Source organism: Chromobacterium haemolyticum, assembly GCF_002081825.1.
Taxonomy (GTDB): domain Bacteria; phylum Pseudomonadota; class Gammaproteobacteria; order Burkholderiales; family Chromobacteriaceae; genus Chromobacterium; species Chromobacterium fluminis.
This window is the reverse complement of the sequence record NZ_MUKU01000003.1, coordinates 57,672-115,342: the sequence shown is the minus strand read 5'-3', so window position 1 is coordinate 115,342 and position 57,671 is coordinate 57,672. Positions and strand designations below refer to the sequence as shown.

Annotated in this window: 46 protein-coding genes (2 of these 46 cut by a window edge); 21 read left to right on the top strand and 25 right to left on the bottom strand. The window is 62.6% G+C overall.

What is annotated here, in order from left to right:
- The 3 genes from B0T39_RS02820 to B0T39_RS02810 all read right to left on the bottom strand — a co-directional run.
- On the bottom strand, nt 1-1,134 hold the 5' portion of the coding sequence (locus B0T39_RS02820; protein ID WP_081544709.1) for a DNA translocase FtsK. 1,164 nt of this gene lie to the left of the window's left edge; only the first 1,134 of its 2,298 coding nucleotides appear in the window; its start codon is at nt 1,132-1,134; its stop codon lies beyond the left edge, outside the window.
- 169 nt (nt 1,135-1,303) lie between these two features.
- Nucleotides 1,304-2,401 (bottom strand): anhydro-N-acetylmuramic acid kinase, encoded by a 1,098-nt coding sequence (locus B0T39_RS02815; protein WP_081544708.1) that lies wholly within the window; start codon nt 2,399-2,401, stop codon nt 1,304-1,306.
- The gene (locus B0T39_RS02810; protein ID WP_081544707.1) at nt 2,401-3,735 is read right to left on the bottom strand and encodes a M23 family metallopeptidase; all 1,335 of its coding nucleotides are present in this window, start codon (nt 3,733-3,735) and stop codon (nt 2,401-2,403) included. Before B0T39_RS02810 ends, B0T39_RS02815 begins: the two co-directional genes overlap by 1 nt.
- Before the next feature lie 240 nt (nt 3,736-3,975).
- Between B0T39_RS02810 and B0T39_RS02805 the strand changes: the two genes are divergently transcribed.
- From B0T39_RS02805 to B0T39_RS02760, 10 genes are all read left to right on the top strand, one after another.
- Entirely contained in the window at nt 3,976-4,983 is a 1,008-nt protein-coding gene (locus tag B0T39_RS02805; RefSeq protein WP_081544706.1) for a hypothetical protein, read from the top strand.
- Nucleotides 4,984-4,989: 6 nt separating this feature from the next.
- On the top strand, nt 4,990-6,705 hold the full coding sequence (gene recJ / locus B0T39_RS02800) for a single-stranded-DNA-specific exonuclease RecJ (protein ID WP_081544705.1): 1,716 nt from the start codon (nt 4,990-4,992) through the stop codon (nt 6,703-6,705).
- Nucleotides 6,698-6,994: a hypothetical protein gene (locus tag B0T39_RS02795; RefSeq protein ID WP_081544704.1), complete on the top strand. Its 297-nt coding sequence runs from the start codon at nt 6,698-6,700 to the stop codon at nt 6,992-6,994. Before recJ ends, B0T39_RS02795 begins: the two co-directional genes overlap by 8 nt.
- On the top strand, nt 6,991-8,472 hold the full coding sequence (gene rmuC / locus B0T39_RS02790) for a DNA recombination protein RmuC (protein ID WP_081544703.1): 1,482 nt from the start codon (nt 6,991-6,993) through the stop codon (nt 8,470-8,472). Before B0T39_RS02795 ends, rmuC begins: the two co-directional genes overlap by 4 nt.
- A 134-nt stretch (nt 8,473-8,606) precedes the next feature.
- On the top strand, nt 8,607-11,321 hold the full coding sequence (gyrA, locus tag B0T39_RS02785; protein WP_081544702.1) for a DNA gyrase subunit A: 2,715 nt from the start codon (nt 8,607-8,609) through the stop codon (nt 11,319-11,321).
- On the top strand, nt 11,318-11,785 hold the full coding sequence (locus B0T39_RS02780) for a PaaI family thioesterase (RefSeq protein WP_081544701.1): 468 nt from the start codon (nt 11,318-11,320) through the stop codon (nt 11,783-11,785). The genes gyrA and B0T39_RS02780 overlap by 4 nt, the downstream gene beginning before the upstream one ends.
- Nucleotides 11,782-12,222 (top strand): PaaI family thioesterase, encoded by a 441-nt coding sequence (locus tag B0T39_RS02775; RefSeq protein ID WP_081544700.1) that lies wholly within the window; start codon nt 11,782-11,784, stop codon nt 12,220-12,222. The genes B0T39_RS02780 and B0T39_RS02775 overlap by 4 nt, the downstream gene beginning before the upstream one ends.
- A 104-nt stretch (nt 12,223-12,326) precedes the next feature.
- A complete protein-coding gene (gene serC, locus B0T39_RS02770) occupies nt 12,327-13,415 on the top strand; it encodes a 3-phosphoserine/phosphohydroxythreonine transaminase (RefSeq protein ID WP_081544816.1) in 1,089 nt (362 codons plus the stop codon).
- 124 nt (nt 13,416-13,539) lie between these two features.
- Nucleotides 13,540-14,196, top strand: a complete 657-nt coding sequence (locus B0T39_RS02765; protein WP_081544699.1) for an ankyrin repeat domain-containing protein — start codon at nt 13,540-13,542, stop codon at nt 14,194-14,196.
- Between the two features lie 84 nt (nt 14,197-14,280).
- On the top strand, nt 14,281-14,625 hold the full coding sequence (locus B0T39_RS02760) for an MliC family protein (RefSeq protein WP_081544698.1): 345 nt from the start codon (nt 14,281-14,283) through the stop codon (nt 14,623-14,625).
- Here B0T39_RS02760 and B0T39_RS02755 read toward each other — a convergent pair.
- The 8 genes from B0T39_RS02755 to B0T39_RS02720 form a co-directional block, all read right to left on the bottom strand.
- Nucleotides 14,622-16,223 carry an EAL domain-containing protein gene (locus tag B0T39_RS02755; RefSeq protein ID WP_081544697.1) on the bottom strand — a complete coding sequence of 534 codons (1,602 nt, stop codon included), beginning with the start codon at nt 16,221-16,223 and terminating at the stop codon, nt 14,622-14,624. The two genes, B0T39_RS02760 and B0T39_RS02755, sit on opposite strands and share 4 nt — an antisense overlap.
- Nucleotides 16,224-16,256: 33 nt before the next feature.
- Entirely contained in the window at nt 16,257-16,781 is a 525-nt protein-coding gene (locus B0T39_RS02750; RefSeq protein WP_081544696.1) for a DUF2165 family protein, read from the bottom strand.
- A gap of 121 nt (nt 16,782-16,902) precedes the next feature.
- Entirely contained in the window at nt 16,903-19,659 is a 2,757-nt protein-coding gene (mgtA, locus tag B0T39_RS02745) for a magnesium-translocating P-type ATPase (RefSeq protein ID WP_081544695.1), read from the bottom strand.
- Nucleotides 19,660-19,916: 257 nt separating this feature from the next.
- Nucleotides 19,917-20,276 carry a hypothetical protein gene (locus B0T39_RS02740; RefSeq protein WP_081544694.1) on the bottom strand — a complete coding sequence of 120 codons (360 nt, stop codon included), beginning with the start codon at nt 20,274-20,276 and terminating at the stop codon, nt 19,917-19,919.
- A 256-nt stretch (nt 20,277-20,532) separates the two neighbouring features.
- Complete coding sequence (locus B0T39_RS02735; protein ID WP_081544693.1) at nt 20,533-20,898, bottom strand: hypothetical protein; 366 nt, start codon at nt 20,896-20,898, stop codon at nt 20,533-20,535.
- Between the two features lie 293 nt (nt 20,899-21,191).
- Nucleotides 21,192-21,563 (bottom strand): hypothetical protein, encoded by a 372-nt coding sequence (locus tag B0T39_RS02730; protein ID WP_048414716.1) that lies wholly within the window; start codon nt 21,561-21,563, stop codon nt 21,192-21,194.
- Nucleotides 21,564-22,094: 531 nt separating this feature from the next.
- Nucleotides 22,095-22,769, bottom strand: coding sequence for a glutathione S-transferase family protein (locus B0T39_RS02725; protein WP_081544692.1), 675 nt, complete (start codon nt 22,767-22,769; stop codon nt 22,095-22,097).
- Between the two features lie 264 nt (nt 22,770-23,033).
- Nucleotides 23,034-23,507 (bottom strand): Lrp/AsnC family transcriptional regulator, encoded by a 474-nt coding sequence (locus B0T39_RS02720; protein ID WP_176219467.1) that lies wholly within the window; start codon nt 23,505-23,507, stop codon nt 23,034-23,036.
- 139 nt (nt 23,508-23,646) lie between these two features.
- Between B0T39_RS02720 and B0T39_RS02715 the strand changes: the two genes are divergently transcribed.
- On the top strand, nt 23,647-24,687 hold the full coding sequence (locus tag B0T39_RS02715; RefSeq protein WP_081544690.1) for a histone deacetylase family protein: 1,041 nt from the start codon (nt 23,647-23,649) through the stop codon (nt 24,685-24,687).
- 131 nt (nt 24,688-24,818) lie between these two features.
- On the top strand, nt 24,819-25,013 hold the full coding sequence (locus B0T39_RS02710; RefSeq protein ID WP_081544689.1) for a hypothetical protein: 195 nt from the start codon (nt 24,819-24,821) through the stop codon (nt 25,011-25,013).
- A gap of 215 nt (nt 25,014-25,228) precedes the next feature.
- On the opposite strand, the gene B0T39_RS02705 is transcribed toward B0T39_RS02710, so the two are convergent.
- Nucleotides 25,229-26,338, bottom strand: coding sequence for an acyl-CoA dehydrogenase family protein (locus B0T39_RS02705; protein ID WP_141111058.1), 1,110 nt, complete (start codon nt 26,336-26,338; stop codon nt 25,229-25,231).
- 349 nt (nt 26,339-26,687) lie between these two features.
- On the opposite strand from B0T39_RS02705, the gene B0T39_RS02700 reads away from it, so the two are divergent.
- From B0T39_RS02700 to sbcC, 3 genes are all read left to right on the top strand, one after another.
- Nucleotides 26,688-26,999, top strand: coding sequence for a hypothetical protein (locus tag B0T39_RS02700; RefSeq protein WP_081544687.1), 312 nt, complete (start codon nt 26,688-26,690; stop codon nt 26,997-26,999).
- A 96-nt stretch (nt 27,000-27,095) separates the two neighbouring features.
- On the top strand, nt 27,096-28,316 hold the full coding sequence (gene sbcD / locus B0T39_RS02695) for an exonuclease subunit SbcD (RefSeq protein WP_081544686.1): 1,221 nt from the start codon (nt 27,096-27,098) through the stop codon (nt 28,314-28,316).
- Nucleotides 28,313-31,738, top strand: a complete 3,426-nt coding sequence (gene sbcC / locus B0T39_RS02690) for an exonuclease subunit SbcC (protein ID WP_081544685.1) — start codon at nt 28,313-28,315, stop codon at nt 31,736-31,738. The genes sbcD and sbcC overlap by 4 nt, the downstream gene beginning before the upstream one ends.
- A gap of 301 nt (nt 31,739-32,039) precedes the next feature.
- Here the strand turns inward: sbcC and B0T39_RS02685 are convergent, their stop codons facing one another.
- Complete coding sequence (locus B0T39_RS02685) at nt 32,040-32,519, bottom strand: GNAT family N-acetyltransferase (protein ID WP_081544684.1); 480 nt, start codon at nt 32,517-32,519, stop codon at nt 32,040-32,042.
- An 83-nt stretch (nt 32,520-32,602) separates the two neighbouring features.
- Here B0T39_RS02685 and B0T39_RS02680 point away from each other — a divergent pair, with 83 nt between their 5' ends.
- Both B0T39_RS02680 and B0T39_RS02675 read left to right on the top strand, forming a co-directional pair.
- Nucleotides 32,603-33,541 carry a LysR family transcriptional regulator gene (locus B0T39_RS02680; RefSeq protein ID WP_254894475.1) on the top strand — a complete coding sequence of 313 codons (939 nt, stop codon included), beginning with the start codon at nt 32,603-32,605 and terminating at the stop codon, nt 33,539-33,541.
- Nucleotides 33,542-33,711: 170 nt separating this feature from the next.
- Nucleotides 33,712-34,377, top strand: a complete 666-nt coding sequence (locus B0T39_RS02675) for an O-methyltransferase (protein WP_081544682.1) — start codon at nt 33,712-33,714, stop codon at nt 34,375-34,377.
- A 36-nt stretch (nt 34,378-34,413) separates the two neighbouring features.
- Here the strand turns inward: B0T39_RS02675 and B0T39_RS02670 are convergent, their stop codons facing one another.
- Nucleotides 34,414-35,967, bottom strand: coding sequence for an MFS transporter (locus tag B0T39_RS02670; protein WP_081544815.1), 1,554 nt, complete (start codon nt 35,965-35,967; stop codon nt 34,414-34,416).
- A gap of 158 nt (nt 35,968-36,125) precedes the next feature.
- On the opposite strand from B0T39_RS02670, the gene B0T39_RS02665 reads away from it, so the two are divergent.
- Entirely contained in the window at nt 36,126-37,031 is a 906-nt protein-coding gene (locus tag B0T39_RS02665; RefSeq protein WP_081544681.1) for a LysR family transcriptional regulator, read from the top strand.
- 7 nt (nt 37,032-37,038) lie between these two features.
- Here B0T39_RS02665 and B0T39_RS02660 read toward each other — a convergent pair whose 3' ends face one another.
- The 9 genes from B0T39_RS02660 to B0T39_RS02630 all read right to left on the bottom strand — a co-directional run bounded on the left by B0T39_RS02660 (nt 37,039) and on the right by B0T39_RS02630 (nt 48,946).
- Nucleotides 37,039-38,058, bottom strand: a complete 1,020-nt coding sequence (locus tag B0T39_RS02660; protein WP_081544680.1) for a transporter — start codon at nt 38,056-38,058, stop codon at nt 37,039-37,041.
- Nucleotides 38,059-38,254: 196 nt separating this feature from the next.
- Nucleotides 38,255-39,190 carry a DUF6708 domain-containing protein gene (locus B0T39_RS02655; RefSeq protein WP_081544679.1) on the bottom strand — a complete coding sequence of 312 codons (936 nt, stop codon included), beginning with the start codon at nt 39,188-39,190 and terminating at the stop codon, nt 38,255-38,257.
- Between the two features lie 17 nt (nt 39,191-39,207).
- Complete coding sequence (locus tag B0T39_RS02650) at nt 39,208-40,110, bottom strand: DUF6708 domain-containing protein (RefSeq protein ID WP_081544678.1); 903 nt, start codon at nt 40,108-40,110, stop codon at nt 39,208-39,210.
- Between the two features lie 18 nt (nt 40,111-40,128).
- Complete coding sequence (locus B0T39_RS24780) at nt 40,129-41,031, bottom strand: DUF6708 domain-containing protein (protein WP_141111057.1); 903 nt, start codon at nt 41,029-41,031, stop codon at nt 40,129-40,131.
- Nucleotides 41,032-41,049: 18 nt separating this feature from the next.
- Nucleotides 41,050-41,796 (bottom strand): DUF6708 domain-containing protein, encoded by a 747-nt coding sequence (locus tag B0T39_RS24775; RefSeq protein WP_141111056.1) that lies wholly within the window; start codon nt 41,794-41,796, stop codon nt 41,050-41,052.
- A 188-nt stretch (nt 41,797-41,984) separates the two neighbouring features.
- The gene (locus B0T39_RS24770; protein WP_141111055.1) at nt 41,985-42,884 is read right to left on the bottom strand and encodes a DUF6708 domain-containing protein; all 900 of its coding nucleotides are present in this window, start codon (nt 42,882-42,884) and stop codon (nt 41,985-41,987) included.
- 2 nt (nt 42,885-42,886) lie between these two features.
- Nucleotides 42,887-45,394 carry a T6SS effector BTH_I2691 family protein gene (locus B0T39_RS02640; protein ID WP_081544676.1) on the bottom strand — a complete coding sequence of 836 codons (2,508 nt, stop codon included), beginning with the start codon at nt 45,392-45,394 and terminating at the stop codon, nt 42,887-42,889.
- Between the two features lie 28 nt (nt 45,395-45,422).
- Complete coding sequence (locus B0T39_RS02635; protein WP_141111054.1) at nt 45,423-46,322, bottom strand: hypothetical protein; 900 nt, start codon at nt 46,320-46,322, stop codon at nt 45,423-45,425.
- Between the two features lie 14 nt (nt 46,323-46,336).
- Nucleotides 46,337-48,946 carry a type VI secretion system Vgr family protein gene (locus tag B0T39_RS02630; protein ID WP_081544674.1) on the bottom strand — a complete coding sequence of 870 codons (2,610 nt, stop codon included), beginning with the start codon at nt 48,944-48,946 and terminating at the stop codon, nt 46,337-46,339.
- Nucleotides 48,947-49,314: 368 nt separating this feature from the next.
- On the opposite strand from B0T39_RS02630, the gene yedE reads away from it, so the two are divergent.
- From yedE to B0T39_RS02615, 3 genes are all read left to right on the top strand, one after another.
- Nucleotides 49,315-50,526: a selenium metabolism membrane protein YedE/FdhT gene (gene yedE / locus B0T39_RS02625; protein WP_081544673.1), complete on the top strand. Its 1,212-nt coding sequence runs from the start codon at nt 49,315-49,317 to the stop codon at nt 50,524-50,526.
- Nucleotides 50,523-50,762: a sulfurtransferase-like selenium metabolism protein YedF gene (gene yedF / locus B0T39_RS02620; protein ID WP_019100738.1), complete on the top strand. Its 240-nt coding sequence runs from the start codon at nt 50,523-50,525 to the stop codon at nt 50,760-50,762. The genes yedE and yedF overlap by 4 nt, the downstream gene beginning before the upstream one ends.
- 138 nt (nt 50,763-50,900) lie before the next feature.
- A complete protein-coding gene (locus B0T39_RS02615) occupies nt 50,901-52,436 on the top strand; it encodes a DUF3472 domain-containing protein (RefSeq protein ID WP_081544672.1) in 1,536 nt (511 codons plus the stop codon).
- 103 nt (nt 52,437-52,539) lie between these two features.
- Here B0T39_RS02615 and pbpC read toward each other — a convergent pair whose 3' ends face one another.
- On the bottom strand, nt 52,540-54,726 hold the full coding sequence (gene pbpC, locus B0T39_RS02610) for a penicillin-binding protein 1C (protein WP_081544671.1): 2,187 nt from the start codon (nt 54,724-54,726) through the stop codon (nt 52,540-52,542).
- Nucleotides 54,716-57,671, bottom strand: the 3' portion of a protein-coding gene (locus B0T39_RS02605; protein WP_254894474.1) for an alpha-2-macroglobulin family protein. The gene runs 2,723 nt beyond the window's last position; the window shows 2,956 of its 5,679 coding nt (coding positions 2,724-5,679); the start codon falls outside the window, past its right edge — the gene reads right to left on this strand; its stop codon occupies nt 54,716-54,718. The genes pbpC and B0T39_RS02605 overlap by 11 nt, the downstream gene beginning before the upstream one ends.

Genomic DNA, 57,671 nt, shown 5'->3' with positions numbered 1-57,671 from the left:
TTTGGGGTTGGGGAGCTCCAGGCCCATATAGGTTTTGCCGGGAATGGTTTCCACCACCCGGATGGAAACCAGGGACAGCGCGCGCGCCAGATCTTTCATCAGGTTGACGACCTGGGCGCCCTTGACGCCCACCGCGGGCTCCACCTCGTATCGGGTGATCACCGGGCCCGGGTAGGCCGCGACCACTTTGACGTCGACGCCGAAATCGGCCAGCTTGCGCTCAATCAGCCGCGAAGTGTACTCCACGGTGTCCTGCGATACCGGTTCTTGCTGCTCCTTGGGCGCTTCCAGCAGCGTCAGGCCGGGCAGCGCGCCGTCCTTGGGATCGGCGAACAAGGATTGCTGTACCGGCTTCTGGGCCTTGGTGGACAGCGGCACGTCCAGCACCGGCGGCTCGATGCGCAGAGGGATTTTCTCTTCGTTTTTCTTTTTCTCGGTGGTGATCTTGGCTTCCCGCTTTTGCGCGATCTCCTTGCCAATTTCGCGATCTTTGCGCGCCTGCCAGCTGTGCCACAGTTTCAAGGCGCCGTCTTCCAGCGCGCCGCCCAGCCGCTCCATGATGTCGAGCCAAGACAGGCCGGTGAATAGGGAGAAGCCGATGGCGGCGAGCACGCTGAGAAAGAGATAGGCGCCGGACAGGCCCAGGCCGTGGGCGATGCCTAGGCCGATGAAATGCCCCAGCATGCCGCCGGCGGACAGCGGCAGGTTCAGCGCTTTTTCGGCCAGGATGATGGCTTCAATGCTGGCGCTGGAAAACAGCAGTAGCAGAAAGCCGCCGATGGCGGCGACGGTGATGGGGTTGAGCTTGAAGCCCAGCGTTTCCATGCGCTGATAGCCCCAGGCGATGGCTACCAGGCAGAACACCACCAGCCACCAGGCCGACAAGCCGAACACGTAGAGCAGCATATCGGACAGCCAGGCGCCGAAAGCGCCGCCGTAGTTGCGCACGGTGGGATCCGAGGAGCTGTGGGACCAGGAGGGGTCTAGCGGGGAGTAGCTGGCCAGCACCAGCACCAGGTAGACGGCCAGCACAGCCATCAGCAACCACCACGCCTCGCGCAGCAGCGAGGCCAACTGCGGCGGCAACGGCGTCTGGCTGTTTTTGACTACGGCTTTGCGCTTGAAAAGTCGCATTTTTCTCTTGTTCGGCTATGACTGTCGCTGATTATAGCCTGACACGCCCGGTTTAAGCGTGTCGGAATGTATTCAGCTTTGCTGACAAGACTTGATGGCGTTCCCTTTAGAGACTCTGTTCAAAGTCCATCGTGTTTGCACACAAGACTTTGAACAGGCTTTGAGACGCTTACTTGGGATAGAGCGCGCCGAGCACGCGTCCGCCGGCGGCGCCGGTCACTTCCGGCAGGTTGCCGGCCAGGCGGCGCAGGAAGCGCCAGCCCAGCCAGGCGAAGGCGGCGGCCTCGACTTGGTGTTCGGGCAGGCCCAGCGCGGCGGTGCCGGCGATGCTTTGTTCAGGCAGCAAGGCGGCCAGTCGGCGCATCAGCGCGCCGTTGCGCGCGCCGCCGCCGCAAACGAAGACAGTCTGGTTCGTCGGGCAATGCAGGGTGACGGCCTGGGCGATGCCGCGCGCGCTCAGCTCCAGCAGCGTGGCTTGCACGTCGACGGCGGGCACATGGCGGCCCAGCAGTTTTTGTTCAAGCCAAGGCAGGTCGAACAGATCGCGACCAGTGCTCTTGGGCGGGGGCTGGCGGAAGAAGGGTTCGTCCAGCAGCGCCTGCAGCAGCGAGGACTCCACCGCGCCTTGCTCCGCCCATTGACCGTCGGCGTCGTAAGGCTGGCCCTGATGGCGCAGGCACCAGGCGTCCATCAGCATATTGCCGGGGCCGCAGTCGAAGCCGATCACCGCTTGGTTAGGGTGGAGGCGGGTCAGGTTGCTGATGCCGCCGATGTTCAGGATCACCCGGTTTTGCTCCGGCGCGCCAAACACCGCCTGATGGAAGGCCGGCACCAGAGGCGCGCCCTGACCGCCGGCGGCCAGGTCGCGGCTGCGGAAATCGGCGATCACGTCGATGTGGGTCAGCTCGGCAAGGCGGGCCATATTGCCTATTTGCCAGGTGTAGCCGGCGTCCGGCGCGTGGCGTATGGTTTGGCCGTGGCTGGCGACGGCGGCGATGTCCGCCGGTTTCAGCTCCTCAGCGGCCAGCAGGCCGTTGACAGCTTGGGCGTAGAGCTCGGCCAATTCATTGGCCAGCCGCGCCGCGCGATCCAGCTCATTGTCGCCGATCGCCTGCAGCGCCAGCGCCTGTTCGCGCAGTCGCGGCGGGTAGGCGACGAAGTAGTCGGCTTCGACGCGGAGCGCGCCTTGTTCATCGAAGCGCACCAGCACGGCATCGACGCCGTCCAGGCTGGTGCCGGACATCAGTCCGATCAAGCGTTGATTCATCAGTCTAGCAATGCGATGTTGGTGGGCAGCTCGCGCAGCAGTTTCAGGTGCGCGGTCAGCGGCTGGTTGCCGGATTTGAATTCGGCCAGCTGAGTGGCGCTCAAGCCCGGTGTCGGCAAGGCGTTGGTGGCCGGGTCCACCGCCTGGCCGTTGATCCGCACTTCAAAGTGCAGATGCGGGCCGGTGGAGCGGCCGGTGCTGCCGACATAGCCTATCACCTCGCCTGCCTTGACGCTCTTGCCGGAGCGGGCGCCTGGGGCGAAGCGGCTCATGTGCGCGTACAAGGTGGTCATTTTCTGATTGTGGCGGATTTCCACCATATTGCCATAGCCGTTTTGGCGCTCCACCTTGACCATGGTGCCGTCGGCGGGGGCAATGATGGGGGTGCCGGTGGCGGCGGCGTAGTCCACGCCGGAATGCAGGCGCAAGGAGCGCAGTATCGGGTGCTTGCGGAAGCCGAAGCCGGAGCTGATGCGGGCGTTGGCTACCGGCTGGTGGCTGAAACCCTGTTTGATCGGCTTGCCCTGCGCGTCGTAATAGGCGCCGGATTCGCTGTCGTGGGCAAAGTAGAAGGCTTGGTGCAGCTTGCCGGAGCGCAGGATTTCCACCGCCAGCAGGTTGCCGGCGGCGATGGGCGCGCCGTTGTAAAGCAGGGTTTCGTACACCAGATTGATGCGGTCGCCCTTGCCCAGGGAGTTGATGTTGAACTGATCGGCGAAGATTTCCGTCAGCTGGGCGCGGATGTCGCGCGGCACCTGGGCCTTGGCCAGCGCGGCGCCGACCGAGCGGGTGATCAGCAGTGAGCGCACCGTCTGCACCGCCTCGGTGGCGATAGGGTCGGCGCTGGCCTGCCATTCGCCTTTGACCTTTTCTATGGCCACCAGCACCTGTTCGCCGTTCTCGTCGTCATTGAGGAAGCGCAGGCCGAAGAGTTCGCCCAGATCATTGGTTTGCACCGACAGCGTGGCGCCGGTCTTCAGCTTGAGCAGGTCCTTGGACAAGGGGCTGGAGTGCAGGAAGCGGTTGGCTTCGCTGTCGCGGATGCCCAGCCGGTTCAACACGCGGGCAATGGTGTCGCCGCGCTGGATCGCCTCGTCGCGCCAGTAACGGGTGGCGCTCTCGTTGAAGGAAAAAGCCGGCAGGGTCAGTTGCTCGGTCACTTCTTTTTGCAAAACTTCCGGCTTGGTGGGCTGGGCGCCGTTCTGAGCCACGGCGAAGGCGGTGGCCATGCCGAACAAGGGCAGGGAGGCGGCCGCGCCGATCAAGCTCAGATGATGGTTCATCAGCTTGTGGAAGCATTTTTGCGGGATATGTAGCAGTTTGCGATAATCCATCGTTCACTATAAAAGGCTGGCCATGAGCCAACCTTATGTAAATTCCGTATTTGCCAATCACAGGCCTTGCGGCCGCGTCTCAACATTTGGGGAGCTTGCGCGGCATAAGTTCCTGTGCAAACTGTAAATTATAGCCGCGATTCCGGATGCTATCCGCCTGATTTCACCCGGCGCCCATGCCAGGGCGTTTTCGCAAGGCTTTGATATTACTTCGATCTCGTCATCCATGTGTAGCGATAAATGAAATTGACATTGTTGTTGCCCGGTCTGCTTTGGCTGGACGGCCACGACGGCGCCGATGTGTGCAAGGGCCTGGAACTCCCCGCCCTGCAGCGCTTGTTGGGTCAGGGCGAGCGCGCCGCCGGACCTGCCGCGCTGAGCGAACTCTTGGCCGCGCCGTGGCGCGGTTCAGCGGCCGGCCTGGCGAGGCTGCGGGCGCGCCAGGCCGGCTTGCCGGCGGAGCAGGGGGATTGGCTGCTGGCCGATCCGGTGCATGTGCGGGTGGACCGCGACCGCGCCTTGCTGGCTGATATCGGCGTGATGAGCTTGAGCCAGGCCGAGGCAGAGACCTTGGCCGATGCGGCGAACCGCCATTTCGCCGACGACGGCTGGCGTATTCACCCGCTGGAGCCGGGGCGCTGGCTGTTGCAACTGGACGCGCCGGCGGCGGCCAGCTTCAGCCCGCTGCCGGACGTGGTGGGCGAGGACATCAACGCGCATTTGCCGCAGGGCGAGCGCGGCCTGGACTGGAGCCGGCTGCTGAATGAATTGCAGATGCTGCTGTACGCCCATCCGCTGAACGATGAGCGCGAGGCGCGCGGCGAACTCGGCGTCAACAGCTTATGGCTGTGGGGCGGGGGCGTAGAGCCGGGCTGGCGCGAGCCGGCGGAACAGGTGTTCGCCGACGAGGATTGGCTGGGCTGGATCGCGGCCGAGGCCGGCGCGCCGTGTCTGCCGGCGCCTTACGACTTCGCCGGCTTCGTCGATCAGGCCGGCGGCCGCGACAGTCTGCTGGCGCTGGACGCCTTGCAGGCGGCGGCGCAGTACCGCGACGCCTGGGGCTGGCGCGAAGCGCTGCAGCGCCTGGAGCGCGATTGGTTCGCTCCCTTGCTGCAGGCGCTGCGCCAGGGCCGGATCGACAGCCTGGTCTTGCGCGCGCACGGCCCCAGCGGACTGGAGCTGAAAGTGCGTCGCAACGACCTGTGGAAATTCTGGAAGCGGCCGCTGCCGTTGTCCGCCTTGTATTGAGAAAACATGTCCCAAATCGTTTCCCGAAGCATTCCCGTCGACACTCACGAACAATTGCTGCGCCAGGGCTTGAGCCCGTTGATGGCGAGGCTGTACGCCGCGCGCGGCATTTGCGACTGCGCCGAGCTGGATTACGGCCTCAAGGCCTTGCTGCCTTATCAAAACCTGAAAAACATCCAGCCGATGGCGGAGCGCCTGGCCGACGCCATCGCCGGCCGTCAACGCCTGTTGGTGGTGGCGGATTACGACGCCGATGGCGCCACCGCCTGCGCGGTGGCGGTCAAGGGCTTGTCCATGCTGGGCGCGCGCGTGGATTTCATCGTGCCCAACCGCTTTGAGTACGGTTACGGCCTGACCCCGGAGATCGTTGAGCTGGCCGCGCGTCAAAACCCGGACATCATCGTCACCGTGGACAACGGCATCGCCAGCGTGGACGGCGTGCTCGCCGCCAAGGCGCGCGGCATCGAAGTGCTGGTCACCGATCACCACTTGCCCGGCGATGTGCTGCCTGAGGCCTTGATCGTCAACCCCAATCAGCCCGGCTGCGAATTTCCGTCCAAGAACCTGGCCGGCGTAGGGGTGATGTTCTACGTGTTGCTGGCGCTGCGCGCCGAAATGCGCCGGCGCGGGGTGTTTGACGAGCGTAGTCAGCCCAATCTGGGAGAACTGCTGGATTATGTGGCGCTGGGCACGGTGGCCGACGTGGTGCGGCTGGACCGGAACAATCGCACCCTGGTGGAAAACGGCCTCAAACGCATGCGCGCCGGCCGCATGGCGCCGGGCATCGCCGCCTTGTTCCGCGTCGCCGGTCGCGCCCATTACAAGGCCAACACTTTTGATCTGGGCTTCACGCTGGGCCCGCGTCTGAACGCCGCCGGCCGGCTGGACGATATGAGCCTGGGCATCGCCTGCCTGCTGTCCGGCAACGAGGAGCAGGCGCAGCGGCTGGCGCAGCAGCTGGATCAGCTCAACCGCGAGCGGCGCAGCATAGAACACGGCATGCAGGACGAGGCGCTGGCGGCGCTGTCCGGCATCGACGCCGACAACCGTTATACGCTAAGCCTGTTCCGCGACGACTGGCATCAGGGCGTGGTCGGCATCGTCGCTTCCCGGCTCAAGGAGCGCTTCCACCGGCCGGCCATCGTGTTCGCGCCCGGCGACAACGGAGAGATTAAGGGTTCCGGTCGCTCGATTCCCGGCTTCCATCTGCGCGACGCGCTGGACCTGGTGTTCAAGCGCCATCCCGGCCTGATTCTCAAGTTCGGCGGCCATGCGATGGCGGCCGGCCTAAGCCTGCAACAGACTCGCTTCGACGAATTTCAGCGCGCCTTCGAGGCAGTGGCGCGCGAGTTGTTGGAGGAGCGCCATCTGACCCGCACCATAGAAACCGACGGCAGCCTGGCGCCGCGCGAATTGAACCTGGCCTTCGCCGAGCAATTGGCGGCCGAGGTGTGGGGCCAGGGCTTCCCGGTGCCGTATTTTCACGACCGTTTCGCGGTGATGAGCCAGCGCGTAGTCGGCGACAAGCACCTGAAGCTGCGGCTGGCGCGCGACGGCGAGGAGTTCGACGCCATGCTGTTCAATCAGGTGGAGTGGCTGCCGGACAATGTCGATGCGGTGTACCAGCTGATCGCCAACGAGTGGCAGGGCCGCAAGGAGTTGCAAGTGTATTTGCAGCACTGGGCGGAGGCGGACCTGGAGCGGAAGGGATTGGGTGTTTAACGATCTTGCGCTCTGGGAGTTGGCGTGGCTGCTGGCCTGGCTCGCTTGGCCGCTGGTGTTGGCCATCCTGCTCTTGCTGATGGCCTGGGGAGTGTTGAGCAGGGGGCGGTTCGGCGCGGCGCTCAAATGGGGTAGCGGCGTTCTTGCCGTGGTTTTCAGCGTTTGCGTGTGGCTCGCCCCGGCCGAAGCCGTCTGGCGTGAGCCTTTGCAGCTATTCGGTGTGTTTCTCGCGCTGGCCTTGTTGTTCTGGAGCGCCGCTTTAATTCATTTATGGAGAGCCCGGCAATGAGCATGCCGTTGGTAGCGATATTGGCTGCGCTGGTCGCGGGTTTGGGAGGCTGGGCCGCAGCCAGGATCATGGGCGCGCGCCGGCGCGAGTTGGAGTTACAGGATTGGATGCAACGCCTAGCCACGCAGACAGCGCAGCTGGAAAGCGCCAAGGAGTTGTTGCAGGAGGCGCGGCATAAGGAAGCCAAGCTGGCGGAGGCTCAGCAGCAGGCCGCCGCCTATTGGTCGGCGATGCAGGAGCATGTCAAGCAACTGGAAGATATGCGTCAGCAGCGCGGCAGACAGGCGGAACGCTTGGAGCAACTGAACACGGAGTTGACCCGGCTCACTGCGCGCGAGCAGGAACTGATGACGCTGCTGGAGCAGGAGCGCGGCCAGAACGCCGAGAAGCTGGCCTTGCTGACCGAAGCGCGCGAAAGCATGGCTGGACAGTTCAAGGCCTTGGCCGGGGACATCCTGGAAGAGAAGGCTAAGCGCTTCACCGAGCAAAATCAGCAGAACCTCGGTCACCTGCTCGGGCCCTTGCAGCAGCGGTTGCAGGATTTCGGCAAGCTGGTGCAGGACAGTTATGAAAAAGACAGCCAGGGGCGCTTGTCGCTGGAGGCGGAGCTCAAGCGCTTGCAAGAGCTCAACAGCCGGCTGGGCGACGACGCCATCGCGCTGACCAAGGCCTTGACCGGCGCCAGCAGCAAGGCGCAGGGCTCTTGGGGGGAGATGGTGCTGGAGCGAGTGCTGGAAACCTCTGGCCTGCAGAAGGATCGCGAGTACCGGGTGCAAGTGTCCGACGTGGTGGCCGGCGAGGACGGCAACCGTCGCTACCAGCCGGACGTGGTGATAGACCTGCCGGAAGGCAAGCAACTGGTGGTGGATTCCAAGGTGTCGCTGAACGCCTATGTGCGCTACACCGCCGCCGAGGACGAGGCGGAACGGGCGACGGAAATGAAGGCCCATGTCGCGGCCATCCGCAATCACATCCGCACGCTGTCGGAAAAGCGCTACCAGGACCTGTACCGGCTGAACACCCTGGACTTCGTGTTCATGTTCATTCCGGTGGAGCCGGCCTACCTGCTGGCGGTGCAGCAGGACATGAGCTTGTTCAACGAGGCTTTCGAACGCCGCATCATGATCGTCGGCCCCAGCACCCTGCTGGCGACCTTGCGCACCGTGGCCAGCATCTGGCGCTATGAATACCAGAACCAAAACGCGCAGGAGATCGCCCGCCAGGGCGGGGCAATGTACGACAAATTCGTCGGCTTCGCCGCCAATTTGGAAAAATTGGGCAAGCAGTTGGACGTGGCTCGCGACAGCTTTGGCGATGCGATGAAGCAGTTGTCCGGCGGCCGCGGAAATCTGGTGGCCAGCGCCGAGCGCTTGCGCAAGCTGGGGGTGCGCAATAACAAGCAATTACAGCAGCATCTTAAACTGGGCGCGATGGAAGACGAGGGCGCGGAAGAGCCTGAAGAGCCCGGCCCGGACTGACGGAAGTCGGTTGAAGATGACCGTTTCGTGATAGAATACGAGCTGTCATTACCTATGCTGGCCGCCCTGCGGCGGGCGCGTGAATGCACCCGCAATCGCAGGGCGGCCTGTTCATCCTTACGAATCAAGAAACTATGACCGATAACCTGTTCGCCAAGGAAACCATCCCCATCAGCCTCGAAGAGGAGATGCGCCGTTCCTATCTGGATTACGCGATGAGCGTGATCGTGGGTCGCGCCTTGCCTGATGTGCGAGATGGTCTGAAGCCGGTGCACCGTCGGGTGCTGTACGCCATGCACGAGCTGTCCAACGACTGGAACCGCGCGTACAAAAAATCGGCGCGTATCGTTGGCGACGTGATCGGTAAATACCACCCGCACGGCGATAGCGCGGTATACGACACCATCGTGCGCCTGGCGCAGGACTTTTCGCTGCGCTACCCCTTGGTGGATGGTCAGGGCAACTTCGGTTCGGTGGACGGCGACAACGCCGCCGCAATGCGTTACACCGAGATTCGCATGGCGCGCATCGCCCATGAGCTTCTGGCCGACATCGAGAAGGAAACCGTGGACTTCGGTCCCAACTACGACGGCTCCGAACACGAGCCGCTAATCCTTCCGGCCAAAATCCCCAATCTGCTGATCAACGGCTCCTCCGGCATTGCCGTGGGCATGGCCACCAATATTCCGCCGCACAACCTCAACGAGGTGGTGGATGCCTGCCTGGCCTTGCTGGCCAACAGCGAACTGACCATTGACGAGCTGATCGACATCATTCCGGCGCCGGACTTCCCCACGGCCGGCATTATCTACGGCACCGCCGGCGTCAAGGAAGGCTACCGCACCGGCCGCGGTCGCGTGATCATGCGCGCGCGCGTCCATTTCGAAGACATCGGCAAGGGCGACCGCCAGGCCATCATCGTCGACGAGATTCCGTATCAGGTGAACAAGGCGCGCCTGCTGGAGCGCATCGGCGAGCTGGTGCGCGACAAGCAGATCGAAGGCATTTCCGACTTGCGCGATGAATCCGACAAGTCCGGCATGCGCGTGGTGATCGAGCTTAAGCGCGGCGAAATGCCGGAAGTGGTGCTCAACCACCTGTACAAGCTGACCCAGCTGCAGGACAGCTTCGGCATCAATATGGTGGCGCTGGTGGACGGCCAGCCGCGCTTGCTGAACCTGAAGCAGATCCTGGTGGAGTTCCTGCGTCACCGCCGCGAAGTGGTGACCCGCCGGACCATCTTCGAACTGCGCAAGGCGCGCGAACGCGGCCACATCCTGGAAGGCCTGGCCGTCGCGCTGTCCAACGTCGATGAAATCATCGCGTTGATCAAGGCGTCGGAAACCCCGCCGCAAGCCAAGGTCGCGCTGATGGGCCGCGAATGGCGCTCCCCGCTGGTGGAGGAAATGCTGTCCCGCGTCGATCAGGACAAGGCGCGTCCGGACGGACTGGCGGAAGAGTTCGGCCTCAAGGCCAGCGGCTACCGTTTGTCCGACGCCCAGGCCCAGGCGATTCTGGAAATGCGCTTGCAGCGCCTGACCGGCCTGGAGCAGGACAAGATCGTCGCCGAATACCGCGACATCATGGCGGTGATTCTGGACTTGCTGGACATCCTGGCCAAGCCGGAACGCATCAACCAGATCATCGGCGAGGAGCTTGCTGCCATCCGCGCCCAGTTCGGCGACGCGCGCCGCTCCGAGATTGAGCCTTTCGGCGGCGACATCAACATCGAGGATCTGATCACCCCGCAGGACATGGTGGTGACCATCTCCCACACCGGCTACATCAAGGCGCAGCCCATCGACGACTACAGCGCCCAGCGCCGCGGCGGTCGAGGCAAGCAGGCGGCGGCCACCAAGGACAACGATTTCATCGACACGCTGTTCGTGGCGAATACCCACGACTTCGTGCTGTGCTTCTCCAGCCGCGGCCGCTGCTACTGGCGCAAGGTCTATGACCTGCCGCAGGGCGGCCGCCAAAGCCGCGGCAAGCCCATGGTCAACGTGCTGCCGCTGGAAGAGGGCGAGAAGATCAATGCGCTGTTGCCGGTCAAGGAGTTCCGCGACGACCAGTACGTGTTCATGGCCACCGCCGACGGCACCGTGAAGAAGACGCCGTTGCGCGCCTTCTCCAAGCCGCGCGCGGCGGGCATCATCGCCATCAATCTGGACGAGGGCAACTACCTGGTAGGCGTGGCGCTGACCTGCGGCAAGAGCGTGGCGGGCCAGGGCGACGAGGATGACGATGTCATTGTCGAAGAGGACATCGTAGTAGGCGAAGGCGAACTGATCGAGGACGGCCTGCCGGTTGAGGGCGATCAGGTGATGCTGTTCTCCGATGCCGGCAAGTCGGTGCGCTTCAGCGAAAGCCAGGTGCGGCCGATGGGGCGCACTTCCAGAGGCGTGCGCGGCATGAAGCTGGGCGAAGGCCAGAAGCTGATTTCCCTGCTGGTGACCAATTCCGAAGACCAAATGGTGCTGACCGCCAGCAACGGCGGTTACGGCAAGCGCACCCGCACCGGCGATTTCCGCCTGACCAGCCGCGGCACCCAGGGCGTGATCGCCATGGACCTGACCGACAAGACCGGCTTCAAGCTGGTGGCCGCCAGCCTGGTGGAGGAAACCGACGACGTGATGCTGATCACCACCGGCGGCGTGCTGATCCGCACCAAGGTGGCGGAAGTGCGCGAAACCGGCCGTTCCGCTCAGGGCGTGCGCCTGATCAATCTGGACGAAGGCGAGCAGCTGATCGGCCTGGAGAAAGTGGCCGAGGGCGATAGCGACGACGAGACGGACGCGCTGGAAGGCGAAGACGGCGTCGAGGCTGCGGACGAGGGCGGCGAGGCATGATTCCGACGCCGGCCAATCCCGAAGTGCTGGAGGCGATGAGCCAGCTTTTCGTCTCCTTTCCGCACTGTCGCACCCTGGGTTTCCAATACATCGGCACCGAGGGGCGCAAGCCCACCTTGAAGGTGGACTGGCGTGAGGACCTGGTCGGCAACCCGGCCACCGGCACTTTGCACGGCGGGGTGATCACCTCGCTGGTGGATACCTGCAGCGCGGTGGCGGTGATGGCGCATCTGCCTGAGCTGGAAACCATCGCCACGCTGGATCTGCGCATCGACTACCTAAAGGCGGCCACGCCGGGAAAGCCTATCTTCTGCCGGGCGGAATGCTACCGCCTGGCCAGCCAGATCGCCTTTACCCGCGCCGTGTGTTATCACGAATCGCCCAGCGATCCGATCGCCCACGGCGTGGCCACCTTCATGCGGGAATCCAGCCGCACGCCGATGCTGCCGGAGGCCGCCGCATGAGCCGCTTCATGGAACGTTTCAACGCCTTGCGGGATCAAAAGGCCTATGCGCTCATCGTGGACGAGCTGCCCTATATCAAGTTGATGGGGGTGGAGTTGGGCGAGGACGACGCCGGCGAGTTGCTGTTCCAGTTGCCGTTCGCCGAGCGCAACGTCGGCAATACGGCCCTGCCGGCGCTGCACGGCGGACTGATCGGCGGTTTTCTGGAGAGCGCGGCGATGCTGCATCTGATGTGGATCCGCGAATCGCAGGAAACGCCGAAGATCGTCGACTTTTCGCTGGACTATCTGCGCCCGGGCCGGCCGCAAACCCTGTACGCCAAGTGCGAGATCACCAAGCAGGGCAAGCGGGTGGCCAATGTGTTGATCGAAGCCTGGCAAGAAGACCGGCGAAAACCGGTTGCCGTGGCGAGAGCCCACTTCCTGCTCAGTCAGTAAACTATAACAAAGGCCCGGCGCTTAGCGATCGGGCCTTCGCATACCAAGGCCCGGAGTTCGCCGGTGCGGGCGCCAAGGGCCGTCAACGCAAATAGAGGATGAACATGGCCAAAGTGTACAACTTCTCCGCCGGCCCCGCCGTGCTGCCTCATCAGGTGCTGGCCGAAGCGCAAAGCGAAATGCTGGATTGGCACGGCTCCGGCATGTGCGTGATGGAAATGAGCCATCGCGGCAAGGAGTTCATGGAAATCATCCATGACGCCGAGCACGACCTGCGCGAGTTGATGGGCATTCCCGCCAACTACAAAGTGCTGTTCCTGCAGGGCGGCGCTTCGCTGCAGTTCGCCCAGGTGCCGCTTAACCTGCTGGGCGAGCGCGACAGCGTGGACATCGTCAATACCGGCCACTGGTCCAAGCTGGCGATTAAAGAGGCGCGTCGCTACGCCAAGGTGAATGTGGCGGCCAGCAGCGAGGACCGCAACTTCGCCTACGTGCCGGACGAAGCCGGCTGGCAGCGCGACCCCAAGGCGGCCTATCTGCATTACACCTCCAACGAGACCATAGGCGGCTTGCAATTCCCCTTCGTGCCGCAAAGTCTGCCGGACGTGCCGCTGGTTTGCGACATGTCCTCGGACTTCCTGTCGCGGGAGGTGGACGTCAGCCAGTTCGGCCTGATCTACGCCGGGGCGCAAAAGAACATCGGTCCGTCCGGCCTAGTGGTGCTGATCGTGCGCGAAGATCTGCTGGGCAAGGCCCGCGCCGACCTGCCCACCATGCTCAATTACCAGGTGCACGCCGACGCCGATTCGATGTACAACACCCCGCCTACCTTTCCGATCTACATCTCCGGCCTGGTGTTCAAATGGCTGAAGGAACAGGGGGGCGTCAAATCCATCGCCACGCGCAACGAGGAGAAGGCCGGACTGCTCAATCATGTGATCGAGTCCAGCGGAGGCTTCTACCACACCCATATCGACGCGCCGTTCCGCTCGCGGATGAACGTGGTGTTCCGGCTCAAGGATGAAGGGCTGGAAGAAACCTTCCTGCTGGAAGCGCGCAAGAACGGCTTGATCCAGCTGAAAGGGCATCGCGCGGTGGGCGGCATCCGCGCCTCCATCTACAATGCGATGCCGATAGAGGGCGTCAAATCGCTGGCTAACTTCATGCAGGACTTCGCCCGCATGCACGGCTGAGTTTTCGCCTCAGCGTCGTCAAAGCCCGCCGGCCGGCGGGCTTTGTTTTTATCCCGCTGGCGCGGCATGCCACGCTACGGTGGCGCTCCCATTTTAATCGTTTGAATTGAGCGAGGAGAAGGCAATGCATTGGCAAGTGAAAATCCTGTTATCGATGGTTTTGGCCGTCTCCCTCCCCGCCGGCGCCGACGGCGGCCAAGCCTTATTGGCGGCGGCCGGCCGTGGGGACGCGCCTGAAGTGCGGCGCTTGTTGCGCGCGGGCGCGCCGGTGGATATCCGCGATGCCCGCCAGCGCACGCCCTTGCTGCTGGCGACTTGGGGCAATCATCCGGAGGCGGCGCGCTTGTTGATGGAGGGTGGCGCGGATGTGAACGCCAAGGATAAGCAGCAGGACAGTCCCTATCTATTGGCCGGCGCCCAGGGCAGGAATGAGATTCTGGGCATGATGCTGCGGTACGGTGCGGACCTGGCCAGCACCAATCGTTATCAAGGCACGGCGTTGATCCCCGCCTGCGAACGAGGCCACGCGGAAGCGACGCGGCAATTGATTGCCGCGGGGGTCAAGCTCAATCACGTAAACCAGCTGGGTTGGACCTGCTTGCTGGAAGTGGCGATTTTGGGAGCGGACAGCGCGCAGCATCGCGACATCGTCCGGCAACTGATCGCGGCCAAGGCGGATCTGAATCTGGCGGATCGCGACGGTGTAACCGCCTTGCAACATGCTCGCCGCCGGGGGCTGTCCGGCGTTGCCGCCATGCTGGCGGAGGCGGGCGCCCGCTGAGCTGCGCTGAACAAAACCGAGAGAGCCCGGTCTATCCCCATTTGCCAAGAGCAAGCCGCAGTTCGTCATTCTAGGAGTTGAACCATGAAATCCATCTTGTTTGCCGCGCTGACCCTGAGCAGCGCCGTCGCGCTGGCCAAACCGCTTACCTTGCCGGAGATCCAGGCTGGTCAGCGCCAGGTCGTCAACTACGTTTGCGCCGGTGGCGCCAAGTTGGCGGTCAAGTATTACAACGTCAAGAACGGGCAGAGTTTCGCGGTATTGCCGATCAAGGGCAAAGCCATGTTGTTGAGCAATGTGGTGTCCGGTTCCGGCGCCAAATACGCAGCCGAGCAATACAGCTGGTGGACCAAGGGGCCGGAAGGCACGCTGCGCGACGAAATCACCGACAAGGTATTACTGGACGACTGCAAGGAAAGCCGGCGCTAAAGCGCCGGGCCGGAGCTGGACGCCGCGCGCGCGGCGTCCAGCTCCGGACGCTGCAGAAATTCGCGCAGCGGCATCGGTCGCGCAAACAGGTAACCTTGCAGCCAACCCACGTCCAGACGAGCCAGGTAGGCGCGCTGGGCTTCGGTCTCCACGCCTTCCGCCACGATTTCCAGCTTCAATTTGTGCGCCAGCTCGGTCACGCTGTCGACGATGTGGCTAGACGGCGCGTCCGCGCCGATGCTGGCGGTGAAGCTCTTGTCTATCTTGATGCCGTCCAGCGGCAGCTGTTGCAGATAGACCAGGCTGGAGTGGCCGGTGCCAAAATCGTCTATCGCTATCTTCACGCCTAGTTCGCGCAGCCGCGCCAGCCGTTCACAGGTCTCGGGAGTGGGCTCCACCATCTCTCTTTCCGTTAGTTCCAGCACCAGATTCAGCTCTCCCGGCGGGAAGTGGGCGAGAAACTGTCGGCAGTCGGCCAGCAAAGCGTCGTCGCGCAGATGGGCGGCGGTGATGTTGATGCCCAGGTGGAACTGCGGCGGCAGTCGGCTTCGTCCCAGAGTTCGCGCCAACTGGCGCATCATCTGCCGCGTCATCGGCACGATCATGCCGCAGTCCTCGGCGCGTGGAATGAACAGGTCCGGCCGGATCAAGCCATCCCGCGGATGGCGCCAGCGCATCAGCGCTTCCGCGCCTTGCCAGCCCAGCCCGTCGGTACGTACCACGGGCTGTAAAAAGGGCTCGAATTCCCCGTTGTCCAGCGCGCGCTGCAGTTCGACGGTGGGCGAAGCCGGCCGGCTTAGTTGCCAGTGCAGCGCGGCGGCCAGCACCAGGCCCAAGGCCGCCATGCTGAGAAAGACCAGTTCGTAGCTGCTGGCCATCTGGCGGTAGAGGTCGTGGTGGTTGAAGCCGCTGACCAGGGTGTAGGGGTGGCGGGAGGAGGCGCGTTCTATCGTAATCAGGTCGAAGGGCGGGCTGGGGTTGGCGTGCACCGCGTGATCCGGCCCTATCCAGAGCGGCCCCACGCGCATGTAAACCGGGCTGTAGTCGCTGGCCATGTCCAGGCTGAATTGCAGATGCACGCCGTCAATGGCGATGTAGATGGCCGTCGGCCCCGCTTGCTTGCGGTAAATGATCAGCGGACGGCCTGGCGTCAACTCGTTGCCGGACATCAAGCGCAGCTCGGTTTCCGGGCGCGGTTTGTCCGGCGACGAGATCTGTCTGTGGTAGACGCCGAACAGCGAGGAACAATAGAGAATGCCGCCGCGTTCCAGCGTGACGCTGCGGATGAAGGGCACGATGGTGACTTGTTTGCGCAGAGCTTGTTCTATTTGCGGGCATGGCTGCTTGGTCAGCGGGGCCACGGTGTTGGCGGCCTGAGCCGCGTAGTCCAGCATCAAGTCCAGCATGCTTTCCGCTTGACCTGTTTGCAGGGTGGCCTGCTGTCGCAGCCGGTTGCTTTCCTGCCAATAGACGATGGGGGTGATGACGGCCAGCGGCAGCAGCGCGGCGACGCCGATCAATAGCCAGCGGCTGATGCGGGCGGGCAGGGTTAGGCGGCGGGACATCATGGCGCTGATGGGGGAGTCGGCATGGTTCATGATATACGAGGGCCGCCGCCGTTGCCGGGAGGGCTAGCGTTCCGCCGCTTCCGGCTGCGACAGGTAAACCAGGCTTAGCAGGATGAAGCCGATGAAGGCGTAGGCCTTCATCTGACCGTTCCACTGGCTGGCCCACATGGCGAAGTATTCGCCGCCTATCACCGCAAAGCCGGTGTACCAGACCAGCAGCGCCGGAATGCAACCCAGCGTGAATAGCGTCTTGCCTCGCAGATAAGCCTCCTCGCGTCCGCATAGCGCGCCGCGCAGCATGGCGCTGCCTCCCCAGGCGCAGATCAGACCGAAGGCCAGCTCGCCGGCGATGATGGCCAGATAGGCGGCTTGCTGCCAGCCGGGATGGGTGATGGCGCGTCCCTTCAGCGCCTGGCCGTTAAACCAGGGTTCCATGCTGTCCATGGCCAGCACATGGCGCACGAACTGCCAGTTGCTATCGTAGTCCAGGAGGTTGCCGCTGGCGGCCAAGAGGCCGAACAGGGCGATGGAAAGCGCGAGCAGGCTTTTGAAGCATTGCTGGGCGCGGCGCAGGGTTGGCAGTTGCATGGGATTTCCTTATCGAAGGGGCAGGGGCGATTGTGCCAGCCCGGGTCCGGGCTGTGAATGGCGGGGCGGCGCGCGAAAAAAACCCCGCCGGAGCGGGGTTGGGATCGCGGGCGGGCAGCGCTCAGAACCAGCGGTTGTAACGTTTGATGTAGATGGTTTTCACCGTCTGGGCCAGTGCTATATAGCCGAGCATGGTGGCCAGCAACCACCAGAAGTAGCTGAGGTCCAGCTTGACGAAGCCTATGCTCTCCGCCAGCGGCGAGAACGGCAGGTAGCAGCCGATGGCGATGGCCAGCGTGGTGGACAGCAGGACCGGCAGCGAGGCGGTGCTTTGCAGGAAGGGGATTTTGCGCGTGCGCAGCATGTGTACCACCAGAGTCTGCGACACCAGGCTTTCAATGAACCAGCCGGAGTGCATGATGCTGGCGCCGCCGTCGCTGACACCGTGCGGTTGGCCTGCGTAGTAGGCCGCGCCGGCGCCGAACACCGTCCACATCAGAGCATAGGTGGTGATGTCGAATACCGAGGAGGTGGGGCCTATCCACAGCATGAAGCGCTTGATGTTGTTGGCTTCCCATTTGCGCGGCTTTTTCAGGAAGTCGGGATCCATCTTGTCCCAGGGCAGCGCCATCTGCGACACGTCGTAGATCAGGTTCAGGATCAAGAGGTGCATCGCCAGCATCGGTTCCCACGGCAGCCAGGCCGAGGCCACCAGCACCGAGAACACATTGCCGAAGTTGGAACTGGCAGTCATGTTCAGGTACTTGAGGATGTTGCCGAAGGTTTCCCGGCCCTTGATCACGCCTTCTTCCAGCACCATCAGGCTCTTTTCCAGCAAGATGATGTCGGCGGTCTCCTTGGCGATGTCCGCGCCGCTATCCACCGAGATGCCGACGTCGGCGTCGCGCAGCGCCGGCGCGTCGTTGATGCCGTCGCCGAGGAAGCCGACGGTATGGCCGTTGGCCTGCAGGGCCTTGACCACCCGCGACTTCTGCAGTGGGGTCAGCTTGGCGAAGATGGTGGTGTGTTTTACCGCGCTGCACAGTGCCACATCGTCCATCGCCTCGATGTCTTTGCCGACCAAGGGCACGCCGGGGCTGAGGCCGACGTCGCGGCACACTTTGGCGGTGATGATGGGGTTGTCGCCGGTCAGGACTTTGACCGCCACGCCATATTCCTTCAGCGCGCGGATAGCCGGCGCGGCGGAGTCCTTCGGTGGGTCGAGGAAGGTCAGGAAGCCGCGCACCACCAATTGGGCCTCGTCATTGGTTTTGTAGTTGCGCTTGGCTTCTTCGGCCGGAATGTCGCGGGTGGCGACCAGCAGCACGCGGTAGCCCTCGGCGTTGTAATCCTGGCTGCGTTTGAGCAGGGCGGCGCGCTCCTCGGTGGTCAGCGGTCTGATCTGTTCGCCGTCCTGCACATGGCTGGAGACGGCCAGCATTTCTTCCACCGCGCCCTTGGAGATCATCAACTGGCGGCCGCGCTGGTTTTCCACGATCACCGACAGCCGGCGGCGCACGAAATCGAACGGCATTTCGTCCACCTTGTCGTAGCCGCTGGGCTTGACGCGGTTGCCCAGTTCGTCGGCATGTTCCACCACGGCAATATCCATCAGGTTCTTCATGCCGCTCTGGTGGAAGCTGTTTAGCCAGGCCAGTTGCAGCACGCCCTCGTCTTTGAGCCCATGGATATTGTAATGGTGTTCCAGGATGATCTTGTCCTGGGTCAGGGTGCCGGTCTTGTCGGTGCACAGCACGTCCATTGCGCCGAAGTTCTGCACAGAGTTCAGGCGTTTGACCACAACCTTGCGCCGCGCCATCGCCACCGCGCCCTTGGCCAGGTTGGCGGACACGATCATGGGCAGCATTTCCGGGGTCAGGCCCACGGCCACCGCCAGCGCGAAGGTGAGGGCGGACATCCAGTCGCCCTTGGTCAGACCGTTGATCATGAACACCACGGGCACCATCACCAGCATGAAGCGGATTAGCAGCCAGGATACGCTGCTGACGCCGCGGTCGAAGCTGGTTTCCACGCGCTTGTGGCTGACCACGTTGCGGGCCAGCGAGCCGAAGTAGGTATCGGTGCCGGTGGCCACCACGATGGCGGAAGCCTTGCCGCTGACCACGTTGGTGCCCATGAAGCAGACATTGGGCAGATCAAGCAGATCGGCATCGCCGTTGGCCTGGCCATTGGCCGATTTCTCGGCCACCGCGCCCAGAGTGTCGTACTTTTCCACCGGCAGTGCTTCGCCGGTCAACACGGCCTGGCTGATGAACAGATCGCGGGATTCGATCAGTTTGATGTCGGCCGGGATCATGTCGCCGGCTTGCAGGTGGACGATATCGCCGACCACCAGCTCGCTCATCCCGATTTCCTGACGGATTGGGCTGCTGCCGTTGGCCGGACGTCGTTGCACGGTGGCGGTGTTGCGCACCAGCGATTTCAGCTTTTCCGCCGCCCTGGCGGAACGGAACTCCTGCCAGAAGCGCAGCAGGCCGCTGATGCTGACCATGGTCAGCAGGATGATGATGCCGGTCCACTCTTGGTCGCCCGGAGCGGCGAAATAGACGTCGGTGAAATAGCTGATGGCGGCTAGCACCATCAGGACGACGACAAAGGGGTTTTTGAAGGCTTGCGCCAGTTGAATCAGCGGGTGCGGCGCCTTGTCGTGGGCCACTTCGTTGGGGCCGAACTGGGCGTAGCGCTGATGCGCCTCCGCCATGGTCAGGCCGTCTTCGTGGCCGCGTACGCGTTGCAGGGTTTCTTCTACGGAGCTGTCGGCTTCCTGTACTGCGCGGATGACCGGTTTTTCCTGTTTTGCGCTAGGGGTAGCGACATAGCCTTTCAGCTTGTGTCGGCTGCTAGTGTGTTTCGTCATTGTTTCGTCTCCTGCGCGCGTGTCCCGCGCAGTGCGGCCGTGGCTGTTTAGGCCGGCCGGGTATCTGGCGGACGCAGCACGGGGGGTGTTGCGGGTGTTCTGGGTTCGAGGTTGGCGCCCGCCTGCGTTGTTGTCTGTGTGTGCAGGGCGGGCGGTCGCGGGTAACTGTCGTCGGTCATGGTGTTTCCTTATGAGAAATGGAAGCTTGAAAATCCCGCGCCGCCACGGATGAGCGGAGGCCGGCGCGGGACGATGAATCAGGGTTGAGCCAGCGGGCGGACCCCGGCGGACCACTCTGGCCGGACCTGACCGGGCAAGATGTCCAACCGGACTCGGGCCAGCGGTAGGTTGCCGAGCCTTTGCATGATGGCCTCGAGAAAGTGCATGGAGGCGTCGCCGCGGGAGCGGAACTCCGTGGCCAGCATCCAGTTGGCGGGCGCGCCGGAGGCCTGGCACTCGCCAACCAGCAGGGTTTCGTTCCAGCTGGACACTTTCAGTCCGTGCCCCTGCGCGGCGGCACGGATTTCCCGGCGAGCGGCCTTGACCGCTTGCGTGGGGCAGATGACCGACAGTTGATAACGCTGCGGCCGGATGTTGTGGCGGATGATGTCGTTCATGGCGATCTCCTTGCGATCCGGCTTCCGTCGCGTTTAGACGTGCCGGTCCCTGCCTTACGGCATGCAATGACAGGGTTGTGTTTGACGGTGGCGAGGCGCGCGAGCCTATCTCGCCGCCGTCAGGCGGGGGAGATCAGGCGGTGCGGGCGGCCTCGGGTCTGCAAGATCGGGGTTCCGGTTCTTCAGACATGGCTGGCCTTTCTTGGCGAAGAGGGTTGAACGGCGCGCAACAGCGCGGCGGGCATTGATCGAATGTTCAGGCGCTGGCCGCCCAGCGACGGGGCGTCGCCCGCGTCTCCGGCTTGCGGCGGCCCCAGCGCACGCGATGGATTTCCGGCATTTTGCTCAGGCGCAAGGCCATTTCGTTGAAGGCGCGGCGCAGGGCCACCGGGCAATCCAGCCGTACGCTCAGGCAGGCTTGGCCTGCGGCGGAGGCGGGCGTAATGGTGACGTGGGTCGCCGCCAGGCCCAGGGTGTGCATTTCCCAGAATAATTGCTTGCGCAGCGCGGTAATCACCGGGATGTCGCAAGTCACATTCAAATGGCAGCTAGTTTCGTCTTGGCGTTTGCTTGGGGTGCGCGCGAGATAATTAAATAACCAAGCCAGTTTATTGTGGCGCATATTTCACTCCCTCATTTTCATTTTGAAAATGCGACAGACAGCATTATTCCCTTTCTGTGTTTTATAGACGCAGAAATGAAAATATATTCAATGGTCGATTGCGATGGTCGGCGGCGGCTAATTGGCCGGTCCCGCTGTCGCAATAAGGGAGAGGCTCAGATCAGCAATACACCAAAGGCCGGCGCGGTCGCGGTTCAGGGTCTTCAATCAACATCAGAACCTCCTGCTGGCTGGCAGCGTTTGCGTTTCAAGGATGCGCGGATTTGTCCGCGCACGGAAATAATTAGGGTTGCTTAGTGCGCCAAGTGGGCTCGTTGGGCCAGCAAAAAGGCGCGATTGGGCACGCGCGGGCGCTGTGCATGGCGCGCCCAGTGAACTCGGTTTACCTGCGGCAGCTGGCAAAAATGCGCGGCAAGCTGGTTCAGGCAACGGCTGGCCACGTCGGGGCAGGCGAACAGCACGCTCAAACAGGCCAGGTCGTTATCGCCGGCGGTCAGGGCAATGCGTTCCACTTCCAGGCCGCGGGCGTGCAGCTGTTTGGCTGCTTGCACGCGCAGCATGGTCAGGTCCGCATGGACGCAAAAAATATTCAACTGGTAAACGGCGGCCGGGGCGGTGGTTTTGCCTGGGCGCAGCAAGGCTGCCAGTTTGGTGATCAAGCGCATGATGATTCCTCCCGTTGGCGATGCAAGGAGGACGCGACGAAGATCCGAAGGCAAACGCCGTCAAAGGGAATCCGTGCGCAATCAGGCGGTAAATCGCCCGCGCGGCGCGAATCTGGGGATGTCTGAAATGGGCGGCCGTTTGGCCTGGGCTCCGGCTCGCACTGGACTGCGCTATGGGCGCGCCGCTGATGTGCGTTGTTGCCGAATTTTTAGACACCACACCCTGTCATTGCAGGATGTGGCAGAGAAAAGGTTCTGCTAAATCCTGCAAGACGGCGTTGCGATACAAGATCGACTACTTCCGTCGTTGTCCACGATGAACCTTTGCAGTATTTGAGATGCCCGGAGTATAGGGGGCTTTGAGAGGATAGGCAATCCTTAATCAGACTTTTTTACATTTTTGTGTGCGCCGCAACACTAAATAAGCCGTGAGCATGGAGGGGGATGAAAAGAAGAGCCGCATTGCCTTAAGCAAGGCGGCCCATGTTGGAGATATTCTCCGGCTTTGATTGGTTAATTAATATCACGCCTTTAATCGGCGCCGTAAGCGTAAGGCCCGCCTTTTTCCAGCGCGGCTCGATAAGCCGGGCGCGCGTGGATGCGTTGAAGGAAGTCCAGCACATTCGGATGCTCTTGGGTCAGGAAGCCGCGTGCGCGGGCCGCCTCCAGCGGAAAACTCATCTGGATGTCGGCGGCGCTGAAGACGGGGCCGGCAAACCAGCCGCTGCGTGCCAGGCTGCGGTCGGCGTGATTCAACAGCGCATCCAACTGAGGCTGCAGATAGGCGCGGCGGACGCCGGCGGCCAGTTTGCGCGCCAGCGGCCGCAGCAGCCAGGGCACCGGTGGCAGGTCCAAGCGCGAGAACACCAGGCTCATCACCAGCGGCGGCATCAGCGAGCCTTCGGCGTGGTGCAGCCAAAACAGGTAATCGCTGTGTTCCGGCGCGGCTGAGGCGGGTTTGAGCCGGCCGGAGCCGTAAGTGTCCACCAGGTATTCGACGATGGCGCCGGACTCGGCCAAGGTCAGTTCGCCGTCGCTGATCACCGGCGACTTGCCCAGCGGATGTAGCGCCTTGAGTTCCGGCGGAGCAAGCAGGGTGTGCGGATCGCGCTGGTAGTGTTGAATTCGGTAGTGAAGATTCAACTCCTCCAGCAGCCAGAGCACACGTTGCGAGCGGGAGTTGTTCAAGTGGTGGACGGTAATCATGGGCGGGTTCTCCCTTGTGTTCGAGCGCTGAATAGGGGGTGGTGAGTGTTTGACTTGGGATGCCTCGGAAAACGGGAGCTGTCAAACAAGCAGGCTTGAGTGGACAGGCGTAAAAATGCCCGATTACCCGGCCATGGTCGAGTGCTGTTGGTCAAGGCGAGGATATTGCCCCGCCTGTTGATTGACCGTGTTCCAACGCAAGGCTTGGCATTGGCTGTCAGCCGCAGCCTTTCGTCGCTCGACGAACCCGGTGAATGTTTCCGTTTAGATGGGGAGCCGGCTGCCGGCCTTGACTTCGCGCAGCGCCAGGCTGGAATGGATGGAGTGCAGGCCCGGCGTGCGGCGCAAAACGGTTTCGATGAAGTCGCTGTACGCGTCCAGATTGGGCGCGACGACTTGCAGCAGGTAGTCGGCGTCGCCGGTGATTTTGTGGCAGGACAGCACTTCCGGGCGTTCTCGCATCTGATCTTCAAAGCGGTTGGGGGCGTCATCAGCGTGTTCTCCGAAGCTGAGTCGGACGAAGGCCAGCACGTCGTAGCCCAGTTTGCGGCGGTCCAGATTGGCCTGGTAGTCCTTGATGTAGCCGGCTTCCTCCAGTCGCTTCAACCGACGCCAGCATGGAGTGACGCTGAGGGATAGCCGTTCGGCCAGCTTGGGATTGGACATGGCGCCATCCTGTTGCAATAGCCTTAGAAGGGTTAGATCCGTTTCATCTAGTGAATTTTTAAGTCTATTCATACTCAATTATCGCCAATATCATTGATTTCTTGCTCTAGATTAGCGCCCAAGACGGGGTAAAAGCAAAACTATTCCAGCGGCCGCGGCGCATACTGGGGCTTTCCTTATTTAATCGAAAAGCAAACAAGGAGGGTTGACGATGCTGACGATTTACAGCGACGCGCATCATCTGCATCACGGTTGCGAGTTGAAGGATGGGGTGTTGATGCCTTGTTTTGAGCAGCCGGGGCGGGCGGACACCATCTTGGCGCGCGTGAGGGCGACGGGCTTGGGCCCGGTGGCCGCGCCGGGCGAATACGACAGCGTTCGCTACGCCCGGGTTCACAGCCCGCGCTATGTTCGTTTTTTGGAGCGGGCCTGGGATGAGTGGACGGCGATCGGGCGCAGCCATGACGCGTTGCCGTTGATTTGGCCGGTGCGCGATTTGCGCGGCGATATCGAACCGGAGTTTATCGACGGCAAATTGGGTTTTTACGCGATGGACGCCGGGGTGGCGATCACCGCGGGGTCCTGGAAGGCGGCGCGCGCGAGCGCCGACGTGGCCTTGACTGGAATGGACGCTTTGCTGGCGGGAGAGAGAAGCGCCTTCGCCTTGTGCAGGCCGCCCGGCCACCACGCGGCGGCCGAGTATATGGGCGGCTATTGCTATCTGAACAATGCGGCGATCGCCGCGCAGTCCTGTCTGGACGGCGGCGCCGGCAAGGTGGCGCTGCTGGATGTGGACTACCATCACGGCAACGGCGGACAGAGCATTTTCTACCAGCGCGACGACGTGATGTTCCTGTCCCTGCACGGCGACCCCAAATATTCCTATCCGTATTTTTCCGGCCATCGCGACGAAACCGGCGCCGGCGCCGGCCTGGGCTTCAATCAGAATTACCCGCTGCCGCACGGCACCGGCTGGCCGGCGTATGGCGAGGCCTTGGACCATGCTTGCGGTCAGATAGCTGCCTATGCGCCGGACGCGCTGGTAGTGTCGCTGGGCGTGGACACCTTCAAGGATGATCCGATCAGCCAGTTCCGCCTGGAAAGCGAGGACTTCCTGCGCTTGGGGGCGCGCATCGCCAAACTGGGCCTGCCAACGTTGTTTGTGATGGAAGGGGGCTATATGGTGGACGACATTGGCGTCAACGCGGTGAATGTGCTGATAGGCTTCCAGGCGGGCGGTGTTGGGGTTTGACCTGAGTCAGCCCGGCCGCGAATAAAACGCCGGGCCGCCGGCTGGCAAGCCGAACTTGTGAAAAAAATGTAAAAAGCATAGAGTGGCGGGTGTAAAATTGCTTACACCCGACAACTTCAGAGTTATTTCTCATGAAAAGCGGCCATCCAGACTCCGTAGATCGAAGTCCCAGCGCGTTTTATCAGCATTTTTCGCCCAATCTGCCCCCGGCGGGCAAACGCCATATCAAATGGCGGCTCAGCGCCCGACAGGAGGAAGTCTTGCTGCATGCGGCATTGATCGCCTGTATCGCGCTGGTGGGGTTGTTCGCCTATCTACGCCACTAAGCATCCGTTCAAAGGAATCCGTTCAAAGTCTGCTGCGCTTCGTGAGACGTGGCACGGCGAGCGCCGGCATCCGGAATGCTCGTGCGCCCTCGTACATTCCGCTTATTCAACCGCTACGGCTTAGCTCGCGAGATCGTAAACACGTTCTAAGGCCCACCGGCAAATTCTTGATCCTGCGTTGCGCATCGCGAGGCGGGGCGGGTTTTGAACGACGTCTAGGCCGGCTGCGCCTGTTCCGCGAGATCGATTTCGCGTCGCAGCTGTTTCAGCGTCGGCGTCACGATGGCGATGAAGCTGGCCTCGCGCAGCCGGCGTTGCGCCGGGCTCGACAGCAAATAGCCGGCGGCGCCGGCGTGCAGTTGGGCCGACATCGCCGCGCGCAGGCACAGTTCGCTGACCTCGGCGCGCAGCCGCAACACGCGCGTCGGCGCGGCCTGGCCTGCCTCAGCCAATGGCGCCAGCGTTTTGGCCTCGCGCCACAGCGCGGCCAGTTCCGCCGCCAACTCATCATAAGAATGCTCCAGCCAGCGGTTTTGTTCGCCGTCGCGTCGGTTGGCGGCCTGGATGTCGTCCAGACAACCCTGCACGATACCCAGACCAACCGCCGCCTGCGCCAGTACAAAGCCGGGGCGCACGCGTCGGATGAAGCCGACGAAGGCCGCCGGTTCCACCAGCACGCGCTCCGAAGGAAGCAATACCTGATCCAGTTTCACGCACAAGGTGCGGGTGCCGCTCATGCCGGCGATGGGCGGGCCGGCGTTCAGCTGTACTCCCGGGGCATCGCAGTCCGCGAGGAAAACCAGTTTGCCGCCGTCGGCGCTGGCCGCCGCCGCGGCGAACAGGTGGCCGGCGCCTAGGTTGGACACCCACGGCAGTTCGCCGCTGATTCGATAACCCTGCGGGCAGAGTTCGGCGCGCAAGCGCATAGCTTCCAGGCCAGCCAGGTGTTTGATGGCGTTGGACAGGCCGGGGCCGCCCAGGCGGCGGCCGGCGGCCAGATCGGCCCTCTCTGCGCTCAACTCCGCCTGCGGCGCGGCATGGCGCAGCAAGTAAACGCAGGCGCTTTGGCACCAGGCAAGGAAGGCGGTGCTGCCGCATACCGCGCCCACTTCGGCGATAGCGGCCATCTGTGTGGCCAAGCCCAGGCCGCTGCCGCCTTGCTCGGCGGGCAGCAGGGCGGCGTAGGCGCCGTCCTCGCCCAGGCCGCGCAGCATGGCTTGGGGGTAGAGCGCTTCTTGGTCGATGGCGGCCGCCTGCGGCGCCAATTGTTGACGCACGCGCAGATCAATGCGGCGCAGCAGGGCTAAGGATTCGGCTTGGTGCATGGCGCTGGGCAAGGGTTGGTTGATAAATCAGCGGCATTTTGGGCGCGATGGCCGTCGCTGTCCATGCCTACAGCATGTCGTCTGTCCGCATGGGGCGCGCGCGGCGGAACTTGACGGCATTCCATGGCTCTATCCTGATTCGTTCCTCCTTAAGAACCTGTTTACGATTTGCTGCGCGTCGGCGATACGGCGTTGAAAACCCCTTCGAAATGCTCATGTACCGTGTGTACACTCCGCTTTCTCAGCTGTTTTCGCCTTGTCTCGCCTTAGCTCGCAAGATCGTGAACAGGTTCTAAGGCGGTTGCTATCGCAAGCAATGGACCACGCAAATTAAGGGAGAAGAGTGCGGATGCAATACTCGACGCAAATCGGTTTAATTCTGACCGGGCTGAGCCTAGCCGCCGGCGCGACGGCGCTGACGCTGGATGTTAAGGGCGCGGCGTCCGCTCCCGCCGCCGCGGACACGGGCTGGAGCCGCGGCTACGATAGCCAACGTTTCAACCAGCCGCCGTCCGAGCAAGCGCAGCGGCAAGCCGAGCAGGCGCTGCGCGACAAGCAACAGCCCAAGACGCCCATCGATTGCCAAAGCCATCCCGGCTACGCATATTGCCCGCCTTTGAATGCCAAAACGCTGCCGGCGCCGACAGCCGGCGTCAGATAGCGCCGGGGCCGGCCGCCGGATAAAACGGCCGGTCAAGCGCCGCCGCGCGCCGCAACGCGGTACACTGCCGGGCATTGAATCCAAACAGCGGCCGGCATGCGCATTCTTCATACCTCTGACTGGCACTTGGGCCAGCATTTCATCGGCAAAACCCGCCTGGCGGAGCATCAGGCCTTCATTCATTGGCTGCTGGAGCAGGCGGAAAGCCACCAGGCCGACGCCGTGCTGGTGGCCGGAGACATTTTCGACACCGGCGCGCCGCCCAGCTACGCGCGCGAACTGTACAACGGCCTGATCGCCCAGGCTCACCGTGCCGGCGTGCAACTGGTGCTGTTGGGCGGCAACCACGACTCCGTGGCCACGCTGGCGGAAAGCCGCGCGCTGCTGTCCTATCTGTCCGCTTGCGTGGTGCCGGCCCTGAGCGAAGACCCTGCAGAACAAGTGTTGATCCTCAAACGCCGAGACGGCGAACCGGGCGCGTTGCTGTGCGCGCTGCCCTATATCCGCCCGCGCGACGTGTTGCGCAGCCAGGCGGGCCAGAGCGCGGAGCAAAAGCAGCAATCCTTGCAGGACGCCATCCGAGAACGCTACCAGCAGGTGTACGAGCAGGCGCTCCGCCTGCGCGAGCGGCTGGGCCGGCCGCTACCCATTATTGCCAGCGGCCATCTGACCACGGTGGGCGCCAGCGCCAGCGAATCCGTTCGCGAGATCTACGTTGGCGCGCTGGAGGCCTTCCCCAGCAACGCCTTCCCGCCGGCCGACTACATCGCCCTCGGCCATATCCACCGGCCGCAGAAAGTGGGCGGCCACGAACACATTCGTTACAGCGGCTCCCCCATCCCGCTGAGTTTCGACGAAGCCGGCCAGGGCAAGGAGGTGCTCTTGGTGGAGCTGGACGCCCAGGGCTTGCGCGGCGTCACGCCGCTGGAGGTGCCTTGCTTCCAACCCTTGCGCTCGGTGCGCGGCAGCCTGGCCCAGCTGCCGGCGCTGTTGGCCGAGGCGGCTGAAGCCGGCTCCGCCGAACGGCCGGTGTGGCTGGAAGTCGTGGTCAGCGCCGACGACTACCTGAGCGATCTGGCCGCCCGCGCGCAGGCGATGTGCGCGGAACTGCCGCTGGAGCTGTTGCGCGTGCGGCGCGAGCGCGGGCAGTCCGCCTCAGGGCTAGCCTCGACCGCCGGCGAAACCCTGGCAGAGCTGACGCCGCTGGACGTGTTCGAGCGCCGGCTGGCGCTGGAAACGCTGGAGCCGCCGTTGCAGGAGCAATTGCGCTTGCGCTACCGCGAAATCCTGGCTTCGCTGCAGGAGGAACAGGTATGAAGATCTTGACCCTGCGCCTGAAAAACCTCAATTCGCTGCAAGGGGAGTGGAAGCTGGACTTCAGCGCCGAACCCTTCGCCGGCAGCGGGCTGTTCGCCATCACCGGCCCCACCGGCGCCGGCAAATCCACCTTGCTGGACGCCATCTGCCTGGCGCTTTACCACAAGACGCCGCGGCTGGACGCCGTGACCCAGGGCAGCAACGACATCATGAGCCGGCACACCGCGGACTGTTTGGCTGAGGTGGAGTTTGAAGTCAAAGGCCGACGTTACCGCGCCTTCTGGAGCCAGCGCCGCGCGCGCGACAAGCCGGACGGCGCGCTGCAGGCGCCCAAGGTGGAGCTGGCGGAAGCCGACGGCGAGATCCTCAGCAGCCAGGTGGCGGACAAGCTCAAGCGCATCGAAGCCATCACCGGCCTGGATTACGAGCGCTTCACCAAATCCATGCTGTTGGCGCAAGGCGGCTTTGCCGCCTTCCTCAATGCCGACGCGAACGCGCGGGCAGAATTGCTGGAGGAACTGACCGGCAGCGAAATCTACGGCTTGATCTCGCAACAAGTGTTTGAACGCGCCCGCGATGCTCGCCAAACCCTGGAGCAATGGCAGGCGCGGGCCGACGGCGTGGAACTGTTGGCGCCGGAGCAGCGCGAGGAAATGGAAGCGAGGCTGGCCGAGCTTGGCGCGGCCTCGCGCCAGGCGCAGGCGGATTGGGAACAGGCGCGCAAGCATTGGCAGTGGCGCGAAGCTCTTGAGCAGGCGCGGCGCCAGAGCGCGGACGCCGACGGCGAATGGCGGGAAGCCTGCGAGCGAGAAGCGCAGGCGGAGCCGGAGCTGGCGCGTTTGCGTGGCGACGAACCGGCACGGCGCATCCAGCCGCAGTGGCGCGAAATGGAACAGGCGCGGGCGGAACTGCGGCGTCTGGAGGCGGAGAGCCAGGCGCTGCGGCAAGAACAAGCGGCATTGAACACGGACTGGCAGGCCGGCCACTGGCGAGCCTTGAGCCAGGCCCGTCGGTTGGAGCGGACGGAAGGCGCGCGTCTGGACGCGCTCAAGGCCGTGGCGGATGAGCAAGAGGCGGCCGCCCGGCGTCTGGGGCATCATGCACGTTTGGGCGAACTGCTGGAACGCTGGCGCGCCGGCTTCGAACAACAGGAGCGCTTGCGCCAACAGCGCGACGGCTGCGCCGCGCGCATTGCGGAATGGGACGCGCAAACGCTGCGTCAGCGGCAGGACCTGGCGGTCTTGAGCGCGGAAGTCGAGGCGCAGGAGCGGCGCGGTCTCGAGGCCGCCGCCCAGCTGCGGCGGGCGGAAGAGAGCGGGCGCGCGGCGCTGGACGGCCGCAGCCTGGCCGAATGGCGCGAACAATGGCAGCTCACGCTGCGGCAAACCACGGTTTTGCGCGGTCTGGCGACGCTGGCCGCCGAACTGACGCCGCTGGAAGCGCGGCTGGCCGGCCGGCGCGAGGAGAGGGCGGCGTTGGAAGCCGAACATGCCCGCCACGACGCCGACTTGCAGCGGCTGCGCGCCGATTACCGACAGGCGCAGGAGCAAGCGGCGGACAAACGGCGCTTGCTGGAACAGGAACGGCGCATTCTCAGCCTGGAGCAGCACCGGGTCGCTTTGCGGCCGGGCGAACCCTGCCCGCTGTGCGGCGCCAGCGAGCACCCAGCGGTGGCCGCTTATCAGGCCTTGGACATCGGCGCCGCCGAGACGGCTTTGAACGCCAAGGAGGCCGCGCTTGAAGCCTTGCGCGAACAAGGCCAGCAGGCCGTGGCGCAACTGGCGGGAGACGAAGCGCGACTGCGGCAGTTGGATGAATCGACGGAACAGGAGCAAGCGCGCCGCGAAGCCTTGGCCGCGCAATGGTTGGGCGAGGGCGCGCCCTGGAATCTGGCGGACGGGGACTGGCGCGGGCCCCGGCTGGAACAAATCAGCCAGGATGCGGAGCGGCTGCAACAGCGGCAGGAAAGCGCGCTGCGCGCCGCGGAGCAGGCCGAAGCGGCGCTGGAGCAAGCGCGCGGGGACGCACGGCGTCAGAGCGAGGCCGTCCAGGCGCTGGGCCAGAAGCGGGCGCTGCAACAACAAGGCCTGCAGAACCTGGAACAAAGCCTGCAAACGCTGCGAGACGAGCTTGCGCAGCGTGAGGCCGAGTTGCGGGAACAGGCCGGCGGGCGCGACGCCGACATCGCCGCCGCCGGTTTCATTGCGCCGGAATCCGGGCGGGAGGCCGGCTGGCTGGAACAGCGCGTCGCCGACTGGCAAGCCTGGAAAGATTTGGAGCAGGCCCGCCGGCAAGGGGAGGCAGATGCGAAGGCCCAGGCCGCCGCGCATCGGCTGGCAGGCGAACGCGCCGCGGATTGGGAAGCGCGTTGGCGGAAGCTGGGGCTGCCGGACGGCGCGCCGCCGCAGGAGGACGGCGACGCCGAAGCCGCCTGGCTGGCCGCCGTCGCGGATTGCGAGGAACTGACGCGGACCTTGGCCCGGAACCGGGGCGCGCTGGAACGGACGGAAAGCGACGCCGCGCGCCAGCGGCAACGCGCGGAGGAAGCGGAGCAGGCTTGGGACAGGACCTTGGACGCCAGCCCGTTTGCGGACGCCGCCGCCTTCCTGGCGGCGGCCTTGCCGGAGGCCGAGCGCGAGCGTTTGGGCGCATTGAGCCGACAACTGGAACAGGAGCGGCTGCGCGCGGCGGCGTTGCGGCAGCAGGCAGCGGAACGGCTGGAAACGCTGGAGCGGGAAAGCGCTTCAGACCAGCCGGAGCCGGAACTGCGCCAGCGAATGGAAGCGCTGGACGCCGAGCGGCAAGGCCTGGCCGGCGAGGACGGGGCTCTGCGCGCCTTGCTGAACAACGACGCCGCGCGCCGCGACGGCCAGCGAGAGCTGTTTGCCCGCATCGACGGCCTGCGCGACGAGGCGGATGTCTGGCAGCGGCTGAACGGCTTGATCGGCTCCGCCGCCGGCGACAAATACCGCCGCTTCGCTCAAGGCCTGACGCTGGAGCATCTGGTGGCGCTGGCCAACCGCCACTTGAGCCGGCTGCACGGCCGCTATTGGCTGCGCCGCCGCGCCGACGGCGAGTTGGAGCTGGAAATCGTAGACAGCTGGCAAGCCGACGCGGCGCGGGACACTCGCACCCTCTCCGGCGGCGAAAGCTTCCTGGTCAGCCTGGCGCTGGCGTTGGCGCTATCCGACCTGGCCAGTCACAAAACCTCAATCGATTCTCTATTTCTGGACGAAGGCTTCGGCACCCTGGACGGCGAAACGCTGGAACTGGCGCTGGACGCCTTGGACGCGCTCAATGCCGGCGGCAAAACCATAGGCGTGATCAGCCATGTGGAGGCGTTGAAGGAGCGCATCCCGGTGCAGATCCGGGTCAGCCGCGCGGGCGGCGCCGGTTGCTCCGTGCTGGCGGTAAGCGGCTGAGAACCTGTTTACGATCTGCTGCGCGTCGTGAAGCGTGACACGGTGAGTACGGCTTCGAAATGCTCAGATACCACGAGTACACTCCGCTTTCTCAGCCGTTTTCGCCTTGTCTCGTCTTAGCTCGCGAGATCGTAAACACGTTCTAAGAACCTGTTCAATGTCTGCTGCGCTTCGTGAGACGTTGCACGGTGAGTACCGCTTCGAAATGCTCATGTACCACTTGTACACTCCGCTTTCTCAGCGATTTTCGCCTTGTCTCGCTCTTGCTCGCTAGGCTTTGAACAGGCTCTAAGGGGTCGGTTCAGCCGGCGGCGAAGTCGGAGAGGGCGGCGCCGTCCATCCGATAGCGAACCCATTCCGCCTGCGGCTTGGCGCCGATGGACAGGTAGAAATCGATGGCCGGTTGGTTCCAGTCCAGCACGCTCCATTCGAAGCGGCCGCAGCCTTGCTCCACCGCCAGCTGGGCCAGGCGGCGCAGCATCAGTTTGCCGGCGCCGCCGCCGCGCTGCCGCGGCGAAATATACAGGTCTTCCAGGTACAGGCCCTTCTTGGCCTGCCAAGTGGAATAGCTGAAGAAGTAGACGGCGTAGCCGGCCGGCTCGCCGTCCACCTCGCAGATCAACGCCCGCGCCGGGCTGTCCGCGCCAAACAGGCTGGAAACGATGCCGGCCTCGGTAGCGGCAACCTGATCGCCGGCGCGTTCGTAAACGGCCAGCTCCTTGATAAAGCGCAGGATCAGCGCGGCGTCTTGGGCTTGGGCGGGGCGGATATGGATGGACATGGACAGGACCTGAATCGTGGTGAACGGATAAGCCGCTATACTACGGTCAAGACAAACTGCATGTGCTGCATTGTTTTCAATTTATGATGAACATTTTGCATTCCGATCTGCGCCGTTTGGATCTCAACCTGCTGCTGGTCTTCGACGCGCTGCTGCGCCAGCGCTCGGTCAGCGCCGCCGCCGACGAACTGGCGATGAGCCCGTCCGCGTTTAGTCACGCGCTGGCGCGGCTGCGAACCGCCTTGGGCGACGATCTCTTCGTCCGCATCGGCAATGCGATGCAGCCCACGGCCTACGCCGAGCGGCTGGCCGGCGCGGTAAGCGCCGCGCTGGAAACGCTGTCGCAAGGGCTGGCTCAGGCCGGCGGCTTTCAGCCGGAACGCAGCGAGCGCGCTTTCGTGATAGCGGTAACCGACTACACCGCTTTCGCGGTGATGCCGCGCCTGCTGGCGGGTTTGCAGCGGGCCGCGCCGCGGCTGCGCTTCAAGCTGGTGCACTCGCGCGGCCGCGAGTCCGCCGAGGATCTGGCCGCCGGCCGCATCGACTTCGCCCTGGGCTATGTAGAAGACATCGCGGAACCCGCGGCCGGGATCGAAAGCTTCGATTGGCTGGAGGACCGCTACGTGGCCATCGTCAGCCGCGCCCACCCCGATATTCGCGGCAGCCTCAGCCTGGGGCAGTACCTGGCAGCGCGCCACGTGGTGGTGACGCCGTGGGGCGAAATCCGCGGCGGCATCGATCGGGCGTTGGAGCGGCGGGGTCTGCGCCGCGACGTGGCGCTGCAACTGCCGTCGGTGCTGGCCGCGCCTTTCATCATCGCGGAGTCCGACTGGATCATGACCCTGCCGCGGCTGGCGGCGGAGGCCTTGAGTCAGGCCGCGTCCATCGCCGTCCACGCCGCGCCTTTCGACATTCCGTCCTACACCCTCAAGGTCTATAGCCACGCCCGGCACGGCCGCAGCGCCGCCCATGATTGGCTGCGCGCGCAGTTGCGAGCCTGCGCCCCCTTGCTCCAGGACTAGCCTATCCTCGCCACCTTGATATCGGTCATAGCCTTTCCCATGAGCGAAAAGCCCCTGGGCGCAATGACAGGCTCGGCGTCGTTTGAGTCCGCAATGCGCTTATCATGTGGCTTCAACCATGCGCGGCCAAGACGGGCCATCGTCCGGGGCGGCTGCGACAGGAGAAGCCGATGCAAGCAGAATGGAGCGGCCTGGACCGCTATTACACCGCGGCGCTGCAGGTAGAGGACAGCGCCTTGAACGGCGCCTTGGCGGCCAACGCCGCCGCCGGCCTACCGGCGCAGGACGTGTCGCCGCTGCAAGGGCGCTTTCTGCATATCCTGGCGCGTCTGATGCAGGCGCGGCGGGTGCTGGAGATCGGCACCCTGGGCGGCTACAGCACCATCTGGCTGGCGCGGGCGCTGCCGGCAGACGGCCGGGTGGTGACCTTGGAAGCCAATCTGGCGCACGCGGGCACGGCGCGGGCCAATCTGGCCGCCGCCGGCGTGGCGGACAAGGTGGAGCTGCGCGAAGGGCCGGCGCTGGACAGCCTGCCGCTGCTGGCTGGCGGCGAACCCTTCGACCTGATCTTCATCGACGCCGACAAGCCCAATAATCCGGCTTATCTGGAGTGGGCCTTGAAGCTGGCGCGGCCCGGCGCCGCCATCGTCGGCGACAATGTGGCGCGCGGCGGCGCGGTGGCCAATGTGGTCAGCCAGGACCCCGGCGTGCGCGGCGTGCGCCGTTTTCTGGAAGACATGGGGGCCGAGCCGCGGCTGACCGCCACCGCGCTGCAAACTGTAGGCGTCAAGGGTTGGGACGGGTTTTCCATCGCCATCGTCAATGAAACGGCCTGAGCGCCGGCTCGCGGGAAGGCAAACCGGCGCCCGCGCTCAAGAGCCGGCGGAGTCCAGCGCCGGGTCCGTGGCCGTCTGCTCCGCTTGCGCCTGGCCGGCGCCGCGCAGGAACAGCGCCACCACCAGCGCGCTGGCCACGGTCAGGCCGGACAGCACCGTCAGCAGGCGTTGGAAGGCGGCGGCGTAAGCCTGGGACAGCGCCTCCGGCGCGAGGCCGGGCAGCAGCTCGCCAACGGCGGCCAGCTTGCCCAGCGCGCCCTGACTGGCGGCCGTGGCCAGCGCCTGGGGCGCCGCGGCGGAGATCGGGGCCAGACGCTGTTGCAGCAGCGCCGCCAGCAGCGCGCCCACCAAGGCCAGCGCAATGCCTTCGCCGGCTACCCGCGTGGTGCTGAAAATGCCGGCGGCCATGCCGGCGCGCTCCTTGGGCACCACGCTGACTGCCAGGCCGTCCATCAGCCCCCAGGGCAGGCTGATGCCCACGCCTATCAACAGCAAGGGCCACAAGGTCTGTTGCAGCGCGGACAGCTGCGGATAGCGGCTAAGCCACCACAGCCCCAGCGCGCACAGCAGCAGGCCGCCGGCGGACAGAACCGCGGCGGACAGCCAGCGCGTCAGCCAGGCCGCGCACAGCGGCAGCGCCAGCATGGGCGCGGACAAGGCCAGCATCACCCGGCCGGCCTCCGCCTCGCTGACGCCTTCCGCCCCCACCAGGCGCAGCGGCAGCAGCACCAGCAAGACCACGAAGGCGTAAGCCGGTGCGGCGGCCAGACATTGCACGCCGACAAAGCGCGGATAGCGGAACAGGCTCAGGTCCAGCATCGGGCGCGCCGCGCGGCGCTCCAGCGCCACAAACAGCCAGAACGCGGCTACGGCCCCCAAGAGCAGGACAATCACCCGTGGGCTGCCCCAGCCCAGCTCCGGCGCCGCCAGCGCGCCGTAAGTCAGCAGGCTCAGCGCCAGCGTGAAGCTGAGCGCGCCCGGCCAATCCAGGCCGGCGGCCTGAGGGTCGCGCGATTCGCGCATGCAATAGATGGCCAGGCCCAAGGCGAGCAGGCCCACCAGGCCGGCCAGCGCGAAGATGGAACGCCAACCCAGCGCCTGAATCAGATAGCCGCACAGCAAGGGGCCAAAAGCCAGGCCGATGCCGAAGGTGGTCCCTATCAGGCTGAAGGCGCGCGTGCGCGCCGCGCCGGCGAAGCTTTGCGCCAGAGCCGCCAGGCCGCTGGCGAAGGACAGCGCCGCGCCCAGGCCCTGGGCCGCGCGCAGCAAGTCCAGCCACAGCAGGCTGCTCACCAGGAACAAGCCCAGCGAGGACAGGGAGAACAGGCCAATGCCGAGCAGAAACACCCGTTTGCGGCCGTATTGATCGGCCAGCGCGCCGGCCGCCATCAGGCTGCCGCCGAAGGTGAGCATGAAAGCGTTGGTGACCCAGGTCAGCGCCAGCGCGTCGCCGCCCAGCTCACGGCCTATCGCGGTCAAGGCCAGCGCCGGGCCGGTGAAACTGAGCGGCATGGTCAAGGCGGCCAGGCAGACCGCGGCCAGGGTCAGTAAAGGAGCGCGTTGGGAGGGCGCCGGTTTGGAGGGATGCATGATTTCGCCTTTCAAAGAGTGGGGCAAGCGCCCGCGCGGCGCGGCGGGCGGATGCGGATGGTCATTGGGCGAATACATGATAATTTGACGGCAATTGACGAAAAACAGGCGCTGTGTCCAAATTAAGCGGACAAAAAATCCTCAATAAGGACGTGGGCATGGATAGTTTGAGCAGTTTGGCCGCTTTTGTACGCGCCGCGGAGGCGCAAAGCTTTGTCGGCGCCGGCCGCGCGCTGGGCGTGTCCTCGTCCGCCGTGGGCAAGAGCGTGGCGCGGCTGGAAGAAAAACTGGGCGTGCGGCTGTTCCAGCGCAGCACCCGTCATGTGCGGCTGACGGCGGAGGGCGAATTGTTCTACGAACGCTGCCGCCGCATCCTGGACGATATCGACGACGCCGAGGCCGAACTGGCGCAGAGCCGCGCCGCGCCGCGCGGCAAGCTGCGGGTCAGCCTGCCGGTGGTGGGTTATCGCATGCTGCTGCCCATCCTGCCGGACTTCATGCGGCGTTACCCGGAAGTGGAGCTGGACCTGGATTTTTCCGACCGCATGGTGGACGTGATAGAAGAGGGCCTGGACGCGGTGGTGCGCAGCGGCCCGTTGGCGGATTCCCGGCTGATGGCGCGGCCCTTGGGGCCGTTCCGTCTGCTGGTGGTGGGCTCGCCGAGCTATCTGCGCGAGCGCGGCGCGCCGCAAAGCCCGGAGGACCTGGCCCATCACGCCTGCCTGCGCTATCGCTTCCCCAGCACCGGCAAGCTGCAGACCTGGGCGCTGGACGGCGCGCCGGCCGGCCAGGACTGGCCGCCGAGCAGCGCCTTGAGCTGCAACAATATCGAGGCGCTGATCTGCGCCGCCAGCCAGAATCAGGGCCTGGCGTATCTGCCGGACTTCATCGTGCGCGACGCGCTGGCCGCCGGCCGGCTGCAAATCGTGCTGGAGCCCTATCTGGGCCAGACCGGCATGTTCCATGTGCTGTGGCCGTCCAGCCGCCAGTTGTCGCCCAAGCTGCGCGTCTTCGTGGACTTCCTATGCCAGCGCATGTTCGCGCCGGCGGGCGGGGCTGCGTGAGGGCCGCCTACGCGCCGCGCTGACGGCGGAAAGCCCACCAGGCGGCCAAGAGGCTGAAACCGGCCACCAGCAGCACCAGCACCCAAAAGCCGTGCGGATGATTGGCCAGCGGCACGCCGCCCACGTTCATGCCGAAGAAACCGGCGACGATATTGATGGGCAGCGCCAGCACCGTCACCAGGGTGAGCGTGAACAGGGTGCGGTTGCTCTGCTCGTTCAGGCGCGCGGCCAGCTCTTCCTGCAAAAGCTTGATCCGTTCCACCAGCGCTGACAGGTCGTTCAGCGTCAGCGCGAACTCCTCGGAAGACTGACGCAGTGCCTGCGCGTCGGCCGCGTCCAGCCAGGCCGGCGGCCGGTTCAGCAGCCGGAACAGCGCGCTGGGCTCCGGCGCCAGCAAGCGTTGCAGGCGCACCAGCGAGCGGCGCATCGCCGCCAACTGCGCGCGCTGATCGTCCAGCCTTTGCGCCAGCAGCCGGTCCTCCAGCACATCCACTTGCGCGCCGCTGGTCCGCACGATGCCCGCCAGCGCGTCCGCCTGGTTCTGCAGCAAATGCACCAGCAAGGCCGCCGGCGAGCGGAAGGCCGCGCCAGCGCGCACCGTCGCGCGCAGCCGGTCCACCGAGTGCAGCGGCTTGACGCGCGCGGTGATCAGCACCCGCGGCTGAGCATGCGCCCACAGGGTGGCGATGTCCGACGAGGCCAGGCCAAAGCTGAAAGCCACGTCGTTGATCACCGCCAGCAAGGCCTGATCCAGCAATTCGATGCGGGTGGAGTTGGAGCCGCCGCGCAAGGCTTCGAAAAAGTCCTCCTGCAAGGGCAGGGCCGCGCGCAGCCAGCGCTCGCTGGCGGCATTGGCCAGATTGAAATGCAGCCATAGAAAGGCGTCGCCGTCCGGCGGCGCGCGCAGCCAGGCTTGCGCCTGAGCGGAATCGATCTCTTCGCCGGCGCAATCCGGATGAAAGCGAAAGCCGCAGATCAGCCCGGCCTGGTCCGAGCCGTATTGCTGCTGGGTAATGGGGTGGTTCATGGCACGCGGCCGACATGGTGGAATACAGCTCAGCTTAGGCGCGGCGGATGACGGAATGGTGACGATGAGATGAAGGGGAGGGGCTGAAGTTTTTGGGGGGCGCGCTTTTGTTTTCTTATAGCGGGAAATGGTGCCGCTGATTTTGCTCAGCTTGGTGACGGTGAGAATTGACGCATGCAATAAGGCTTTTCTATTTTTATGGATTCATTGAGGCGTCACGAGAGTATGGATCGTCTGGCGCAACTTGGCATTGCTCGTCCACATTGACTGGCCAGGCAGGAATCTGGCTGGTACGCATGGCAAACCATCGGCCGGGATAGCAGATTAAATAAATCAGCAAAAAGGCCAACCTCATTGACCACGGCATAGCGTTTACATAAAAGTCGGTGCGCTGCAGGCCAAACCAGAACGGTTCTCGCTGGTCTGCAATCGGCAGGCAAGCCTTGACTTCCTGGATGACGCTGGTCGGGCCTTCTTCCATATAGCGACGGATGAACTCCCAATGCTGTTTCAGCAGCTCCTGGTCTTTCGTCCCCACCGCCAACTCTGAGAAGGCGAAAGTGGCGGACACCTTGCCTTCCGCATCCAGCTTGTGGCCCTGAATCTCCCAGGTATTGCTTTTGCCTAGGCCCAAGCAAAAAAAGCTGTGGTCCCAGTCAAACTCCACGATCTTTCCCCCAGGCTGAAACGCGAATATTTTCCTAGATTTCCTGTTCAGCCGGATCGGATAGTGAGTCAGCGCGAAGGCCTCTTTTCTTAACAGCCAGATCAAGATGCTGCCTATCAAGCCGGGGCCAAACAGCAGTAGCAGCACCGCTTGGGTCCAGGCCTGTTGCGGAGAATAATAGGGGCTGGGATTGGCGCCGCTGGCAATCAGGATGAAATCCAGCGCGATAGTGGCGCAGCCTATGGGAACGATGTAGAAGATGGCCAGCAGCACGCTGCTCATCACGCCCTTCCAGCGGAAATACTTGTCAACCAGCTCTAGATAAGTGCTGTTGATCTTGATCACGGCCAACTGATAAGCCAGCGGCAAATCCAGTTTCTGGTGGATGTTCAGAGCGTGCTCATGCTCTAAACGGGCCAAGGGGCGGTTGATGGCGTATTTTATATACAGACCAGTGTATTCCATGTGGACGGCTCGTGTTTTTAATCCGGGTTGCTGGCAGCATCCTTGAAGTAGGGATCATTCGGCTCGACGGGACATTGCTCTTCGATCTCTCGCGGCCATTGCGGGATTTTACTGTAATGCATGGCTAGTATGCGGCCGGGGTAGTCCATAAGGTAATACATAATCATAAAGGGGCTGAATACAGACCCGAAGGAAAAGGCCAGGCGGTGATAGCTGAAGGCCAGAGTTTCTTTCTGATTCTTGATAGGCAAGCAACCGGTAATGATGTCAATCACGCTAGCAGGGCCTTCTTCCATATAGCGGCGTACAAATTCCCAATAGCCTTTCACTGCTTCTTTTTCTAGAAGTCCATGAGCTAGGGCCGGTAGGGCAAAAGTCTCCAGTACGGTTTCTCCATCATCAGCAAGAATATGGCCTTGGATCTCCCAGTAATTGCTAGTGACCCGAGCTTGGGTGAAGTATACTTCATCCCAGTTTGCAGTTAGGATACTGCCGTCTAAGCGGAAGACATGAATTTTCCGAGTTTTCCTGTTGAATTTTATTGGATAGTGAGTGAGTTTTATTTCTTTGCGGATTGAATTTGAAAACAGCCAAATTAAAGGGCTTGACCCAATGCATATGAACGCAAGCATTAGCCAAGCTTCGAGTTCCTCTGCTCTCTCAAATATTACTATTTTTAGGATAGAGGCTATCATGATTGTAATGGCAGATAGAAGCAAAATACATACTGTGGTCAATCCGCCTTTCCAAAAGAAAAATTTGTCAACAAGCTCTAGGTAGCTTGAGTTGATTTCTATAACGGTCAACTCATGGGCAATTTTTATATTGAGCCTCTTGTCTTGGCGTAGCTGATTTTCCCTATCCTGCGAGGAGAGAGGTCGATTAACTTTGTATTTTTTCAGTAACCCAGTATATTCCATTTAATGAAGATCTCACCTTTACTTCGGGTTGCTGGAGGCATCCTTGAAGTAAGGGTCATTCGGATTGACGGGACATTGCTCTTCGATCTCTCGCGGCCATTGCGGGATTTTGCTGTAATGCATCGCAGGAATGCGACCAGGGTAATACATGATGTAATACAGTAGCATTAGTGGGTTAATGGTTGAGCCCAAAGAGAAAGCAACGCGATGATAGCAGAATGCCAGGGTTTCTTTTTTCTGTTTGATAGGTAAGTAGCCGGTAATAACATCAATGACGCTTGCCGGTCCTTCTTCCATGTAGCGACGGATGAACTCCCAATATCCTTTGAAATCTTCTTTGGCTTTAGGTCCTGCAGCTAGAATGGGTAGAGCAAAGGTTTCTAATACGGTTTCTCTATCCTCAGCCAAAATATGGCCTTGAAATTCCCAGAATTTGCTTGTGACAAGAGACTGAGTGAAGAATACTTGGTCCCAGTTTGCGGTTAGGACGCTTCCATCTAGCCGGAATACATGGATTTTGCGGGTGTTTCGATTGAACCTTATAGGATAATGTGTGAGATTTATTTCCTTGTGGATGGATCTTGTAAAAAGCCAAATGAGAGGGCTGAATACTGCGCAGGCAAATAAAAGTGCAAGCCATGCCTCAATTTCGTTAGACCTTTCAATTATGATAAGTCTTAAAAAAGCAATTAGTATGACAAAGATTCCTACGAGTAAAAGGGAGCAGGCGGTTGTTAATCCTCCTTTCCAGAAAAAGAACTTGTCAACTACTTCTAGATAGCTTGAGTTGATCTCTATGACGGTTAACTCGTGGCCAATTTTTATGTTGAGTCTCTTCTCTTGATGTAGTTGATTTTCCCTGTCTAGAGAGGAAGGCGGTCGATTGACTTTGTGTTTTTGTAGTAGTCCCGTGTATTCCATGCAATGAAATTTTCTAATTTACTTAGGGTTGCTGGTAGCATCTCTAAAGTAAGGATCATTAGGCTGAATTGGGCTTTGTTCTTCAATTTCTTTTGGCCAGTGCGGGATTTTACTATAACGCATGGCAAGCCAACGCCCTGGAGTTGTAATAATGATATATACCAAAGTGGTCAACAGTCCAAGGCCATTGTTTCCAAAGGTAAAAATAAACCCATTAACCATCCAGGTAAAATTATGCTTTTGCGGAGAAATGGGAAGGATTGCCTTAATTTCGTTAACCACACTTTGTGGACCTTCCTCCATGTATCGGCGTAGAAATTCCCAGTAGAGGTAGCATGCCTTTCTGCCTTCTTCTCCTACTTCTAAGCTACAAAATGAAAAGGTTTCTATAATGCTAATGTTATCGGGCTTTAGTATGTGTCCTTGAATTTCCCAATGATTTCCTGTTACTTTTGACAGTGTAAAAAAAATAGCATTCCAATCGGCGGACAGAGTGCTGCCATTTTGGCGAAATACATGAATTTTATTGTTATTTCTGTCAAGGCGAATAGGATAGTGGGTGTAATTAATTTCTTTGCGAATTGATTTGAAAAGCAGCCAAATAAGAGGCGAAGTTATTGCCATTCCAAATAGTAGTAATGCCCAAGCCTCAGGTTCGTCTGGGTAAGTAAATATGGCGCCGTGAGCTGTGATCAGTAATAATGTAAAAATGTAAAAATGCCTAGCAAAAGCAGGGTGCAGATGGTGGTTATTCCTCCTTTCCATTTGAAAAATTTGTCGATAACTTCCATGTGATTGGAGTTGAATTTGATTACACTTAATTCGTAGCTTAAAGAAATGTCAAGACGGGTTTTTTGATGTAGTTGATATGTGTGATCACTTTTGCTGAGAGGTCTGTTTATTGAGTAGCTGCGTAATAGTCCAGTGTATTCCATCTTAACTGACTCGCATTTTTACTCCGGGTTGCTGGCAGCATCCTTGAAGTAGGGGTCATTCGGCTCGACGGGACATTGCTCTTCGATTTCTCGCGGCCATTGCGGGATTTTGCTGTAATGCATTGTTAGTATACGGCCAGGGTAACACATGGCATAGTATAGGAGCATAAATAGACTAGGACCTCCCAATGAATATGCTAGTCGTTGATAGCTAAATTTTAAGGTTTCTTTCTCTTTCTTGATGGGGAGGCAGGCAGTGATGTTGTCAATCACACTGGCGGGGCCTTCTTCCATGTAACGTCGAATGAATTCCCAGTACCCTTTGAAGTCTTCTTTCTCCTCGACACCATATGCCAATGCGGGTAAGGCAAAGGTTTCTAATATGGTTTCTCCATCTTTGTCCAAAATATGGCATTGAAACTCCCAGTACTTTCCAGATACTGAGACCTGAGTGAAAAACACTTGGTCCCAGTCTGCTGTTAAAATTTTACCATCTGGACGGAAGGCAAAAATTTTTCTGGCTTTTCTATTGAATCTTATTGGATAGTGGGTGAGATTTATTTCTTTGTGAATGGAGTTGGAGAGCAGAAAAATTAAAGGACTGAAGACGGCGAAAACAAACAACAAAGCAAGCCATGATTCAAAGTCATTTAGTCTTTCTGTAATTGCGACTTTTAAAAATGCAAGCAACAGAACTGCAATGAGTGCTAGCAGGACTACGCAGCCAGTAGTAAGCCATCCCTTCCAGAAAAAAAATTTGTCTACTATTTCAATGTAGGTGGAGTTTATTTCTATTGTTGTTAATTCATGATTTATTTTTTTTTCAATTTTTTGAGTCTGACATAATTGGTTTTCTTTTTCTGATTTTGATAGTTTTCTGTTTAATTTGTATTTCCGTAAAAGCCCAGTGTATTCCATTGCTATCCCTTTAAGGCTAAGTCAAGTTGTTGCTTTTCCTCTTCCGGGGTTTTGTAAGTTTTTTTGCCCCAAAATCCGTTCTGCATCCACTCTTGCAATTTGTTGTCTTTGACAAGCTCGATAATTAAGGTAATGCTAAGCAATGCTATGATTGCTAGCCAGCCAACAAAAGGAATCCCGCTTCCAAGTGCTAGGTATCCGATATATACGCCGAGAAGGGTCGATCCAATATAAAGCCCCATCATACCAAACTGCCTATTGTTATACGCAATCCATGCTTTGTGGCCATCGAATGCCGCCATAATCCCTGCGCCGATAAAGCCAGCAACTCTTCCTAGTGTCCCTAGCCAACGTGCTCTTTTGGCAAAGCCTTGCCCGAGGCTGGGAATTTTTACTGCCATTTTTTCCAGTCCTTGGCCAATAAGATCTCCCATGGTACCCAGCAAAGCTAGTGCACCGGCAGCCAATCGACTGATAGGCTCGTATTCTTCATGGCTCATTGCCGAGTCATTATCTTCGGCTAGTTTTTTCAGCGCTGCCAGTTGCCACAATGCTGCCAGTAGGCCGCCAATAAACGGGATATGACCTTTCAGCACGGCTTCTGGTTTAAGCAGCGACTGGCGCCAGGAGCCAAATACCAAGTTGTCGATCTGGTCCGCGGTGCGGATGGATTTGGCCAACCAGCTAGCCTGCTGGGCCGGAGAGAGGTTGGCTGGCATGCCCTTGATGTGGGCGGGGTCCACCACCACGATGAATTGCTTGGTTTCCTTGCCCTCAAGCTTGATGCCGGCAACTTGCAGCGTGCGCAGCTCGGCCTGTACCGCGCGTTTGATCTCAGGCGGCCGTGTTGCCTGACCACTGAGTTTCAGCACTTCCTTGATCAACTGGGAGATGAAGGCTTTTTTCCTGCCGCTGACTTCGACCCGGATAAAGACTTGGCCGCTGTATTTGGCCAGAGCTGCCCAGATCGGCAGCCCTACACCGTCGACCGCTTTGGTAAATGCTCGTACCAGTGCGCCATTGATGGCAACCAGGTATGAGCTGACTTCGCCAGCCTGGGCTTCTGTCAGAACTTTTGCTGCGGTGGTGGTATGAAAGCCGATCAAGGCATCTGCCGGGAAGCCGCGATGGTCAAGCGCGTTGCCGCCGAGCAATTTGTTAACTTGCTCTTTGAGAGTGGCTTGATTGAACACGACGGCATTGAGCAAATAATTGTCGGCGGTGAACTTGAGCATTATTTGATCGGCAATGTGTTCCTGGCATTCCTTTTTATCCTGCACACCTTTGACCACCAGATGGGCAGTGCGGATGTAGACGTCACCACTGTCCATGTTTTTCGGGTCGAAATTGCACTCAAAATATTTCTTGATTCCCGCCGTGTCCATCCAACTGACATGGGCCTTGGCCAAAGGGGCGATGGTTTGCTGGTGGAATACTTGGCTCTCGGCTTCAAAGCCCTTGTACCAGGCATCCATCGCGTCTTCGTTGAATTGATCGTGGTAGCGTTTCCAGGCATGGGTCTGCGCCGTTTTGATCTGTTGCGGCGTCACGGTTCTGATTTGTTCATCCAACTCTTCCTGTTTTTTTCGCAGCGAGGGGAAAAGACTGGGTAATGCTCCGTATTCCATTAACTGCTGATCGGCCAGTTCCTCCGCTGCGTTTTGTTCTGCTTTCAAGGCCTGGGCATGGACTTCATTCTTGATCTGGCGAATGGCGGAGGCGGCCATCAGCGGGTGTTTGCGTGAGGGAGCGTTGGCAAAGGCGTGGGCATGCACGTCCATCAGGCTGGACAGTTCCGAGGCAATGCCGACCGGGTCTGTCAATGCAACCGCGAAGCCTTTGCCCGGCATGAGTTGTTCGCACTGCGCCAGCAGCATGGCAGTTTGTTTTTTGCGCGAGTCCAGTTGATGGGGCGAGAAGGACAGCGCCTTCTTGAGCGCCGCGTCATCCAGAGCGTATTCGGACACTTTGGCGCCTACATTCTTGATGGGCAAGCAGTGCTTGCCGTCCGCGCCGGCGGTGTAGGCATTGACGTCGACGCAGCGCATATGTTGTTTGCGGTAGTCGGCGGATTCGTGGCGTTTGCGGACATCGTCGGTCCATTGCGCGTCGGAGAAACCTAGCCATACCTTGGTGGCGCGCTTGGCGTCTGGAATAGTGATGCAACTGGCGAGGGCGCGATGGCTGGGGTCGCAGCAATTGAAGGCTTTGCTGGGGATAGGTGTGGGCTGGCCTTTGACCGGGAATATTTTGCAGAAATAACCGTCTGCGGTGACGAAGTAATCGTCCCAGCGTTTACGGGCCTCATCGTACACATACAGGTAGCCCGAGCGCAGCAGACGCAGTGTGTATTGGCCGGAGGCCGCGGGGAGGGCGATGGACGGCGGGGAGGCCGGTTTCGGCGCTCCGGCATTGGGCATGGCTACGGCGTAGCGCAGCGGCAGAATGGGGACGCCGCGTTTCTCACAGTAATCACAGGTTTTTTGCTGGGTGCATTCAGGCTTCGACATTGATCTTCTCTGTAGTTATCTGCGGGTTCTATCTGGCGGCGAGGTCGCGACGTATGGTCTGCCATTGGGCGTCGTCCAGTGCGGCCAGCACGTCCACGATGGTGGCGTCGGCGCGTTCCGTTTCGCTTTCCTGGTAAAAGCCGGCTAGGGCGCTGCGCGCGATCGGATGTTCGTCAAAACCCCAGCCATATTCAGCGCCTAGCTGAGCGTAGGCGACTTGATCTTCAATCCGGCCCAGTCTGTGGATGGCTTGTGCCTTTTGCGTCAGTTGGTCCAGCAAGCCGCTCTTTTCCAGGATGGCCGGAAGTTCAAGCCAGCCGCTGCGCAGCAACGCTCTATTAATGGCCCCTATGCGTTGCATTGCTTGCCAGCGTTGCTCTGTATCGGGTTCTCCCGGCAACCCGGCGGTGCTGGGTCGGGTTTCCACCCATGCGCCATATAGGCTGACGCTCCAGCTGCTTATTGGGCCGAAGAGCCGGTTCCAGGCTTTGTCGCCCAGTACGCGTGGGAGTTGCACCCAGACCCGGCTGTCGAAGACGCGCAGCCAGGCAGTTTGCAAGTGGTAGCGGTACATCTGGATATCGCACAAGTGGCGCAGCAGGGCTGCTGGAGACGACTGGCTTTGTAGCAAGGCGGAAACCGGGCTGGCTTCACCATCTTGATGCGCCTGGGCCAGCAGGGCATGTAGTTGGTCGCCTTGCTCCGGCTTTAGCGCCGCGATATCCAGCAGGGCGGGCATTAAGCCTTCATTGTCGGCAAATCGTTTGGGCGCAAGCCGGGTGCTGGGCCAGTCGCTGGGTAGCTGTTCGAGTTGCTCGGCTTCCACCACGGCGTAGCGATGTCGGTTTAGCCAGTTTCGGCTCAAGCCGTCTTCCGGGAGTACGGTCCAGCCCAATAGCGGGGCTGATAAAGATTGAGGGGCGGGCATCCTGGCGTCTCCGTTCATAGCATCACCACGGCATCGCCGCCGGATGCCGCGGCGCTGGCGCGCATGGCGCAACTCTTCACTTTGAGTTCCGGCAAGGGCGCGTTCAGGCTGGTGGGGCCGCTGAGGTTGTGGCTGGCGCCTTTCACCGTCACGGTGCCGGGGCAATGCACTTCGATATCGCCGCCCTTGAGCCGGATGTAGCCGCCGCCGGCGGTGACCAGGATCTCCTCCTTGGCGGTGATGACGATGCGTTCCTTGCAGGAGGTGATGGTCACGTCCTTGTTCGCGGTCACTTCGATCGTGTCGCTTTGCGCCTGCATTTGAATCTTGCCCTTGGCGGCAATCAGCTTCAGCGCGATCTTGTCTTGCAGGCCGGTGACAAACAGGCTGATTTTGTCGCCGACGTTGTGAATCCAGCGTCGGCCGGAGGTTTGGTTGGTGTCGCGCTGCGCCACCAGGTCCAGATTGGTTTCCGCGGCCAGGGTATGGCTCTGTTGGCTCAGGCTGGCGATGCCGGCCGGCGCGGACAGGATGAGCAAGGGCTGGCGGCCGGAGATGTCCTTGCCGGTTTTGCCTTCTTTGTCGGTATTGGTTTCCGCCTCCCAGGCTTTCAGCGCCGCTTGCTGATGCTGCAGGTGGCCGATCAGCTGCTTGCCTTCCCGCTTATTGTCGTCGCCTATGCCTTCCGGCCCGGTTTCCATGGTGTCCGCCTGCTGGCCGCTGGCGGTGTCGCCCAGGCTTTGGCTCAGGCTGAGTGCCGCATCGAGCTGGCTTTGCGCCTGTTCGCGTGCCAGTTGTTTGCCGGACGCGCCGTTCTGCGCTTCGGTGCTCAGCAGCAGGCCGTGGCCGGCGCGGATGGCGCCGTGGTTGTCGGTGCGCAGTTCGAAGCCGTCGCCGCGCGGCTCGGCCTTGCCGTTGCTGCGCGGCTGGGTGAGGAAGCCTTGGTTGAGCTGGGTTTTGCCGGGTTCGCTCGACAGTTTGGCGCGCACTTCGCCGGGGGTGTCGTCGAACAAGAGTTCGTTGTACTGGCTGCCCTGGTGTTCTTTGGATTTGATGCCGGACAGGGTTTTGTTGGCCGGCAGTGCGCCCGCGCCGCTGAAGTCCGGCGTCGGGTGGCTGCCGTTGTAGAGCACGCCGGTGATCACCGGGCGGTCGATATCGCCTTCGATGAAGTCGACCAAGACTTCCTGGCCGATGCGCGGGATGAATTGATGGTCCCAGCCTGCGCCGGCGCTGGGCATCACCACGCGCAGCCAGCAGGAGGATGTGTCGTCCAGATTGGCGCCGATGCTCGGGTGTTCGTCCGGCCGCTGCCAGTGGAATTGCACCTTGATGCGGCCGTGCTGGTCGGTGTGGACTTCCTCTCCTTGCGGCCCCACCACGGTGGCGGTCTGCACGCCGCGCGACTTGGGCTTGGCCAACTCGGTATGGGCGTAGGCCGGGGTCAGCGGCACGCCGCGACGCTGGGCGTCGAAGTCGGCGCGGAAGGGTTGGGCGTCCTCTGCTTTTGCCAGCGCTTTGAGGTCGGCCGGCAGGTTGTTGCGCGCGCTCAGGGTTTGGCGGGTGACGACGAATTCGCGCTGTTCGCTGCTGTCGCCGTCGTGGGCCGGGTGGTCGTCCAGGCGGAACCACTGGCCGGCGGCCAGGCCGCGCACGGAGCCGCCGCCGCTGAATTGCTTGGCGTTCAGGTCATGCGCTTGCTGGCGCAGCTGGGCGTAGTGGCTGAGCTGGTCGGCATCGCCGGCGTAGTACAGCGATTGCGGGTCGTAGTCGTGCAAGGAGGATTGCAGCGCCTTGCCGTTCTGGCCCTGGTCGATGCGGCTGTCGTCGCCGCTGTGCTGGGTGGAGACAGGCTGGTAGTCGAAGCTGGCCAGCGCCACCGCACCGGGCACGATCTGGCGCTGGGCCTTCCACTCGGTCAGGCCGTCTTCGGCTTCGGTGGCGTCGCTGCGGTGGAAACGCACGCGCTCGACGCCGGCCGGCGGCAGGCTGTAAGGGTCGTCGAAGGCGACCAAGCGCACTTGTGGTGTGTCGCCGTCCAGGTGATCGAACCGCCAGGCATAACCCTCTTCGTGCAGCAGGCGCACGATGAAGTCGTAATCGCTCTCGCGGTATTGCAGACAGTAGCTGCGCGGCGACGCCGGGCCGGTCTTGAAGTCCAAGGTCTGGACGCGGGCGAACACCGGGTTGGCCTGCTGATGCTCGGCCAGGATCTGCGTGACGATGTCCGGCACCGACAGGTCCTGGAACACTCGCGAGCTGACGCGATGACGCAGCAGCGCGAACGGCGGCTCGATGGTCAGCTGATAGCGGCTGAAACCGCCGTCCGAGCCCAGGCTCTCTACCTTGGACACCACGCCGCAACGCAAGGACTCCGCGCCGGCGGCGTCGAGGATGCCAAGCCGGGCGGGCAGGCCGAGCAGGGTCTTGAGTTCGATGGCGCCGTCTGGAGATAAACACACCAGCTGGTAGGCGTAAGGCCGCGACACGCCTTCTTCGCCGGCCAAGCTCAGCGGCAGCAGTTGCTCGGCCGCCACGCTGCCGTCGCCCAGGCTGAGGGTGAGCAGGCGCTGGTCTTGGTTGAAGGCGGAGGCGAAGCTGGCGAGCAGGGTGCTTAAGTCCATGGGTTCAGGGCTCTATCTGGCGAAGGTTTGCGAGCAAGCGTTCAGGCGCCGTAGCGGCGGCATCGTGGCTTGCGCGATAGCTGTTGATAGTTATTGTTAAAAAGCGAGCTTATTCTATGTGTTTTTACTGCTCCGCACAAAGGCTTTGATGCCAAAGGGATTTGGTTTTAATCAGTACCAGCCAGCAAGCCCGACGCGCGTCCGCCGTGCCGCGTCAGATCAAGTCCGACCGGCTTTGGGTTTGCCTGCGATAGGCGGCGGGTGAGACAATCCGGCGCTGACATGGTTCACGCACTGTTCTACAATGCCAACCGTATATTTTTGACCCTGCCCGCGGGCAGGTTTTTTTATTGGGAGACGTCTGAGCCATGACTTGGCAGGATTTCAAGACGCAATACCTGGTGCGCTTCTGGGCGCCGGTGCCGGCGGTGATCGCCGCCGGGGTGTTGTCCGCATATTATTTCGGCATTACCGGCACTTTCTGGGCGGTGACCGGGGAGTTCACGCGCTGGGGCGGCCACGCCTTGCAGCTGTTTGGCTTTCATCCGGAAACCTGGGGTTATTTCAAGGTGATCCATCTTGAGGGCACGCCGCTGGACCGAGTGGACGGCATGATGATCATAGGCATGTTCGCCGGCTGCCTGTCCGCGGCCTTGTGGGCCAACAACGTCAAGCTGCGCATGCCGCATCATCGCGTCCGCATTGCGCAGGCGGTGCTGGGCGGCCTGATCGCCGGCTTTGGCGCGCGTTTGGCCATGGGTTGCAATCTGGCGGCCTTCTTCACCGGCATTCCGCAGTTTTCCCTGCATGCCTGGCTGTTTGCGTTGGCCACGGCGGCCGGGTCCTGGTTTGGCGCGCGGGTGACCATGCTGCCGGTGTTCCGCATTCCGGTGAAACTGCAGAAGGTGAACGCGCCGCAGCCCTTGCAGCAGCGCGAGGATCAGGCGCGGCGTCGCTTCCGCCTGGGCATGCTGATTTTCGTCGCCTTCACGCTGTGGGCGCTGGCCCGCACCTTCTCCATGCCCAAGCTGGGGCTGGCGGCCTTGTTCGGCCTGGCTTTCGGCCTGATCATCGAGCGCGCGCAGGTGTGCTTTACCTCGGCCTTTCGCGATCTGTGGCTGACCGGCCGCACCCAGATGGCCAAGGCCATCATCGCCGGCATGGCGGTGAGCGTGATCGGCGTGTACAGCTATGTGCAGCTGGGCGTGCCGCCCAAGATTCTGTGGGCCGGCCCCAATGCGGTGATAGGCGGGGTCTTGTTCGGCTTCGGCATCGTGCTGGCCGGCGGCTGCGAAACCGGCTGGATGTACCGCGCGGTGGAGGGCCAGGTGCATTACTGGTGGGTGGGGCTGGGCAATATCGTCGGCGCCACCTTGCTGGCGGCGTGGTGGGACGATATCGCGCCGGCGGTGGCGACTGATTACGCCAAGGTGAACCTGCTGGCGGTGTTTGGCCCGCAAGGCGGCCTGGTGCTCACTTACGCGATGTTGGCGTTGGCGATGCTGGCGGTGATGTGGTGGGAAAAACGCTTTTTCGCCAATAAGGCGCAGGCGGCTAGATTCAGCAAGGAGGCGGCATGAGCAAGCAGAGTTATACCCCGAACTACCGTTTGGACATGATGGGCGAGCCCTGCCCGTATCCGGCGGTGGCCACGCTGGAGGCGATGCCGCAGCTGCAGCCGGGCGAAATCCTGGAGGTGGTGACCGATTGTCCGCAGTCGATCAACAACATCCCGCTGGATGCCAAGAACCATGGCTACACCGTGCTGGAAATCCAGCAGGACGGCCCGACGATACGCTATCTGATCCAGCGTTGAGCCAGTGTAAATAGTGCCATTCCGTTGTGGAGGCGGAACCCGGCGGCCTGTCGTTCACTCACTTATTAAGTGTTTTGGCGGCAGGCCGTTGTCGTATGCGGCCGGCCTTGGTTTCCCTTATTGAATAAAGGTGTTGCCATGTACTCATTCAGCCGCGGCGTCGCCGGCTTGGTCCTGTCCTGTATTCCCGTTGCGTCGGCGCTGGCCGGCACCGGTTCCGCCCATCTCAATTATCCCAACGTTTCCGCCGACATCCTGATGATGACGGTGAAGGTATTGAATACCCATCAGCACACGTATTACGAGACCCTGGGCTGGAACGGCGGCCGCGAGGCCGGCGGCTACACCGGCATTCAGAGCCACAACAACGGCGCGCCGGCCTATATCTTTTCGATCTGGGACCCGGTGTCGGTGCATGGCGTACCCATTCGCGCGGTGTACGCCAAGCCCGGCGCCAAGGTGGAGCGCTTTGGCGGGGAGGGCGAGGGACTGAAGTATTTCGATCTGCAAACCAAGTGGACGCTGGGCCAGCCGGTGACGTCCTTGGTGCGCAATTGGCAGCAAAACGGCCACACTTACTTTGGCATGTGGACGCGGGACGCGGCCACGCGGGTTTGGACCCACCACGCCACTTTTGATTTCCCGGTGGCCAATGTCGACTTCGCCGCCCAGTCCGCCAACAGCTTCATCGAGAACTGGAGCGGCCAGGCCAAGGAGGTGACCCGCACCGCCGAGTATTACGATGTCTGGGCGCGCGGCGCGCAGGGCTGGCAGGCGATTAATCGAGCCACGCCCACCGTCACGGAATTGACGCCGGCGCAGGCCAAGCAGCATGCGGTGTCCGCGCTGGGGCGCTTTGTGATGCAGCAGGGCGCGCCGCTGGCAGGTTTCCAATCGCCGCTGATTTCCACTGCCCGGCGTCCTGCCGCGCCGGAAGCGGAACCTGCCAAGATCGATCAACTGAACGCCACATACGACGCCGCCGCGCGGACGGTGACGGTGAGTTGGCAAACCAGCCCCTATGGGGCGCCGCAGTTCAAATACCAGCTCAGCGTCGGCGACGCGGCCAGCGGCAAGACCTTGGCCCAAGGCGGCGAAATCTCCGGCGAGCGCCGCGCGGCTAGCTTGAAGCTGCCGGCGGGAACAACGACGCCGGCCAAGCTGCAGGTAAGCTTGACGCTGACCGATGTGTTGGACCGCAGCGACGCGCGCGCCGCCAAAGTCATAGACAGCAGCGCCGTTGGGCCGCAGACGGGCAAGTCTTACCGCTTGCAGTCCTTGAGCAACGGCTTGTGGCTGACGGTTAAGGATAATAGCGCGGCGTCCGGCGCGGCGGTTGTCCAGCAAACGGCGACTGGGCAGAACCAGGTATGGCAGTTGGCGGCCAGCGGGGACGGTTATCAATTGACGGCCGCGCATTCCCGGCAATGCCTGGACGTGGAGGGCGGCTCCAAGCAGGATGGGGGCAAGTTGATTCAGTGGCCGTGCAGCGGTCAGGCCAATCAGCGTTTCAGCCTGAAGGCGGATGGCGCGGGAAACTATAGTCTGGTGGGCGCGCAGGCCGGCAAATGCGTGGATGTGGCCAACAGCTCGGCCCAAGCTGGCCAGCAGCTGATTCAATGGGCCTGTCACGGCGGCGCGAATCAGCGCTGGCGCTTGCTGGCTGCGGAGTAAGCGCAGCGCCCCCGCGTCGAAGGGCGCGGGGGCGCGTCTATTCGGCCTTTAGAGCCGGTTCAAAGTTTCGCGAGCAAGGGCGAGACAAGATCATGATCCGTGGTTAGTTGGCGCGAGCGCCAGGTTTACCGGTCTTTCGACCTGGAATGGCCACCGCGCCGCGCACTTCAAAGCGGATTTTCTCCACCACCAGGCCCTTGGCGTCGCGGAGTTCCAGTGCGTGGCGGCCGGGCCAGGGGAACCAGGGCAGGCTGGCGCCGGAGCCCAGGCGTTTGCCGTTCAGCCACCATTGCGGGCGGGCCACGCCGCGTGCGCGCAGCAGCAGGCGTTGGTTGGCCGGCGGGATGTCCGGGTCCAACGCGTAGACGCTGCCGTCCACTGGCGCGGCGATGCCCGGCGTCTGACTGGCGGCGCCGCCGCGTTCTGGCACGATCAGCGCGCGTTCGGTGCCGGCCAGGAACCATTCGCGGCGGCTGGCCTCGACATCGCCCTCGTAGCGCACGTTCTGCCTCACCACGCCGGGCGGCGGAGCCGGCGGCAGGGAGGCCGGCTCGCCTTGTTGGGCGCGGTCCAGCACCGCCTGCCACACCGGCGCCGCGCCGTGCATGCCGGACACGTCCCACATCGGCTCGCCGGCGGCGTTGCCCACCCACACCGCCACGGTGCGCTGGCGGGAGAAGCCCACTGCCCAGTTGTCGCGCATGTCCTTGCTGGTGCCGGTTTTGACCGCGCTCCAGTAACGGGTGGACAGCGCGCTTTCCAGGCCGAAGGTGCGCGCGCGAGCGGTGCGGTCGGACAGGATGTCGGCGATGATGAAACTGCTGGCGGCGTCCAGCTGCCGCTGCGGCTTGGGCTTGGGGTCCGCCAGCGTCCAGCGAGTCGGGCTGGCCAGGCCCTGGTTGGCCAGGGTGCGGTAAGCGTTGGCCAGCTCCAGCAGGCGGATGTCGGCGGCGCCCAGCGCCAGGCTGTAGCCGTAGTAGTCGCCGTCCTGTTGCAGGCTGCTCAGGCCCAGCCGGTACAGGCGGTCGCGCAGCGCGTTGGGGCCCACCATTTCGATGGCGCGCACCGCCGGCACATTGAGAGAGGAGGCCAGCGCGGTGCGCGCCGACACCAGGCCCTTGAAGTCCTTGGCGTAGTTTTGCGGCGCGTACAGGCCGGCGCCGGTTTGCAGGCTTAGCGGGCTGTCGTCCAACAGGGAGGCGGCGCTCAGGTAATGACGCTCCAGCGCCAGCTGATAGAGGAAGGGCTTGAGGGTGGAGCCGGCCTGGCGCAGCGAGGTGACGCCGTCCACTTCCGCGGCGTTGGACAGGCCGCGGCCGCTGGAGCCCACCCAGGCCAGGATGTCGCCGCTGGCGTTGTCCAGCACCACCAGCGCGCCGTCCTGCACATTGCGCTGCGCCAGCGCGGCCAGGTGGCGGCGCAGCACCGAGGCGGCGTAGCGTTGCAGGCCCAGGTCCAGGGTGGAGCCGATGCGGCTGCCGGCCGCTAGCGGCTGGCGCAGCAGCAGCTTTTGGGCGAAGTGGGGGGCGTCCTGTTCGGCCAGCGGATTGGCGGCGCGGCTTTGCGCCAGCGCCTGACGCGCGCGTACCGCTAGCGCCGCGCAGTTGGGCTGGCGGCGCATGTCTTGCAGAATGCGGCAGGCGCGGGCAGCCACTTTGTCCGGCGCGGCGTTGGGCGCGCGGATTAACGCCACCGCGATAGCGGACTCTTCCAGATTGAGGCCGGCCGGCAGTTTGCCGAACAAGGTGGCGGACAGCGCGGACAGGCCTACCAGCTCGCCGCGGAAGCCGACCAGATTGAGGTAGGCCTCCAGGATTTGCGCCTTGCTCCAATGCGTTTCCAGCCAGGCGGCGGACCAGCCCTGGCCCATTTTCTGCCACAGGCTGCGACCGCCGCGGCCCACCTTGAGATCGTTATCCAGCAGGCCGGCCAGTTGCATGGTCAGCGTGGAGGCGCCTCGGGTGCGGGTGTTCCACAGATTGCCCCAGGCTGCGGCGGCCACGCCGGACCAGTCCACGCCGCTGTGCTGGTAGAAGCGCCGGTCTTCCGATACCACTAGCGCGTGGCGGAAAGCCGGCGAGGTGTCCGCCAAGCCCACCCAGTCCAAGCGCCGGCCTTGCTTGTCCACCCGCAGCCGTTGCAGGGGCTGGCCGTTGCGGTCCAGCACCACGACATCCGATGGCCTCCACTCCGCTTTGACCTGCTGAAAACTGGGCTGGGCCAGCGCCGGCGCGGCGGCGGCGCTGAAAGCCAGCGCCGCCAGCCAGGTCCATCCCGCTCTATTTGCCATCGACTACCTTGAACACCGGGTTGGGCGACATGCCGAACACATCCGGCGCGTACAGCGCTTCCACCCGCGTCGGCGGCAGTTTGAAGGCGCCGGGGTTGTTCAGACGCATGGTGTAGCTGGTTTTCAGGCCGCCGCGCGGCACGTAGCCGTAGTAGGCGCGGTAGCCGGAGAAGCGGCGCTCCACGTAGTCGGCGGGGTCGCCGTCGCTGTCGGCTTTGGCGTTGATCGCCGAATCCCGGCCCAGGCCGGAACCCAGGATGGTGGCGCCAGCCGGGATAGGGTCGTTGACCACCACCCAGGTCATATCGCTTTGCGCCTGGATCTCCAGCGTGACTTTGACCACGTCGCCGGGCTGGTACTGGCCGCTGGCTTTCTGGCTGACAGGGCTCAGCGTTTTCTTGATGCTGTAGCCGGCGTAGCGCGGGGCCTTGAGCACGATGGCGGCTTCGGCCTGGACCGTGGCCCACGGCGCGCCGCCGCCGGCGTGCTTGAGCTGCAGGCTGCCGCCGGCGGCGGGCCAGGGCAGCAAGCCCAACTGCTTGACGCCGTCCTGCGGCCAAGCCAGGTTCAGTTTGGCGCTGCCCAGCGCGGCGCTGGTCTGGCCGCTGACCGGCGTGGTTTCGAATTGACGCGAGAATTGCGCGACGGCCAGGCTGCCCCACAGATTGGCGGTGGTGGTGCCCCAATGGCCTTTTTGCTGACGCCCCAGCAGGCCGGTGAGCAGGCGCGGCATGTCCGCCTGCCAGCCCGGCAGCTTGCGCACCGTCAACAGCAGCTTGGCGGCGTTGACGTCGGCGCTGCCCATCAGCCACCAGGCGTTGTCGCTGGCCTCGGTGCTGAAGCCCATGCGCGTGCCCTGGTAGGTGAGCCGCGCGCGCAGCAGGTTCTCGGCCTCGCTCAACCGCGCGGCGCGCTGCGGGATGTCGGCGGCGCGGTTCAGCAGCGCCAGCCAGTCCACCAACATGGCTGTGCTCATTTTCTGCGGGTTGAGATCTAGCACGTCCAGCATGGCCGGACGGAAGCGGCCGTAGCGCGCCAGCGCTTCCATCGCGCTCAGACGGCGGGCGTCTGCGTCCTGGCGGCCCAGCGGCAGATCGCGTTTGAGCCGCCCCTCGACGAAGGCGGACAGGCCATCCAGCAGCCGCCCGCGCTGGGCTTCGGGGATGGAGACGCCGGCTTCGTGGGCGGCGGCCAGCAGATAGCTGCTGAGGATGTCGCTGCCGCGATCCGGCGCGCCTTCGGCCAGTGGGAAGTAGGCGGCCAGGCCGCTGCCATCCAGGTATAGCGGCAGTTCGCTCATCAATTGATCCCAACGCTTGGCGTCGGACAGGCCCAGCGCCACCGAGCTGCGCTGTTCCAGGCAGACATAGGGGTAGTCCTGGAACCAGCGGCGCACGCCGGGCAGTTCATTGCCCAGCTTGGCCTGCAGGCTGATGCGGATGCCGCCACGGCCGGGCAGGGCGCCCAGCGGCAAGGCGACGGGGATGCTCAGTTCCGGCGTCACGCGCTGCAGCGTGGCCTGCTCCACGGTGATGGGCACCGCCGGCTCGATTTCCTGGCGCACCGCCAGCTTGTCGGCGGCCTTGCCGTCCACTTGCTGGGCGCTGAAGCTCCATTTCAGTTCCTTGATGTCGTTGGGCACCGTCACCGGCCAGCTCAAGAGCCGCGCCTCGCCCACCGGCAGGCTGATTTCCTGCGGCGGCAGCGCCGGCAGGCCGGGCGCGCCGGCCAGGATCTTGACCTTGAGCGGCTTGTCGCCGCCGTTGCGCACGGTGACGCCGGCGCTGAACTGGTCGCCTTCGCGCGCCAGCGGCGGGATGCCGGAGCTTAGCTGCAGGTCCTGGGTGACGTTGAAGCCGGCTTCGCCGGTGCCGAACAAATCATTGCCCGCATCGGCCACCGCCACCAGGCGGAAGCGGGTCAGCGCGTCGTTGATCCGCACTTTGACGTGGGCGCTGCCGTTGGCGTCCAGCACCACGCGGGGCTGCCACAGCAGCAGGGTGTCCAGCAGTTCGCGGGTGGGTGCCTTGCCGCCGCCGCCGCCCGGCGGCAGCGATTTGCGGCCGTAATGGCGCTTGCCCACCACTTCCAGTTGAGCGGTGGCGGTTTCCACGCCGTAGCTATGGCGCTGGTACATGGCCTGCATCAGTTCCCAGCTGCGGTTGGGCTGCAATTCCAGCAGCGCCTCGTCCACCGCGGCGAAGGCCACTTCGGTGCCGGCCGGCGCCGGCTTGCCGCCGGGCAGTTTGACCTGGATGGCCACGTCGGCGGTTTCGCGGATGCCGTAGCTCTTGCGCGCCGGGCTCACGGTGACGTCCAGGCGCTTGGCGGCGTCGCCCACCTGGATTTCGGCGATGCCGTATTTAAAGGCCGGCCGCGACAGGTCCACCATGCTGGTGGGCGGGGTATAGTCGCCGCCTTCGTTCCAGTAAGCGTCCCACCATTCGCTCGGGGTTTTCCAGCCCCAGGTGAAGAAGGAGTACCAAGGCACTTCGCGCACGCGGCCGCGCACCGCCAGCACCGAGACGTAGACGTTGGGCGTCCAGCCTGGTTCTATCTTAAGCTCGATCACCGGGTTTTTGCCTTCCAGCTCCACCACTCGGGTTTCGATCACGCCTTCGCGTTCTATCGCCAGCCAGGCGGTGGCTTTGCGGAAGGGCATGCGCACCTGGAAGCGGGCGGTTTCGCCGGGGGCGTAGCTGATTTTTTCCGGCAGGATGTCGATGCGGTCGTTGTTGTCCACGTCGAACCACAGCTCGTCGTGCTTGCTGACCCAGACCGATTGCGCGCTTTGCGCCAGATTGCCGTTGTCGTCGGCGGCTTCGGCGATCAGCTCCATATCGCCGGCGTCCTTGAGGTTGATTTCGCAGAACATCAGGCCGCGGCCGTCGGTGCTGCCGCTGCACACCTTGCCCTTGTCGTCGGTTTCCTCGTTGTGGTCCCAG

Coding starts and splice junctions, on each gene's coding strand:
- B0T39_RS02765 (WP_081544699.1), top strand. CDS start 13,540: ATGCATTGGCAAGTGAAAATCCTGTTATCGATGGTTTTGGCCGTCTCC.
- rmuC (WP_081544703.1), top strand. CDS start 6,991: ATGAGCATGCCGTTGGTAGCGATATTGGCTGCGCTGGTCGCGGGTTTG.
- B0T39_RS02640 (WP_081544676.1), bottom strand. CDS start 45,394: ATGTCGAAGCCTGAATGCACCCAGCAAAAAACCTGTGATTACTGTGAG.
- B0T39_RS24780 (WP_141111057.1), bottom strand. CDS start 41,031: ATGGAATACACGGGACTACTACAAAAACACAAAGTCAATCGACCGCCT.
- B0T39_RS02670 (WP_081544815.1), bottom strand. CDS start 35,967: ATGCATCCCTCCAAACCGGCGCCCTCCCAACGCGCTCCTTTACTGACC.
- B0T39_RS02630 (WP_081544674.1), bottom strand. CDS start 48,946: ATGGACTTAAGCACCCTGCTCGCCAGCTTCGCCTCCGCCTTCAACCAA.
- B0T39_RS24775 (WP_141111056.1), bottom strand. CDS start 41,796: ATGGAAAGGAGGAATAACCACCATCTGCACCCTGCTTTTGCTAGGCAT.
- B0T39_RS02715 (WP_081544690.1), top strand. CDS start 23,647: ATGCTGACGATTTACAGCGACGCGCATCATCTGCATCACGGTTGCGAG.
- B0T39_RS02660 (WP_081544680.1), bottom strand. CDS start 38,058: ATGAACCACCCCATTACCCAGCAGCAATACGGCTCGGACCAGGCCGGG.
- B0T39_RS02775 (WP_081544700.1), top strand. CDS start 11,782: ATGAGCCGCTTCATGGAACGTTTCAACGCCTTGCGGGATCAAAAGGCC.
- B0T39_RS02710 (WP_081544689.1), top strand. CDS start 24,819: ATGAAAAGCGGCCATCCAGACTCCGTAGATCGAAGTCCCAGCGCGTTT.
- B0T39_RS02755 (WP_081544697.1), bottom strand. CDS start 16,223: ATGAACCATGCCGACTCCCCCATCAGCGCCATGATGTCCCGCCGCCTA.
- recJ (WP_081544705.1), top strand. CDS start 4,990: ATGTCCCAAATCGTTTCCCGAAGCATTCCCGTCGACACTCACGAACAA.
- yedE (WP_081544673.1), top strand. CDS start 49,315: ATGACTTGGCAGGATTTCAAGACGCAATACCTGGTGCGCTTCTGGGCG.
- B0T39_RS02675 (WP_081544682.1), top strand. CDS start 33,712: ATGCAAGCAGAATGGAGCGGCCTGGACCGCTATTACACCGCGGCGCTG.
- B0T39_RS02735 (WP_081544693.1), bottom strand. CDS start 20,898: ATGCGCCACAATAAACTGGCTTGGTTATTTAATTATCTCGCGCGCACC.
- B0T39_RS02700 (WP_081544687.1), top strand. CDS start 26,688: ATGCAATACTCGACGCAAATCGGTTTAATTCTGACCGGGCTGAGCCTA.
- B0T39_RS02655 (WP_081544679.1), bottom strand. CDS start 39,190: ATGGAATACACTGGTCTGTATATAAAATACGCCATCAACCGCCCCTTG.
- B0T39_RS02810 (WP_081544707.1), bottom strand. CDS start 3,735: ATGGATTATCGCAAACTGCTACATATCCCGCAAAAATGCTTCCACAAG.
- B0T39_RS02780 (WP_081544701.1), top strand. CDS start 11,318: ATGATTCCGACGCCGGCCAATCCCGAAGTGCTGGAGGCGATGAGCCAG.
- sbcC (WP_081544685.1), top strand. CDS start 28,313: ATGAAGATCTTGACCCTGCGCCTGAAAAACCTCAATTCGCTGCAAGGG.
- B0T39_RS02665 (WP_081544681.1), top strand. CDS start 36,126: ATGGATAGTTTGAGCAGTTTGGCCGCTTTTGTACGCGCCGCGGAGGCG.
- B0T39_RS02705 (WP_141111058.1), bottom strand. CDS start 26,338: ATGCACCAAGCCGAATCCTTAGCCCTGCTGCGCCGCATTGATCTGCGC.
- B0T39_RS02760 (WP_081544698.1), top strand. CDS start 14,281: ATGAAATCCATCTTGTTTGCCGCGCTGACCCTGAGCAGCGCCGTCGCG.
- yedF (WP_019100738.1), top strand. CDS start 50,523: ATGAGCAAGCAGAGTTATACCCCGAACTACCGTTTGGACATGATGGGC.
- pbpC (WP_081544671.1), bottom strand. CDS start 54,726: ATGGCAAATAGAGCGGGATGGACCTGGCTGGCGGCGCTGGCTTTCAGC.
- mgtA (WP_081544695.1), bottom strand. CDS start 19,659: ATGACGAAACACACTAGCAGCCGACACAAGCTGAAAGGCTATGTCGCT.
- B0T39_RS02720 (WP_176219467.1), bottom strand. CDS start 23,507: ATGAATAGACTTAAAAATTCACTAGATGAAACGGATCTAACCCTTCTA.
- B0T39_RS02730 (WP_048414716.1), bottom strand. CDS start 21,563: ATGCGCTTGATCACCAAACTGGCAGCCTTGCTGCGCCCAGGCAAAACC.
- sbcD (WP_081544686.1), top strand. CDS start 27,096: ATGCGCATTCTTCATACCTCTGACTGGCACTTGGGCCAGCATTTCATC.
- B0T39_RS02725 (WP_081544692.1), bottom strand. CDS start 22,769: ATGATTACCGTCCACCACTTGAACAACTCCCGCTCGCAACGTGTGCTC.
- B0T39_RS02750 (WP_081544696.1), bottom strand. CDS start 16,781: ATGCAACTGCCAACCCTGCGCCGCGCCCAGCAATGCTTCAAAAGCCTG.
- B0T39_RS02650 (WP_081544678.1), bottom strand. CDS start 40,110: ATGGAATATACTGGGTTACTGAAAAAATACAAAGTTAATCGACCTCTC.
- B0T39_RS02805 (WP_081544706.1), top strand. CDS start 3,976: ATGAAATTGACATTGTTGTTGCCCGGTCTGCTTTGGCTGGACGGCCAC.
- B0T39_RS02685 (WP_081544684.1), bottom strand. CDS start 32,519: ATGTCCATCCATATCCGCCCCGCCCAAGCCCAAGACGCCGCGCTGATC.
- B0T39_RS24770 (WP_141111055.1), bottom strand. CDS start 42,884: ATGGAATACACTGGGCTTTTACGGAAATACAAATTAAACAGAAAACTA.
- B0T39_RS02815 (WP_081544708.1), bottom strand. CDS start 2,401: ATGAATCAACGCTTGATCGGACTGATGTCCGGCACCAGCCTGGACGGC.
- B0T39_RS02680 (WP_254894475.1), top strand. CDS start 32,603: ATGATGAACATTTTGCATTCCGATCTGCGCCGTTTGGATCTCAACCTG.
- serC (WP_081544816.1), top strand. CDS start 12,327: ATGGCCAAAGTGTACAACTTCTCCGCCGGCCCCGCCGTGCTGCCTCAT.
- B0T39_RS02615 (WP_081544672.1), top strand. CDS start 50,901: ATGTACTCATTCAGCCGCGGCGTCGCCGGCTTGGTCCTGTCCTGTATT.
- B0T39_RS02740 (WP_081544694.1), bottom strand. CDS start 20,276: ATGAACGACATCATCCGCCACAACATCCGGCCGCAGCGTTATCAACTG.
- B0T39_RS02635 (WP_141111054.1), bottom strand. CDS start 46,322: ATGCCCGCCCCTCAATCTTTATCAGCCCCGCTATTGGGCTGGACCGTA.
- gyrA (WP_081544702.1), top strand. CDS start 8,607: ATGACCGATAACCTGTTCGCCAAGGAAACCATCCCCATCAGCCTCGAA.